Raw genomic sequence first — 57,671 nt, 5'->3', positions numbered from 1 at the left:
TTGGCTTTTATTGGCTTATACTTTGATAAAAGGGACAGTGATTGCTGGTGCCAATGCCAGTCGATGGATTCAGATTCCTTTTATTGGATTGTCGTTTCAAACATCAACATTAGCGGCAATCATGTTGTTCATTTTTGTTGCTCGTTATTTGTCTAAAACCAGAGAAACACCAATAACATTTAAGTCTTCTTTATGGGAGCTGTGGACTCCGGTTTTTATAACTTTAATGTTTATTCTGCCAGCCAATTTTTCTACCACGGCTTTGATTTTTTCAATGATACTTATGCTTGCTTTTGTTGGTAGATATCCTTTGAAGTACATCTTTTTTATCATAGGTTCTGGAGTTGTGATTTTGACTTTGTTTTTTTTAATGTCAAAAGCTTTTCCTGAATCTAAATTTTTTAGCAGAGTAGGAACATGGCAAAGTCGTATTGAGAATTTCACTACTGATAAAGCTGATGAAGATGATTATCAAATAGAAAAGGCTAAAATTGCTATTGCTTCAGGGCAAATATATGGTTTGGGACCTGGAAAAAGTGTTCAGAAGAATTTCTTGCCACAGTCTTCTTCCGATTTCATTTATGCTATTATTGTTGAAGAATATGGACTTGTAGGAGGTTTGGGAGTCTTAATTTTGTATCTACTTTTATTATTCCGATTTGTAGTCGCCTCCCATAAAGCAAACACGCTTTTTGGGAAATTGGTGGTGATAGGTTTAGGGTTTCCAATGATTTTTCAAGCGATGATTAACATGGCGGTTGCTGTAGAGTTATTGCCAGTTACCGGACAAACATTGCCTTTGATAAGTAGTGGTGGTAGTTCGATTTGGATGACTTGTTTTGGACTCGGAATTATTTTGAGCGTGACCAAAAAAGACGAAGAAATTGCACAAGAAAAATTAGAAAAAGAAAAAAGAGAAGAAATACTTCAAAAACTTATAGATAGAGAATTGGAAGCAGATCTTGAGGAAGCAGATTTTAAAAATGTAAATGACAATTTTGACGCAAGCAATTATTCGATTACGGATAATTCAAAGAATCCAATGGATGCAGTGTTAAAATAATTGGGTTTATTAGATTTTATAAATAATAAAGTTCGTTTCGATTTAGTACTAAAAGAAGCAACTTAGAAATTTTTTCAAAATGGCAAAACATAGATTTATCTTGAGTGGAGGAGGTACTGGAGGACACATTTATCCAGCGATTGCGATTGCAAACGAATTAGAGTCTCGTTTTCCCGATGCTGAAATTTTGTTCGTTGGTGCCAAAGACAAAATGGAAATGCAAAAAGTGCCTCAAGCAGGTTATAAAATAAAAGGTCTTTGGATTGCTGGTTTACAAAGAAAACTAACAATTCAAAATGCAATGTTCCTATTTAAATTATTGAATAGTTTATGGGAATCCAGAAAAATTATAAAAAAATTCCAACCGGATGTTGTTATTGGGACTGGAGGATTTGCGAGCGGACCATTGTTGAAAATGGCTAATAGTATGAATATTCCAACCGTAATCCAAGAACAAAACTCTTATCCGGGAATTACGAATAAACTTTTAAGTAAAAAAGCTAACAGCATTTGTGTTGCTTATGATCATTTGGAACGGTTTTTTCCAGAAGACAAAATAATTTTGACAGGAAATCCAGTTCGTCAAGATTTATTGGATATTCAAGACAAAAGAAAAGAAGCTATAGAATATTTTAATTTGGATTCAACCAAAAAAACGTTACTGGTTCTTGGTGGTAGTCTTGGAGCCAGAAGAATTAATCAATTGATCGAAAAAGAATTAGGTAATCTACTTTCTTTAAATGTTCAAGTGATATGGCAATGCGGGAAATTTTATTTGGAGGATTATAAAAAATTTAACAGACATAACGTCCAGGTAGTTGCTTTTATTGAAAGAATGGATTTGGTTTATGCTGCAGCTGATGTGGTTATTTCACGAGCTGGAGCTTCTTCTGTTTCAGAGTTGTGTATTGTTGGAAAACCTGTGATTTTTATACCGTCACCTAATGTTGCCGAGGATCACCAAACTAAAAATGCCGAAGCAATAGTGAAAAAGAAAGGAGCCATTTTGCTTAAAGAATCACAATTGGATGAAGATTTTAGCCTGGTATTCGAATCGTTGATAAAAGACCAAGGAAAGCAAGATCAATTAAGTGAAAATATTAAACTATTGGCAAAGCCAAAAGCAACAGAGCAAATAGTTGATGCAATTGTTAAGTTGATTAAAATTAGTTAATGAATCGATTAATATGTCGAATGTGTAATATGAAAGCGGATAATCCTGATAAATTAAAATAAAAATAAAATGAATTTAAGTCAAATTAAAAACGTCTATTTCATAGGAATCGGAGGCATCGGAATGAGTGCTTTGGCTCGTTATTTCAAAACTATTGGAAAACAAGTTTCTGGGTATGATAAGACACCTTCTATTCTTACCAGTGAATTGATTGAAAGTGGAATTGATATTCATTTTGAAGATAATATTAGTCTAATTCCAAGTGACTATTATGTAGAAAATACATTAGTAATAATTACTCCTGCAGTACCTGTTAAACATTCAGAGTGGAATTATTTCTTGGAAAGAGAGTATCAAGTAAAAAAGAGAGCTGAAGTTTTGGGGATTATTACTCAAGATACTTTTTGTTTTGCGGTGGCAGGAACTCATGGAAAAACAACAACTTCAAGTATTTTAGGGCATATTTTATATGAAAGCGGGGCTGATGTGACAGCTTTCATTGGAGGAATTGTTGAGAATTATGATTCTAATTTAATTGGTAACGGTAAAACAGTCACTGTTGTAGAAGCTGATGAATTTGATCGTTCCTTCTTGCATTTGCACCCAGATATTGCTTGCATTACTTCTATGGATGCCGATCATTTGGATATTTATGGAACGAGCGAGGCTATAGAAGCTTCATTTGTAGAATTTGCGAATAAAGTTGAAGATAAAAGCAAACTTTTTATAACCAATGAATTACCTCTTGAAGGGATGATTTGTGCGGTTAATGAAGAAGCAGTTTTTGAGGCCTTCAACGTAAGAATAGAAAACAGTAGTTATGTTTTTGATGTTAAAGCCCCAAACGAACTCATTAAAGATTTGCGTTTCGGATTGCCAGGCAAGCACAATTTAATGAATGCTTTAATGGCAATAGCGATGGCAATAACTTACGGCACCCCAACCGATGTTATTGCCAGAGCTTTGGTTTCCTTTAAAGGAATCAGAAGGCGTTTTTCGTATCAAATTAAAGAAGATAATTTAGTATATATTGATGATTATGCACATCATCCGACGGAAATAAATGCCGTTCATCAAGCCGTTCGAGAATTGTATCCGGGACAAAAAGTGTTAGCTGTTTTTCAGCCGCATTTATTTAGTCGAACAAGAGATTTCGTAGATAATTTCGCTAAAAGTTTATCGGCTTTTGATGAAGTCTTTTTGATGGAAATTTATCCAGCACGTGAATTGCCTATGGAAGGTGTTAATTCACAATGGCTAATGGATAAAATGACAAATGATCATAAAAAAATTGTTAGTAAAGAAGATTTGATTTCTTCCATTTTGGCTAATGATGCCAAGATTATTGTAACGATTGGCGCAGGTGATTTGGGAGAAATGGTTCCTTCAATTAAAAAAGCATTGTATGAAAGTCTTTAATTGGAATAATGTAAGGTTATTATTGATGTTTGTTTTGGTGATTTTTCTTTTTTCGTTTACATCCAAACGAAATTCTAAAAGGAAATTGACTAAATCAGAGGTGATTTTTGTAGGCGAAAACTCTCTTTATTTAAAAAACGAAACGGTTAATAAATTGTTGATAGAAAATAATTCGAATGCTAAAACCATAAGAAAAGATAGGCTAGATTTGAATAAATTGGAGCAAGTATTGAATGCTCAAGAAATGATCGAGAAGGCAGATGTGTATGTGAGTATCGATGGTGTTCTAAAAGCAGTTGTGAAACAAAAGACGCCTATAGCTAGAGTCTTTAATGATGAGGGTTCTTTCTATATTGACAGTGAAGGAGATACCATGCCTTTGTCGGCGAATTTTACAGCTCGAGTTCCACTTGTTTCTGGGGAGATAAACAAGAAAAACAACAAAGATTTATTTAAATTATTTAAGATAATTTATGATGATGCGTTTTTGAGAAAAAACATCATTGGGATACAAATTATGCCTAATGGTAGCTTATTAATGCTCAATAGAAATTATAATTATCAAATTGATTTTGGTAGTTTGATAAATGTAGAACGTAAATTCCAAAACTATAAAGCTTTTTTTCAAAAAGTAAGTTTGGATGGTTCTTTGGATAAATATAAAAAAATAGATCTCAGATTTACGGAACAAGTAGTTTGCACAAAATAATAGAAAATGGAAAAAGAGAACATTGCAGTAGGTCTAGATATTGGGACGACGAAAATTGTTGCCATGATAGGCAAAAAGAATGAATATGGTAAACTTGAAATTTTAGGTGTTGGAAAATCTAAAAGTTTAGGAGTTGCAAGAGGTGTTGTAAATAATATTACGCAAACTATTCAATCTATACAGCAAGCAATACTTGAGGCAGAAAATAATTCAGGTTATAAAATAAAAGATGTTGTAGTAGGTATTGCTGGTCAGCATATAAGAAGTATTCAGCATAGTGATTATATCAGCAGAAGTAATCCTGAAGAAGTTATAGGTGGAAATGATATTGATTTATTGATCAATCAGGTTCATAAATTGGCCATGTTGCCAGGAGAAGAGATAATTCATGTATTGCCACAAGAATTTAAAATTGATGGGCAATCGGATGTTAAAGAGCCAATTGGGATGTACGGAGGAAGACTGGAAAGTAGTTTTCATGTGGTAGTAGGACAGGCTTCTTCTATCAGAAACGTTGGTCGATGTATTCAAAGTTCAGGTATCGAATTGTCAGGTTTGACATTGGAGCCATTAGCTTCTTCTGATGCAGTCTTGAGTCAAGAAGAAAAAGAAGCCGGAGTTGCTCTTATCGATATTGGAGGAGGAACAACAGATTTGGCTATTTTCAAAGATGGAATTATTCGCCACACAGCAGTAATACCTTTTGGAGGTAATGTAATTACGGATGATATAAAAGAGGGTTGTTCGATTATAGAAAAACAAGCTGAATTATTGAAAGTGAAATTTGGTTCTGCTTGGCCAGGGGAAAATAGAGACAATGAGATTGTTTCTATTCCAGGATTAAGAGGAAGAGAGCCTAAAGAGATTTCGTTGAAAAACCTTTCGAAAATAATTAATGCAAGAGTTGTTGAAATCATTGAACAAGTTTTTACCGAGGTAAGAGCTTATGGACATGAAGATCCTCGTAAAAAATTGATTGCAGGAATCGTTCTTACAGGTGGTGGTGCACAATTGAAACATATAAAGCAATTGGTAGAATATATCACCGGAATGGATACTAGAATTGGTTATCCTAACGAACACCTAGCTGGAAATTCTGATGAAGAAATTTCAAGCCCCTTATATGCTACAGCAGTTGGATTGGTAATGAACAGCATTGAAAATAAAACACAAAGTGCGGTTAAAATGCAGGCAACAGTAACACCAGAAAAAGTAATTTATAGAGAGACTATTGTTGAAGAAAAAGTAGAAATTAAAGAAGAGGTTTATGTACAACCTGAAAGAGTACTTCAAGTAGCTCCTGTTAGGGAAGAATCTACTGAAAACAAAATAAGAAGATCGTTTTTTGATAAATATGTGGACAAGATTAAAGATTTTTTGGACAACGCAGAATAATAAATAAATAATAGAATAAATATCAAACCTCCTTTTTGCCCCAAGCCTAGAGTAGTTAAAGATAAAGTTAATAAAAATTAAAACCCCATATGATGCCAAGCAACACAGAATTTGGAAGTATTTCATTTGATTTACCAAAAAATCAATCAAATGTAATCAAAGTAATTGGAGTAGGTGGTGGCGGTAGTAACGCTATAAACCACATGTTTAAACAAGGGATTAAAGGCGTTGATTTTATCGTCTGTAATACCGATTCTCAAGCGCTTGAGAATAGTGGTGTGCCTAACAAAATTCAGTTAGGAGCACATTTAACCGAAGGTTTAGGAGCGGGTGCTAACCCAGATGTTGGACATCAATCAGCTATAGAAAGTATTGCTGATATTGAAAAAGTATTGGATGTAAATACTAAAATGGTATTTATCACTGCCGGAATGGGTGGTGGAACTGGAACAGGAGCTGCACCGGTTATAGCTCAATTGGCCAAAGAACGAGACATACTTACAGTAGGGATAGTAACTTTGCCATTCTTGTTTGAAGGTAAAGTGCGTCAAGAACAAGCTCTTATCGGTATCGAAAAATTGCGTAAACAAGTCGATTCATTAATCGTTATCAATAATAATAAATTAAGAGAAGTATATGGAAATTTAGGTTTCAAAGCTGGATTTTCAAAAGCGGATGAAGTTTTGGCGACTGCCTCTAGAGGAATTGCCGAAGTAATAACTCATCACTATACTCAAAATATAGATTTACGTGATGCAAAAACAGTATTGTATAATAGCGGAACTGCTATTATGGGATCTTCTGTTTCATCTGGTGAAAATAGAGCTAAGGAAGGGATTATTGCTGCTTTAGATTCGCCACTTTTAAATGATAATAAAATTACAGGAGCCAAAAACGTATTGTTGCTTATCGTTTCTGGAACCAATGAAATTACTATCGACGAAATTGCCGAAATCAATGAGCATATACAATATGAGGCAGGTTCAAATGCCAATATTATTATGGGGGTTGGTGAAGATGAAACTCTTGGTGATTCAATTGCGGTAACAATTATTGCTACAGGTTTTAATGTGGAACAACAAAACGAAATCGTAAATGTTGAGCCTAAAAAAATTATTCATACTCTAGAAGAAGAACAAAGAGGTGTTTTTGATCTAACAAAAAATACAGTTGCAAACTTTAATTTAAATACTGAAACACCAGTTTCAAATTCTAACGAAAGAATCGTTTTTGATTTAATCGAAGATGTGGTGACACCCGAGCCGGTAATTGAATCTCCGATAATTGCTTCTATCAATGAAGATGAGTTAATCGGGATGACTGAATTTATCAAAAATTTGGATGTAACATTCGAAATTGTTTCTCCACTGAAAGAGATTGATTTTGTAGTTGCCAATCCTGTTGTTGAGCAAGTTAGAGAAGTAAGGTCTGAGCCAATGCATTTTGAGGAAAAACAAGAGCAAACGGCTTTTTCTTTTGATATGCCATTAAGTAAACCAGAACCTGTTCAAGCTAAAGTTGAGTCAAATAATTTTTTATTTGAATTGACAAATGAGACAAGAGATATTAAAGTAATAGAACCTGTTCAGTTGGTTCCTGTAACCGAATTGTCGGATAACGGTATCATTAAATACTCGCTTGAAGAATATATGGAAACAGAGAATGACTTGATAGAAAGCAAGCCTGTAGCCAAAATAGAGGAAGTAATACCAGCTGAATTGAACATCACGATGAAGCAAGTGTCTGAGCCAGTTGCCGAAATTCCTGTCCTGGCGAACAATTCTCCAGTTGACATGACAATCGAAGAAACGCTTAGATTCCGAGCTGAAGAAAGAAGAAGAAAACTTAAAGATTTCAATTATAAGTTTCATGATAATGTATCAAGAGTGGATGAACTAGAAAGAGAGCCAGCTTATAAGAGATTTGGTATCGATCTTAGCAGTTCACAAACTAATAATTCTACTTCAAGAATATCAGTTGGAACTGATAGTAATAATGATTTGCAGTTGCGTTCCAACAACTCCTATTTACATGACAATGTAGATTAACTAACTCAAACCATTTTGAGATAGCCCGAAAATTTTATTCAATTTTCGGGTTATTTTTTTGAGTATAAAGCATAAAACAAGAAGTTGTTAATGCGAGTTAAATTTTCTAAATTTGTCGGGCCTTATCCAGCTGTACATTACAAGCTTTTTTATCGTAACTATTTTTTTCTAAGAACAAGAAAGAGCTTCTTTCAGTCGCTTTTCTGGTTCAAGAAAAAATATAGTTTCTCCCAAAAAGGCTTTCCATTTCCATCTGGGGCAGTCACGCAGATTCGTTTTCAAAAGAGACGGTTTTCATCAATAATATAAAATCTAAAATACAGAATATGAGTTTATCAATTCAAATCATGGACGAATTAAAAACCGCCATGAGAGCCAAAGATACAGTAGCGTTAGAAGCTTTAAGAGCTATAAAATCTGAACTTTTATTAGCACAAACGGCATCAGGTTCAAAAGAAGAAATTTCGGCTGATGATGAGATTAAATTGCTGCAAAGATTGGTTAAAACCCGCAAGGAAAGTGCTAGAATATTTACAGAGCAAAATCGTTTAGATTTGGCCGAACCAGAATTGGCACAAATCGCAGTAATCGAAAAATTCTTACCAGCTCAATTAAGCGAAGCTGAAGTGGAAGCTGTGATTGCAAAAATCATTGCCGAAACAGGAGCGTCTGGAATTGCTTCTATGGGTAAAGTAATGGGATTGGCATCTGCTCAATTAGGAGGTACTGCCGAGGGAAAAACCATTTCAACCATCGTAAAGAAATTATTGACTTAAATTAAATTAAATAGATTTCTGATTTTATAATCTAAAATCAGAAATCTACAATTTATACTGACCGCGTAGTTCAACTGGATAGAATATCAGATTTCGGCTCTGAGGGTTGGGGGTTCGAACCCCTCCGCGGTCACATAACAAAAGCAAAATCGTAAATGAATTTTATGATTTTGCTTTTTTTTATTTATATTTAAACCTAACCCAAGCTACCAAATCTATTTATGGATAACATTACACTAGTAGTTTTTACTTTTAGTCTTACTTTTTTTGTTGTAGTAGCTCTTCTTGTTGCTTTCTTTAGGCTTTTGGAATACTATTTTGGTTTGGTGTTTGGGAAACCTCTTTTTATTCATTTTTGTCCTTTTCCAAAGAAAATTAGCTCCAATGCACTCCATTTTTTAAACTCACAATTCCCTTTTTATGTTCGTTTATCGGATAAAAATAAAGTGTACTTTGAGCATAGGGTAGCTTCTTTTTTGGATAATTATGAATTTGTCAGTAGAGAGAATTTTGTAATTACCGAAGAGGTAAAAGTTCATATAGCTGCAACATTTGTTATGTTGTCTTTTGGCATGCGAGAATATCTTTGCGATGTTTTTGATACAATAATCATTTATCCGTCAATCTATTTTTCTAGGATAACCAAACAATATCATAAGGGAGAATTTAATCCCAACACAAGAACAGTTGTCTTCTCTTGGGAAGATTTTCAAAAGGGATTTGATATTTCTTCCGATAATTTAAATCTTGGAATCCATGAATTTGCTCATGTTTTACATCATCATGGATCGCAAAGTAATGATAGTGGTTCAGTAGTATTTTCTAGGATGTATGCTGTTATTAATGCAGAAGTGAATGAAACTGCCTTCAGGGAGCAATTAATGCAATCCAATTATTTCAGGGTTTATGCATTTACGAACCAATTTGAATTTCTTGCTGTGATCTTGGAGAATTATTTTGAAACGCCTTTGGAGTTCAAAATGCGTTTTCCAGATTTGTATGAGAAAGTAAGTTTGATGTTGAATCAAAAGCCTTAATTTGTTTTTTAGTTTTTAATAAAGTGTTTAGTCTTGAAAAAGTGACACTGGATTAATAATAAAAAAAGGAGAGACTTTGAGTTTTTTTGAAAATGATAAAACCCCCAAATCAAATTAATGAATTGGGGGTTTTGTATTTGTTATTGAACTTCAAATGTGTCTTTTAGAGAGACTGGAATACCTTGATCTGTGAATCCTTCTAGAGTGATCTCGAATGTTCCTGTTACATCAGAGGTGTAAAAGGATATAGGGTTTTCTGTGCTGGCTAAGGTAAGTTGGGGAAGCCATAATAATTGGTAGCGATAATCCGGAATTCTTTCGTTTTTAGACTTATCTGTATAATCTGGGGTGTAATACTCTTTTGTAATTGATGGTCTTAAAACTGATGCATCAAGAATATAGGAACCAGATTGCTTACTGATAAAATCCTGTGTTTTAGTGGTAAAACTGATGAGACCGTTGAAAGCTTTTGGACCAAGGTAATATAATCCAGGAATCACACTTATTTTGAATACGTTTTTCATGTTATATTCAAATAGCTCACTGGTGTCCTGTAAAAGTAATCCATCAATAAGTACTAATGCGGGTTCTGGAGATTGAGTATAAATGCTGGCATCTCTTAAATGTAAAGTGTATTTTTTATCTTTTTGTTCGTAATACATTTCTTTGACAATTTCGACAGCTGTTTCTTTTAGCGTTGGAAATCGTGAAAAGTCATCAAGAATATATTCTTTTGCAATTGGTTCATAAAAAGCGCTTATTGATTTTATCTTTAGAATACTATCTCTTTTATTGCTGTAATAAGCATTTTCAATTTGACTTGCAATGGATCTATTAAGTAAAGTTTCCGAGAGCGTAGGTGTTAAATTTATGTTGGGTTGAAAGCTAAGTTTTGAATAATCAATTGTCGAAGGATTTTCTAGTACAATTGTATAATTTGAACGTTTGTCATCGATAACCTGAATGTTTACCGCTGAGTTGTAATAGGGTTTATCGAGATTGAAGATAAAGTTTCCATTTTTATCTGTTTTTACTACTTTGAAAGCGAATGTTTTTCCAGGAATTGATAGTCCAATATTTATATTTTGAATATCATTTGTATTGCTTTTAGAAATAATTTTTCCAGTAATCATTTCACCTCTTAATTCAGGTAAAACAATTTTATTGGCTTTATTTATTGGTTCTATTTTTGGAATTATTTTTGAAAATTCTTCAGCAGTGGTTCGTTTCGTTGAAGGCAAATCTTCTAGTTTCCTAACAGAGAATGAATAATTTCCATTTTTGGCTACTTCATTTAAAGTTGCAACATTCACGTTTACTTCTTCTCTATTTGCGAATGCTTTTTTATTTAAATTGAGTTTTAAGTAATCATTAGTTTCAACTCTTTGAGTTTGTTGAATTGGCAAGATTGGAGTGTCTCCTATAGCTGTATTTGGTGCTGGGATATTTGTTGCAGTTTGATTTTCAGCTGTTTGAAATGGATTGATAATGACAACATCAATTTGGAAAAAAGGCGTAATTGTTTGGTTCAACATCCAGTTAGTGTAACCGATGAGTTTGTAATTACCCGTTTTTATAGTGGTAGGTACAAAATAATCGCCCTGACCTTTAGTGTCTTCAAGATAAATTTTGTTTTTGAAAACAGTTTTTTTGTCACTATCCACAAGTTCTACGTAAGCTATTTTACTAAGATTACTTGGTGTTTTGTTGGATAATTTCAGGCAATTGAGCTTGTAGTAAAGTGTTTCTCCTGTGACAAATGTTGTTGCATTTGTACTGAGAAATACAGTTTCATCGCTATTAAAATTTTGCTTCTCACTTTGTGAGCTGATTTGCTGGGCTGTAACTTTTTGAAAATTAGAGCATAATAGTGCAAATAATACGAGGTGTTTTAATCTTCCCAAAATAGTGGTTTTATGTTAGACGAAAAAGTAGTACAGTCACCGCAAGGCGCTGGATTGACAATATATGTGATTCCTGTATTTCTAATGTATGTAATTGTATTGTTAGAAAATCCGTACACTAAATTATCTCCATCGCATCCAATGCCAACAAAGCAAAAGTTAAGAGCCATTTGTTCGCATTCAGTATAATATGGAGGCAAAGGATCCAAAGGAAATAAATCTTTATAATTGAAATAGATTCTTTTTGAGGATACAGAAGCAACTTCGAAATAACCTATTATTTTATCGTTAGGATTAATTGTTGATTTTATATTACCATACAAAAAACCAGGTTGAAGAGGTGATAATAGTGAACCTGAATCAGATATTTTTTTTAAAGTTTTATAATAAGTGTAAGCTGCCAGATTTTCTACATATTGAGTTACTAAGATACTATATCGATGCGAGATAATGCTGTTTTGACTACTAATAAATCTTACAGGTATGTCAACTTGGTTTTTATTTTGTTCAGCCGTGCTGGTCAGTATAATGTCGGTACTGTTTTTTGTAGTATAGCATACCCGAGTATCTACAGAGTTTGGGATAAGTTCAATTGTTGGATTTGATGAAGGCGTAACTCCAGGTACTATTATTGCCTTCATTGAATTCCATCTTGGAGCAACGATTTTATAAGTTTCCTCATATTCATATCGGTAATATTTTGCATTATTTGTTGGGTCTTCACTATTAGCATGTATAGCCACCCCTCTAATCGAATCTTTGGTTTCTACTATAGCCTTTACATCCTTCATTGGATTGATTGGAGGCAAGTTTTCGGTAGATGATTCAAAAGAACGACCATCACTAGTAGTAATGTTCAATCGATATTCTCTTCCAGGAATAGCTTGAAATTCAGATGTAGAAATGTATTTTCCCGATTCTTCTTCGAAGTCGTATCTAATTCCAGTATTATCTGTGATATAGACATCTGCGCCAGATTCTACTTTGATTTCTATATCCTCCAGTTTAGATGTCTTACTGAGGGTTATTTCTTGCTTTTTGAGCTCATTCGTTATTGTTGCCTCTACGACCAATGCTTCTTCATAGGTATTTGTTTCTAGTATATATGGCTCTGTACAGCCATTTATAATAAAGCAGATTAGTAGTAAAAAGGTAATTTTATTTAAAAACATAGTTATTCTTTTATTGAAATATAATTGTTGAGTTTAAAACCTTTTTCTCGGTTTTTGACTGATAAAACGGAAATGATATTTTTTTAATCTATCCAAAATGGAGGTTTTACGCCAGATGCAAAAGTGGTACAGTCACCACAAGGTGCTTTATAAACAGTATATTGGTTATCTAGATTACGGTAATAAGTTAAGGTATTTGTAGTAAATCCATATATTAATTCATCTGCATTGCAATCAACTGGTCCGTCGCAAAATTTCATTTTCAATTCTTCGCATTCTGTGTAATATGGAGGTAGGGATTCGTTAGGGAATAAATCAATATAGTTGAAAAACATTCTTTTTGATGTTACAGAAGATACATCAAAAAAGCCAATTACTTTATTATCTGGATTAGTTGTAGATTGAATATTTCCATAAAAAAAACCTGGTTGTAATGGCGACAGTAAAGTTCCAGAATCGGATAGTTTTTTTAAAGTTTTATAATAGGTGTAAGCCGCTAAATTTTCAACATACTGATATACTAATATACTGTATCGATGTGATAGGATATAGTTTTGGTCACTAATGAAACGAACTATAAAATCAAGTCGATTCTCATTTAGTTCAGTAGTACTGGTTAATATAAAATCGGTGCTGTTTTTTGTTCCATAACAGACTCTAGTATCTACAGTGTTTCGAATAAGTTGAATTGCCGTGGGAGGGCCGGGTACTACTGTAGCCTTTTGGGTAGTCCAAAAGGGAGCAACTATTTTGTAGGTTTCTTCAAATTTATAGCGATAATATTTTGCATTTTCAGTAGGGTCATAATTATAGACATGTATTGCAACACCTCTTATGCTATCTTCTTTTGTTTCAACAAAAGCTTTTAGATCTTGTATGGGGTTAATTGGAGCTAGTTTTTCGATAGATGATTCAAATGAACGACCATCTTTAGTATTAATACTTAATTTATATTCTCTTTCTGGAATAGCCTGAAATTCAGTGGTAGATACATATTTCCCAGAATCTTCTTCAAAGTCATAATGATTTCCAGTATTATCTGTGATATAGATTTCAGCACCAGATTCTACTTTAATCTCTTTATCTTCTAGTTTAGCTGTTTTGGTAAGGATTATTTCTTGTTTTTTGAACTCATTTGTTATTGTTGCCTCTACAACTAATGCTTCTTCATAAGTATTGGTCTCTAGTATATATGGCTCGGTACAGCCATTTATAATAAAGCAGATTAGTAGCAGTAAGATTGTTTTATTTAATGGCATGATAATTATTTTATTCTTTTTTTGTAAAATATTCGACTTATCTAAAGTTCTTTTTTTGTTTTCGACTCATGAAATAAAAATAATATTTTTTTTAATCTATCCAAAATGGAGGTTTTATATTTGATGAAAAGGAGGTGCAATCTCCACAGGGAGAATTGACCCAAAAATAATATCCACTTTGATTGAAATATGTTATTTTGTTTAATTCGAGGTCATCAGTATAGGATGACGAATGCGTGCAAGGATCTGGCGTATAGGGCCAATCAGCATAACAAAATTCTTTGCAATCTGTGTAAAAGGGTGGTACAGGTTCATAGGGAAATAAATCTTGGTAATTGAAATAGATTCTCTCTATTGACACTGAAGCTACATCAAAATATCCTATTACCTTGCTGTTTGGATTGCTTACAGCATTTATATTGCCTAATAATATTCCAGGTTGATTAGGGGATAATAAAGTGCCTGAATCAGATAATTTTTTTAAAGTTTTATAATAATTATATGCAGCCAAACTTTCGACATACTGCCTTACTAAAATACTGTATCGGGTTGTAATGATATAATTTTGGTCGCTAATAAATCGAACTAGAAAATTAACACGATCTTCATTTTGTATATTGGTGTTTTCCAAAAGTATTTCTGTGCTTCTTTTGTTACCATAACAAATTTTAGTGTCGGTCGAATTTGGAATAAAAGAGAGTGATCCGTTATTGTTTAAAATTGCTTTAGTAGTTGTCCATTTTGGGGAAACAATTTTATAGGTCTCTTCATATTCGTATCTATAATATTTTGACTGATTATTTGGGTCAAAACTATTTACTCTAATGGCAACACCTCTTAAGCTATCTTTTGGCTCAACAGTTGCTGTCACGCTCTGCATTGGATTGAGGTTTGTTAGTTTTTCAATTGATGATTCAAAAGTTCTTCCGTCAAGGGTGTTTATGTTTAAACGGTATTCTCTTTCAGGAACGACTTGAAACTCAACAGTAGAAACATATTTCCCATCCTCTTCCTCAAAGGCATATTGATTTCCGGCATTGTCAGTAATAAAAACATTAGCACCCAATTCTACTTTTGTTTCTTTGTCTTCGAATCGTGACGTTTTTGTTAGTGTTATTTCTTGTTTTTTAAGCTCATTTGTTATTGTTGCCTCTACGACTAATGCTTCTTCATAGGTGTTGGTCTCTAGTATATATGGCTCGGTGCAGCCATTTATAATAAAGCAGGTTAGTAGTAGAAAGATTATTTTATTTAAAGACATAGTTGTTTTTTTATTCTTTTTTTAAAATATTCGATGGGCCTAAAGTCATTTTTTTTTTTTTGACCCATTAAATGAAAGCAATATATTTTTTAATCCATCCAAAATGGAGGTTTTATGTTTGACGCAAAAGTGGTACAATCTCCACAGGGTTTATTAACCCACCAATCCTTACCTTTGTCTAATATAACATAACTTATGACATCTCTTTCAAGGTCATATAAAACACCAGGGTTGGAATCATGAGTACATTGACACAAAGTTGGGCATGCATCTACGGCATAACAAAATTGCTTACAATCCACATAATAAGGTGGTGCTGGTTCGTTTGGGAATAAATCTTTATAATTAAAATAGATTCTTTCTGTTGACACTGAAGTCACATCAAAATAGCCTATTACCTTGTTGTTAGTGTTGTTTACAGCATTAATATTACCTAATAAAATGCCAGGCTGGATAGGGGATAATAAAGTGCCTGAATCTGCTATTTTTTTTAAAGTTTTGTAATAATTATATGCGGCTAAACTTTCGACATATTGCCTTACTAAGATACTATATCGGGTTGTAATGATATAATTTTGGTCACTAATAAATCGAACTATATAATTAACACGGTCTTCATTTAGGATATTGGTATTTTCCAAAAGTATTTCTGTGTTCTTTTTGCTGCTATAACATATTTTGATATCTGTTCGATTTGGGACGAAAGCAAGTGCCCCGTTATTATCCAGAATTGCTTTAGTATCCACCCATTTCGGAGAAACAATTTTATAAGTTTCTTCGTATTCGTATCTGTAATATTTGGACTGATTGTTTGGGTCAAAACTATTTACCCTAATGGCAACACCTCTTAAGCTATCCTTTGGTTCAACAGTAGCAGTCACGCTCTGCATTGGATTCATATTAGTAAGTTTTTCAATTGACGATTCAAAAGTTCTTCCATCAAGGGTGTTTATACTTAATCTATATTCTCTTTCAGGAACCGCTTGAAACTCCTCCGTAGAAACGTATTTTCCTTCTTCTTCCACAAAGTCATATTGTTTTCCGGTATCGTCTGTAATAAATACATTAGCACCAGATTCTGCTTTTGTTTCTTTGTCTTCGAATCGTGACGTTTTTGTTAATGTTATTACTTGCTTTTTGAGTTCATTCGTTATTGTAGCCTCTACAACTAATGCTTCATCATAGGTATTGGTCTTTAGTATATATGGTTCGGTACAGCCATTTATAATAAAGCAGATTATCAATACAAAGATTATTTTATTGAAAAGCATAGTTATTTTTTATTCTTTTTGAGAAGTAGTTGTTGAGTCTAAAGTTGTTTTTTTGTTGACTCATGAAATGAAAACAATATGTTTTTTAATCTATCCAAAATGGAGGTTTTATATTTGATGAAAATGTGGTGCAATCCGAACAGGGAGTATTTACCCAAAAATCACGTTCGCTTTCTAGAAAAAATCTTACTGCATCTGTTGCTAGATCTTCTCGAACACCTGGTTTTGTGTCATGAGTGCATGGACATTGACCAGCGTAAATTTCACAATCGGCATAGCAAAATTCGACACAATCTGTATAGTATGGTGGTGCAGGCTCGTTTGGGAATAAATCAATATAGTTAAAATAGATTCTCTCAGTTGAAACAGAAGCTACATCAAAATATCCTATTACCTTGCTATTCGGATTACTTACGGCTTTAATGTTACCTAACAAAATTCCAGGTTGGTTAGGGGATAAAAGACTTCCAGAATCTGATATTTTTTTTAAAGTTTTATAATAATTATAGGCTGCTAAACTCTCAACATATTGTTTTACTAAAATGCTATAACGGGTTGTAATGATATAATCTTGGTTACTAATAAATCGAACTAGAAAATTAACACGGTCTTCATTTAGGATATTGGTATTTTCCAAGAGTAGTTCTGTGCTTTTTTTGCTGCTATAACATATTTTAATATCTGTTCGATTTGGAATGAACGATATTGATCCATTATTGTTTAAAACTGCTTTAGTGTCTACCCATTTTGGGGCAACAATTTTATAGGTTTCTTCATATTCATATCTGTAATATTTTGACTGATTATTAGGGTCAAAACTGTTCACCCTAATGGCCACACCTCTTAAACTGTCTTTTGGTTCAACAGTAGCCGTCACACTCTGCATCGGATTAATGTTAGTTAGCTTTTCAATTGACGATTCAAAAGTTCTTCCATCAAGGGTGTTTATATTTAATCTATATTCTCTTTCAGGGATAGCTTGAAACTCAACCGTAGAAACATATTTTCCATCTTCTTCTTCAAAGGTATAATGATTTCCGGTATTGTCAGTAATAAATACATTGGCGCCCGATTCTACTTTTGTTTCTTTGTCTTCGAATCGTGACGTTTTTGTTAGTGTTATTTCTTGTTTTTTGAGCTCGTTTGTTATTGTTGCTTCTACAACTAATGCTTCTTCATAAGTATTGGTCTCTAATATATACGGTTCGGTACAGCCTTTTATAATAAAGCAGGTTAGTAGTAGAAAGAAAATATTATATGTTATTTTAAGCTTCATTGCTTTAATTAAAATTTAAAATTATAAGTAATACTTGGTACAGGTATTGAGAAGATTGAAGTTTTAAAAGCTTTAACTTGACCATTGCCATCAGTAACAAAATAAATGGAGTAAGGATTTGCCCTGCCCAAAACGTTATAGACAGAAATGTTCCAAAAGCTATGTGCTAATTTTTTTATTTTATGATTTCCTTCAATGTTTATGCCAATGTCAAGTCGGTAATAATCTGGAATACGAAATGCATTTCTATCACTATATAACGTATAATTTGCATTGTTGTATAAATATGTCCCAATAGGATAGGTAATTGGTCTCCCTGTTTGGTAAACAAAATTGGAAGAGAGACTGTATCTTTTGGTAAACTTGTAGTTTAAGATGGCGCTTACATCATGAGGTTTGTCATAATTTGCTGGAAAATAATTACCATTATTTACTTTTTCTTCACTAAACTGGCTGTCCAATTTTATAAAAGTTCTGGAGTAGGTGTATCCCAACCAACCGTTTAATCGACCAAACTGTTTTTTGATTAAAAACTCAATTCCATATGCTTTTCCTTCTCCTTGTAAAAGTTCGGTTTCAACATGTTCGTTTAATTGAAGTTGAGCGCCTACTTTATAATCTAGAATGTTTTTTGATCTTTTATAATAGGTTTCTAAACTAACTTCATATAAATTGTTGTCGAAATTTTTGAATATACCAATCGATGCCTGTTGTGCAGTTTGTGGTTTTATATTCAAATTTGAAAGCACCCATGTGTCAGTTGGAGACTGAGTAACATTACTGGAAAGCAAATGAATGTACTGACTTGTTTTGTCGTATCCAGCCTTAATTGACAAATCTTCGGTTAATAAATATCGAGCAGCTATACGTGGCTCAAAAGTGCCATAAGTAGTCACTACTTCATTGTTTTCAAAATGTTTAGTTTCTACAACAGTAGCATCATTAAGAGGTACATTAGGTTCATATATTCTTTGATCAGACTCTCCAAGTGAAGCATAAAGTGAATATCTAAGACCTAAGTCTAGAGATAGTTTGTCACTAATTTTAAAGTTGTCTGAAACATAAAATGCTGATTCCAATCCTTTTTCTTGCTGAATTTCTATAGGTTTTAATGTTGCGTCAGGATTTGTAGGGGTTAAAAAACCTGGGTAAACATTGTATAGCTTACTTGTTAAGCCATATTGAAATTTATGTTTGTCACTATATAGAAAATTAAACTTTAATAGAAGTTGTGTTTCATTGAGTTTGTATCCAGATACGAAAGCATTTTTTGCAGTCGTATCGAAGTCGATGTCGTATTTGTATTCAGTATTGGTTAAAATTACTGCTGCTTTGTTTTTTGAATTAAAAGAATGATCCCATTTGATAGAAGCAAGTCTGTTGCTATACGAATAAATGGAGTCAGAACTAAGACTGAATTTATCGTGGCTATAATAAAGAGTTGATTCCAGAGAGTTGTTTTTATTCAAAATATTATTGTATTTTAATATTCCATCATAAAAACTAGCTTGACTATTGGCCAAGTCGTCGTTTTTTAAAGATTTTAATACCCAATCTGAGTAGGTTGCGCGTCCTCCAAAAATGATACTGGATTTGTTTTTCTCTAATGGTACACTAACGCTTAAATTGGATGTTATTGGGCCAATCGCTCCTTCACCGCTGAAGTTTTCAGGATTTCCGTTTTTGGTAGTTATATCAAATACAGAGGATAGTCTTCCACCTAAATCAGCAGGAATGCTTCCTTTGTAGATGGTTGCTTTCTTTGCGGTATATGGATTAATAGAAGAGAAAAAACCTAAAAAGTGTTGAGGATTATAGAGCACGGCATTATCAAGAAGAAATAAATTCTGATCATCTTTTCCACCACGTACATTAAAACCAGCAGAGCCTTCACCAGTGGTTTTAACACCAGGCAATGTAGTTGCTACTTTTAGGATATCTCTTTCTCCAAGTATCAAAGGCATGTTTTTCATGGCTTCAATATCTATAGAAATTACACCCGAAACAACGGATTCGACAGCTTTTGATCCTTTACCTTTTATAAATACTTCATCTAACTGATTTGAATTTTCGGCTATATTGATGTTTAGTTCACCATTATTGTAAACCACCAAAGTCTTTACTGTTTTTTTGTGGCTTAGAGATCTTGTTTCTATAATATTTGTACCCGTTGGAAGTTTTATAGAATAATTCCCTTCGTTATCACTAATAGTACTTATGTTTTTATTTCTAACTTTAATAACAATATTAGATTCGGGTTTTCCAGTTGTAGTGTTAATTATTGTTCCGGTTATGGTACAAAACTTAGCATCTGTTGTTGTTGTTTCTTTTCCAATAAAAACAACTCCATTATTTTCCTTATTATGTGATTTGTTTATAGAATCATATTGTTGATAAAAAACTGGTTTGCCAGTTAAATCATTAGAGTCTTTATTGATATTTTCCGATTTAATTGCACCAAAATAATTGTTGGCCAATTTTTCATGGATAACGTTATTTTGAGTCAAAATAATCTTGTTTTTTGTGATATAAAAGTTCAAAGATGTATTGTTGAAAAGACCTTCTAAAACAGTTGTTATTGTAACGTTTTTGAAACTTCCAGAGATTAGAGTTTTTTCAGAATCAATCCATTCCTTTTCAAAATAAAAATGATAAGGAGTTGAAGCTTCTATAGTCTTTATAGCTTGTAATCTGTCGACATTTTTAAATTCAAAAGAATAAGTTTCTCCAGTTTTTTGTGCTAGTAACGAAAAATGAATTAAGGCTGTGAAAAGGACGAGTAATATTTTCCTCATTTTTATTATTTTGAGTTGTTTATTGAAGAATCATAAATAGAAATCATTAAACTATTTATAAATTGATTGTAGTCTGTTTTACTTAAACTTCTGTTTCTTTGATAAAAAGCATTGATATTTTTTTTACTTTCTGGAAATATTTTAACAATGCTTGTTTTGTTGTTTGTTTCATAAAACTTGCCTTTATATTCTATATAATATTGATAGTTGTCATTAAATGAATAATAAACACCTTCTTCATTGATTCCTTTAAGGATGTCTTTGTGATGCTTAATAAATAAATTGAAGTTCTTCCCAATTTTTATTATCTCATAAAAACCAGAAGTAAAATCGGGTAAAGTGGTTTGACTCTTTGTTATTTTGATGAAATTTTTTCCGTAAATAAAAAAGGAATCTGTTTTGTCTTGAATTAAATTAATCCCAATGTGTTCAGGCTGTTCAGGAGGATTTAAAATCAATTGGTCTTTAAAAATATCGTATTTCAATTTTACATTAAAATAAGGCTGACCATCATAAACCAGATTTCCTACGGTGTATTTGTTGTTTTTGAAGAACATATTGTTGTCTCCGATTGTTCTGTAAGGGTTTAAGGCGAGGGGGCCATTGTTTAACCCAAGATTTTCTTTACCAACAATGGAATCAAATTTAGTATGTAATAAAATTTCAGAATTGGTTTGGGATTGTGCTTTGAACGCAGTGGTAGTAATTATAGTCAATAATACTATAAGTTTAATTCTTGATTTTCTAAATTGCATTTTTTATAAGTGGTTTTTTATAGTTGGTTTTCAGCTAATAGATGATTTTAAACTAAATTTATAAAAAAATTATACATTTTTTTATAAAAGTAATATTTAATCTTACAAAAACAAGGTTAATTGTTATGTTTTTATTTTTTTAACTTATTCTCAAATAAAATCTAAAAGATTTTTATTTTTTCAAAAATATGCTTGAATAATATAAGATTATATTAAAATTTATTTTTTGTATGGGCCTAAGAGAATTTTTTTATGTTAGATAGAAGTGAAAAATGGTTTCTATATCTGAGGGTAGGATTGTTTCTTGTATTGTAAATATCGAAAAACCCCGTTTCATCACGATGAAACGGGGTTTTTTCTATAAAATAAACCTTTAGTAAACTAAGATTGGATTACTCTTTTTTCTCCTCACGTGGAGGTCTTTGCAAAAGTGCTTTTCTTGACACTTTTTCTTTTCTTGTTTTAGGATCAAGTCCTAAATATTTAACTTGGAATACGTCTCCCATATTTACCACATCAGTAACGTTTTCTGTACGTTCCCAAGCTAGCTCAGATACGTGAAGCAATACTTCATTTCCTGGAGCTGATGTATATTCTACAACTGCGCCAAAATCAAGCATTTTGATTACTTTAACTTCGTAAGCTTCTCCCATTTGTGGTTTGAAAGTAATAGATTGAATCTTAGCTAATACCGCTTCAATTCCTGCAGGATCTGTTCCAAGGATTTCGATAACACCTTCTTCGTTTACTTCGTTGATTACGATTGTAGTTCCTGTAGCTTTTTGTAATTCTTGAATTACTTTTCCACCAGGTCCGATTAATGCTCCAATAAAGTTTCCAGGAATAGTTCTGGTGATGATTTTAGGAGAGTGTGCTTTTACATCTGCATTTGGTTTTGCAAGAGTTTCAAGTAATTTTCCTAAAATATGTAAACGTCCGTCACGAGCTTGAGCTAAAGCCTGCTCCATGATCTCGTATTTCAAACCATCAATTTTGATGTCCATTTGACAAGCTGTAATACCTTCTGAAGTTCCAGTTACTTTGAAATCCATATCTCCTAAGTGATCTTCATCACCTAAGATATCAGATAAAACTGCAAAACGGTCACCATCAGTAATTAATCCCATTGCAATTCCAGAAACTGGACGAGTCATTTGAATACCAGCATCCATTAAAGCCAATGTTCCAGCACAAACGGTAGCCATAGAAGATGAACCATTAGATTCCAATACCTCAGAAACGATTCTTATAGTATATGGATTTTCAGCAGGAATCATATTTTTCAACGCTCTTTGTGCTAAGTTTCCGTGACCAACTTCTCTTCTTGAAGTTCCTCTTAACGGACGAGCTTCTCCTGTAGAAAATGGTGGAAAGTTATAGTGTAAATAGAATTTTTCTTCTCCTTGTTCAGATGGTGAATCAATTTGGTTAGCTTCTCTAGAAGTTCCTAAAGTTGCTGTTGCCAAAGCTTGAGTTTCTCCACGTGTAAACAATGCAGAACCGTGAACAGATGGTAAATAATCTACTTCACACCAGATTGGTCTGATTTCTGTAGTTTTTCTTCCGTCAAGACGAGTTCCTAAATCTAAAGTTACATTACGAACAGCTTCTTTATTGGTTTTGTAGAAGTATTTAGAAACTAAATCTCCATTTTCTGCCAATTCTTCTTCTGTAAACAATGCTTTTACTTCTTCTTTTACAGCATCAAATGCAGCAGAACGTTCGTGTTTAGCTGAACCTTTACTTGCAATAGCGTAAATTTTATCGTAAGCCGCTGCTTTTACTTTTGCGTAAATAACATCGTCATTTTTTTCAGTTTCATAAGTACGAACTTCTTTTTTTCCAAATGCTTGAGCCAATCTTTCTTGAGCTGCAATTTGTACTTTGATATGTTCGTGAGCAAATTTAATTGCTTCTAACATTTCAGCTTCTGAGATTTCTTTCATTTCTCCTTCTACCATTGCGATAGAATCTGTTGAAGCTCCAATCATCATGTCGATATCAGACAATTCTAATTGTGCGCGAGATGGATTGATGATAAATTTACCGTCAATTCTTCCTACTCTAGCTTCAGAAATTAAAGTTTCAAAAGGAATGTCAGATAAAGCTAAAGCTGCTGAAGCAGCTAATCCAGCTAATGCATCCGGCATAACTTCATCATCATGAGACATCAACTGAATCATAACTTGAACTTCTGCGTGATAATCACTTGGGAAAAGTGGACGTAAAACACGGTCAACTAATCTCATTGTTAACACTTCGCTATCACTTGGACGAGCTTCTCTTTTGAAGAAACCTCCTGGGAAGCGACCTGCGGCTGCAAATTTTTCACGATAATCTACCGTTAATGGTAAAAAATCAATACCTGGACTTGCTTTTCTTGATGATACAACTGTTCCTAAAATAACAGTTTTACCAATTCTTACTACTACAGATCCATCAGCTTGTTTAGCTAAACGTCCTGTCTCGATTGTGATGCTTCTGCCATCACCTAAATCGATGCTTTCTACAAATAATTGTGGAATCATAATTTTTTTCCTTATTGGTTATACAATGGGTTCTAGTTGTGTTGTTAGTTGTAGTTGTTGCGTAGTTAATGCCTAAAACCCAATGAAAAACCAAACTTTTTTTAATGTAAATACTAATTTAAAAAATTAATATTGAATGGAAGAATTTAAAATAAAACTTTTAAACTCTAAAATAAAAAAGAGGCACTTTCGCACCTCTTTTATATATTGATTATTTTCTAATACCCAATACTTTGATAATCTCACGATATCTGTTGATCTCTGTTTTCTTCAAATAGTCTAACAATGATCTTCTTTTACCTACTAATAGTACCAATGAACGCTCTGTGTTGAAATCGTGACGATTTTTTTTCAAATGCTCAGTAAGGTGGCTAATTCTGTAAGTGAATAACGCGATTTGACCTTCTGCAGATCCTGTGTTTTCTGCTTTTCCTCCGTGTTTAGCGAAGATTTCTTCTTTAATCTCTTTAGTTAAATACATTCGAATATTATTTAATGATTTTTATGTATGTCTTACAGCTATTATAAGACGGGTGCAAAGGTAGAAAATAATTATGAATTATAAATTATGAATTATAAATTATTTTGAAGTCTGGTAATAGACTCTTTTAAATTTTAATACAACTTTGCAATCTCCTCATTAACAAATTCCAAGAAGTGCTCGTCTTCTTCTGTAAAAGGATCTATTACATGACTGTCGATGTCTATTTGGCCAATATTTTCTCCATTAACAAAAAGTGGAACCACGATTTCAGATTTTACGGTAAAACTACAGGCTATATAGTTGTCTTGCGCGCTTACATCTGGAACAACAAAATTATTGTTGGAAACTGCGACTTGTCCACAAATTCCTTTTCCAAAAGGAATAACTGTATGGTCGGTTTCGGCACCTACGTATGGGCCCAGATGAAGTGTTTTGGCTTCGTGATTGGCAAAATAAAAGCCGACCCAATTATAGTAGGATATAGAATCGCTCAAAAGTTGGCAAACTGCTAAAAGTTTTTCGTCTCTTGAAAGAGTTGTATTTAATATGATTTCGGTTACTTTGGGCTTTAATTCTTGAAAAGTCATGTTCTATTATTTTTTACAAAAGTATTTAAAGCCAATTTTAAAAATTGTATAAATTTGTTAAAAATTTAATTTTGAAAAAATATTTCGTCCAGTACAAACCTTTTTTGCTTTTTCTCGCTAGTTTTTTTGGCACTTATATATTGCTTACTTTCTTGTATCAGTTCTTTTTGAATGGTTTTGAAAATGGAAAAGTAGATGCAATAACACGAATGGTGGCAATAAATACAGAAGAAGTTATTTCGTGGGTATATCAATCCAGTTATATTGTAGAAAGTGATAATGCTCCATTTTTCACTGTGTTTTTTCAAAATAAAAGTGTTGCCCAGATCGTTGAAGGTTGTAATGGAATCAGTGTAGTTATTTTATTTATTTCTTTTATTGTGGCTTTTTCAGGAAGCCTAAAAAGCACATTGCTTTTTATTTTTGGCGGAAGCCTGATAATTTATATTCTGAATGTTCTTCGTATTGTATTTTTGATAGTTTTGCTTTATTATTTTCCTAGTCAATCACATTTATTGCATGGCGTTCTTTTTCCATTGATAATTTATGGTTTGGTTTTTGTTTTATGGGTGATTTGGGTTAATAAATTCTCGAAATATGCTAAATAAATTGCTTCAAAATAAAACCACAATTTTTGCTGTAACTGTACTTGTGATGCTATTGGCTTTTATCAGGGGTTTTGAAAGACAATTGTTCTATGATCCTTTTCTGTTTTATTTTGAGGGAGATTATATGGAATTGCCTTTGCCAGAGTTTGATAATTTGAAGCTGTTTTTCGGATTGTCTTTGCGTTTTTTTTTGAATACAATACTTTCTTTGGGGATTCTTTATTTTCTTTTTAAGGATAAGGGAATGATTTTATTTGCATCTATTTTGTATTTTTTTTTGTTTGTGATTTTAATCGTCACTCTCTTTTGCATCCTTTATTTTTTTAAAAATCAAGAAAATTTACTACTGTTTTATGTACGTCGTTTTTTGATTCAGCCTTTGTTTTTAATCCTTTTTGTACCAGCGTTTTATTATCAAAATCTAAAGAATTGATTCTTCTTTTTTCTTATCTTTAATGTAGATTTGAAGTAAAAAATTGTCAAATTTAGTAAAGATGAAAATTGTAAAACATTCGAAAGCGATTGTTGATTTTAATCGCTCAAAATTGAAGCAGTCTCTGCTAAGGTCGGGGGCAACTCCCGATATAGTTGACGATGTTTTGCAAATTATTGAAAAAGAAATTTACGAAGGTATCTCTACTAAACATATTTATAAAATGGCTTTTGGACTTCTTAAAAAAGCCTCCAATTCGCACGCTGCCCGATATAATTTAAGGGAAGCAATTCGACTATTGGGGCCTGCCGGCTTTTTTTTCGAAAAATTCATTGCTAGACTTTTTGCATCCGAGCGTTGTGAAACTAAGGTTGGTTTAATTTTGCAAGGCAAATGTGTTTCGCATGAAGTTGACGTTCTAATCAAAAGTGGTAATGTAGTTTCAATGGTTGAATGTAAATTTCATGTAGGTCAAGATGTAGCAACTGATGTGAAAGTACCGATGTATATTTTGTCACGATTCAATGATTTAAAAGAAAAAGAACATGAAATATTTTCTAGAAGAGATACTATTTCTAATTGTTTTATTGTTACCAATAATCGTTTTACTACTGATGCAGTTGATTTTGCCAAATGTTCTGGTCTTAATTTGTTGAGTTGGGATTATCCCGAGACCAATAATTTAAAAACAAAAATAGACAGCCATCAGTTATACCCCATAACTTGCTTGACAACTTTAACTCTTTTGGAAAAAGAAAAATTATTGATTTTGGATGTTATTTTGGCTTTGGAGATTATCAATAATAGAGCTGTTTTGGAGGAAATAGGTTTAAGTCATAATAGAGTAAAGAATGTGATCAAAGAAGCATCAGAGTTGTGTGGTTTTTTTGAAAGAAGCTAAGCGACTAAGTTGCTAAGACGCTAAGATTTTATCAATGTTTTTTTAATCTCAGAATCTCAGCGACTTCTACTATTAATCTAAATTGAATTAAAATGAAAATCACATGCATTGGTGGAGTAGGAACGGTTACAGGATCCAAAACTTTGGTGGAAAGTAACGGTATTCGGATTTTGATAGACTGCGGGCAATTTCAAGGATTAAAGCCTTTACGGGAACTCAATTGGGAGCCTTTACCAATTTTGCCTTCGACTATAGATTTTGTATTGCTAACCCACGGTCATTTGGATCATTGCGGTTGGTTACCAAGGTTGGTCAATCAAGGTTTTGAGGGTAAAATATATTGTACTAGCCCAACAAAAGACGTTGCTAAACTAATACTTTTGGACAGCGCCAAAATTCAAGAAGAAGATGCAAAAATTGCCAATGAAGGAAAGTTCTCGAAACATGAAATTGCAGAACCGCTTTATACAGTAGCACAAGCAGAAAAGGTTTTTCCGCATTTTAGAGTCGTTAATCCCAATGAAATAATTGCTTTAGATGCCGAAATTGAAGCTATTTTTACTAATGCTGGTCATATTCTGGGAGCCTGTACGATAGAACTTCGTCTTGAATATAAAGTCGTTGTCTTTTCAGGAGATATTGGTCGCGATAATGATGTATTAATGTTTCCACCTACTAAGCCCAAAAAAGCAGATTATGTTTTTCTTGAAAGCACTTATGGTAATCGACTTCATCCTGAAAAGGATCCAAAAGAAGAACTTGAATTGTATATCAATAATACGGTTCAAAATGGTGGGACAGTTATAATTCCAAGTTTTGCCGTTGAGCGAGCACAAAGTGTTATGTACTTGCTTTGGCAATTGAAAGAAGAAAAAAGAATTCCAAATATCCCTTATATTATCGATACTCCAATGGGAATTAGCATGCTAGAGCTTTTTTCCAATAACAGAAAGTGGCATCGTTTGCATGAAGAAGAATTTACAGCTATGTGCAAAATGTTTACGATGATTTCAGATTACCAAGAAACTATTGAAGCTATTTATAATAAACAGTCAAAAGTAATTGTAGCAGCAAGCGGTATGGTAACTGGAGGTAGAGTTTTGAGCTATTTGGAGAGATATATTGGGTTGTCTGAAACGACAATAATTTTAATTGGTTACCAAGGAGAAGGCACAAGAGGAAGAAAATTGCTAGAAGGAGCAAAGGATATGAAAATACGAGGAAGATATTATGAAGTAAAAGCCAAAGTAGCAGAAATTGATACTTTGTCGGCACATGGAGATCAAAAGGATTTAATCAATTGGCTTTCAGATTTGGAAGAGGCTCCGAAAAAAGTATTTTTGGTACACGGTGAAAATGAACCAGCTGATGAACTGAGAGTTAAAATTCGAGAAAAACATGGTTTTGAGTGTGTTATCCCTTTGATGGGGCAGGAGTTTGAATTGTAGATTTGGTTTTGACCTGAGTTTGATTAATTTATTTGGCAGCAGAAATATTTGGCATTTTTGTCATCATCTAAAAAAGGAAAAACATAAATAATCGAACTCAGTTTTTTACTCAGAATCTTAGAAACTTAGCTTCTTTTTTAAAAATTAACAAGAATTTGATTTTTGGAACTGTTAATAACCTTATTTTTGTAAAATGAAATTCAAAAAACATATAAGTATTTTTTTAGCGGTTCTACTATTGGTTTCCAATGTAGGTTTGGCTTTTAATGTACATTATTGTGGAAGTAAAATCGCTTCTGTTTCTTTGAGTTTTCCTACGGTATCATCCTTGCAAAAAGCAGAGGATTGTTGCTTAAAAAAAGCTGTCAAAAAAGAAAGTTGCTGTAAAGACAAGAAAATTGTTTTTAAGGAAAAAGCAGATGATAAGATTGTGAAATCTTTTTCTTTTCAATTTGATTATGGTTTTATAGTTCCAGAATACCAGTCAAGTGTTTTTACAGCTGTTCCTAGCTTTAAGAATAATTTGTGTCTTACTTATTATTGTGATGCAAACGCACCACCACTTTTCAAACTGTACAGCCAATATCTCCTTTACGATAAGTTATAATGTTTATTTGGAGTTAAACCCTTTTTCGGGGATTGACATATTTAATCATTATAATTATAATCATGAAAACAAACACAATAATAGTCTTATTGCTCTTGTTTGCTGCTTTTAATTCTTACTCACAAGACACCTTGAAAGAGATAAAAGTGCAATCCAAACGCAAGAGTATACAAAAATCATATACCGTTACCGGCAATACAACATTAATAACCAAAAAAGAATTACTGAAGGCGGCTTGTTGTAATCTTGCCGAAAGTTTTGAAACCAATCCTTCAATAGATGTCAATTTTTCGGATGCATTGACGGGAACCAAACAAATCAAAATGTTGGGTTTGACAAGTCCTTACTTGATGATGACCCAGGAAAATGTTCCTTCAGTTCGTGGCGCTTCCCAGGTTTATGGACTTTCTTTTACGCCGGGTCCTTGGATAGAGAGTATTCAAATTACCAAAGGGGCAGGGAGTGTGGTGAACGGTTTCGAAAGCATATCCGGACAAATCAATACTGAATTGATAAAACCGATGGAGGGAGTTCCATTTTTGTTAAACCTTTATGGTTCTACCGATTCTCGTTTTGAGTTAAACGCCAATATTAATCAAAATCTATCCGATAAATGGGCTACGAGTTTATTGTTGCACGGCAATATGAGAAATTCCAAAATGGATAATAATGACGATGGATTTCTTGATAATCCTTTACAAAATCAATTCAATTTTCTCAATCGTTACCAATATTATAATGCAGAAACGGGTTGGGTTAGTTTCATTAATTTGCAGTACATGAATGATACTAAATTAATGGGGCAAACCAGTTTTGATCCAGATACGGATAGAGGAACAACCAATTCTTGGGGTTCCGAAATCGATACCAAAAAGATAGATATTTCTACAAAAGTAGGCTATGTTTTTAAGGACATGCCATTTCAAAGTTTAGGTTTTCAAAATGCATTTTCCAGCTATGACCAAGATTCTTATTTTGGATTGAATGGCTACAAAATGCAGCAAAACAGTTTTTATTCGAACTTAATTTTTAATTCAATTATCAATAATGAAAAAAATAAGTTTGCTACAGGTTTGAATTTTACCTATGACAGCTATAATGAGTTTTTTAATACTACAGATTATAGCAGAATTGACAATACAGTCGGAGCTTTCTTTGAATATACCTATGATAATCAAGATGATTTTAGTTTGATTCTTGGAGGAAGGGCAGATTATGGAAATCGATTGGGCGTTTTTGTTACTCCAAGAATACATATGAAATACAATCCTTGGGAGAAAGGAGTTTTGAGAGTTTCTGCAGGTAGAGGAAAACGTCCTGCCAATATTTTTGCCGAAAATCAAACCTTGTTTGCCAGTTCCAGAACTTTTGATATTGCAAATGACGGAGGTAAATTATATGGATTGGATCCGGAAATTGCCTGGAATTATGGTGTAAGTTTTATGCAGGGATTCAAGTTGTTTAATCGGAATGGGGATGTTACAGCCGATTTTTATAGAACAAATTTTCAGAATCAAGTAGTGGTGGATATAATGCAAAGTCCACAACAAGTGGTTTTTCATAATTTGGATGGTGTTTCTTTTGCTAATAGCTTTCAATTGGAGTTCAATTATGAATTGGCTAAGCATTTGGAATTGCGTTCAGCATACAAATACTATGACATTAAAACTGATTACTTGTCTGGGAAATACCAAAGGCCGTTGCAAGCAGCTCATCGTTTCTTTGGGAATTTAGGTTATGAAACCCATATTCAGGATAAAGGGCAACAATGGAAATTTGATTTCACGTACAACTGGATTGGGGAACAGCAATTGCCATATACTGCTTCCAATCCTGTAGAATTTCAGCTTCCAGAAAATTCGCCGGCCTATTCTTTGATGAATGCTCAAATTACAAGAACATTTTCATCTACTTTTGAAGTGTATGTAGGTGGGGAGAATATTGGGAATTACACTCAAAACCCAGCAATTGTTGATGCACAGAATCCTTTTGGTCCTTATTTTGATGCAACTATTTTATACGCACCAGTATTTGGACAGATGTATTACGCGGGCTTGAGGTTTAAAATAAAATAATGGTTATATCAAAAAAATAATTTTATCAAATTTTAATAAAAATGAAAACAAATATTCAAGAATTTAGAAAAAATAGCAATATGGTTAAGAATGTATTTTTAGTTTTGCTAATGACATTTTTTGCATTTTCGGCTCAAGGCCAAGAGAAGAAAAATAAAAACGCTAAATATACTACCGAAGTAAATGGTAACTGTGAACAATGTCAGAAACGAATTCAAAAAGCTGCCTATTCAGTGCCAGGTGTAAAATCTGCTTCATGGAGTATTGAAACACATCAATTGAGTTTAATTATTAATGAAGAAAAGTGTTCTTTTATGGATGTTAAGAAAGCTGTTGCAAAAGTAGGTCATGATACCGATTCAGTAAAATCAACCAAAGAAGATTATGACAACCTTCATCATTGTTGTCAGTATGAAAGGTTGTAATAAGAAATTATAGATTATTTTGAGGTGTAAATTTTTTATACTCGTTAATTTGTAACTTACAAAGATTGAAAAAAGCATCAAAATAGAAGTTGAATTTTGATGCTTTTTGTGCTTTTTGAATCGTTAATAAAACTTTAAAATGAAGTAATAAATTGTGGTTAACCTAAATTATCATTACTTTCACGCACTAAATAAAACACCTAAGAATTTATGAATAATTTTGATTGGACGCAATTAATAAATCCCGAATTTTATATAACTTTTACAATTGGTGGCTTTCAAGTTGGTTTGTTTATTGTTTTATTTATTGTTTTTGCAGAAACTGGTCTTTTTGCTGGTTTTTTTCTACCTGGCGACAGTTTACTTTTTCTTGCTGGAATTTACAATCGCGATTTAATTGAGAATGTTCTTTTTATTGAAAGTGATTTTTTAAATCTTCTTATACTTTCTTCGTTAGTGGCCCTTTCGGGTGTTTTAGGAAACATGGTGGGCTATTGGTTTGGAGCCAAAAGTGGGTATTATTTATACAACAGAGAAGATACGTTTTTGTTTAAGAAAAAATATTTACTTCAGTCCAAAGAGTTTTTCGAAAAGCATGGTGGGAAGGCGATTATTTATGCAAGATTCTTGCCAATCGTGAGAACTTTTGCTCCGATAGTGGCTGGAATAGGTTCTATGGACAAAAAGAAATTTATGTTTTATAATATATTGAGTTCTATTTTATGGTCTTTCATATTAATTTTTTCTGGACATTATTTATATGGAATGTTCTTGGGTTTTGGAATTGATTTAAAGCATTATATCGAACATATCATCATTATAATTATTCTAATATCAACAGTTCCTGTATTAATTAAATTGATAAAGAAAAAACCAGAAGAAAAAATATAATTGTATTAGAATCTTCAAATATAGAAAGTCCGAAGTTTATACTTCGGACTTTTTTTATGGTATTATCAAAAGCGATTAATGATGATATAAGTTTAAAACGAAGCTATAAAAAATCCGTCAAGAACGAGTTCAAGACGGATTTTATATTTGAATGGAATGCTGATTTTTACATCATTCCTGGCATACCTCCACCCATGTGGCCACCACCTGCATTTTCTTCTTTAATGTCAATTAATGCGCATTCTGTTGTCAAAATCATTCCCGCAACCGAAGCAGCATTTTCTAATGCGATACGAGTTACTTTTTTAGGGTCAATGATTCCAGCTTTTAGCATGTCAACGTACTCATCAGTTTTGGCATTGTATCCAAAATCTCCAGAACCTTCACTAACTTTAGCAACTACTACAGAACCTTCAAGACCTGCATTTTCTACGATAGTTCTCAAAGGAGCTTCTATAGCACGAGATATAATTTGGATACCTGTTTTCTCATCTGCGTTGTTTGAAACGATAGTACTTAAAGCGTTTTTAGCTCTTAATAAAGCTACACCACCTCCAGCAACAATTCCTTCTTCAACAGCCGCACGAGTAGCGTGAAGTGCATCGTCAACACGGTCTTTTTTCTCTTTCATTTCTACTTCAGAAGCAGCACCAACATAAAGTACAGCAACACCTCCAGCTAATTTAGCCAAACGCTCTTGCAATTTTTCTTTATCATAATCAGAAGTCGTAGTTTCCATTTGACCTTTGATTTGGTTTACACGATTTTTGATCATATCTGCATCTCCAGCACCACTTACAATTGTAGTGTTGTCTTTGTCGATAGTTACTCTTTTTGCAGAACCTAACATCTCTAAAGTAGTGTTTTCTAAAGTGTATCCTCTTTCTTCAGAGATTACAGTTCCACCAGTTAAGATAGCGATATCTTCTAGCATTGCTTTTCTTCTGTCTCCAAAACCAGGTGCTTTTACGGCAGCGATTTTCAAGGCACCACGCAATTTGTTTACCACCAAAGTTGATAAAGCTTCGCCATCAACATCTTCTGCGATAATCAATAATGGTTTTCCAGTTTGTGCAATTGGTTCTAAGATTGGTAATAATTCTTTTAAAGAAGAAACTTTTTTGTCATACAAAAGGATGTATGGACTTTCTAGTTCTGCTTCCATTTTTTCTGGATTGGTTACAAAGTATGGAGAAAGATATCCTCTGTCAAATTGCATTCCTTCAACAACATCTACATATGTATCTGTTCCTTTGGCTTCTTCTACAGTGATTACACCTTCTTTTCCAACTTTTGCGAAAGCATTGGCAATTAATTCTCCAATTACTTCGTCATTGTTAGCAGAAATAGAGGCGATTTGTTTGATTTTTTCAGAATCACTTCCTACTACTTTTGCCTGTTTAGCAAGGTCAGCAACGATTGCTTCAACAGCTTTGTCGATACCGCGTTTCAAATCCATTGGATTTGCTCCAGCTGCAACGTTTTTCAATCCTTCTTTTACGATAGCTTGTGCCAATACAGTAGCAGTTGTAGTTCCGTCTCCAGCTAAATCGTTGGTTTTTGAAGCTACTTCTTTTACCATTTGAGCACCCATATTTTCTAATGGATCTTTCAATTCAATTTCTTTAGCAACAGTAACACCATCTTTAGTTACATTTGGTCCACCAAAAGATTTCCCAATAATTACGTTACGTCCTTTTGGCCCAAGGGTTACTTTAACCGCATTTGCCAATGCATCAACTCCACGTTTTAATCCGTCACGTGCTTCAATATCAAATTTTATATCTTTTGCCATTTTATTTTATTTGTTGATTCGTTTATTTGATTTTAGATGATTGCTAAAATATCGTCCTCACGCATGATTAGATAATCTTTTCCTTCTAATTTTAATTCAGTTCCAGCATATTTTCCATAAAGAACTGTATCTCCTATTTTGACAGTCATAGTATGGTCTTTAGTTCCGTTTCCTACCGCAACTACAGTTCCTTTTTGTGGTTTTTCTTTTGCGGTATCTGGAATAAAAATCCCTGACGCCGTTTTCGTTTCAGCTGCAACTGGTTCGATTAGAACTCTATCTGAAAGTGGTTTAATGTTTAAAGTCATGATTTTTTTGTTTATGTTAATTTTTACTGTTATTGTATTTCAGAAATTATGCCACAGTATGTAAACTGACATTTTTTCTTATAAAAAATGCCAGCTTTGACAGGCTGGCATTTTTGTATATTTATGTAAATAGATTATTTTGCTGGAGTTGCAGGAGCATTTTCAACTGGAGCATTAGTTGTTGGTGCTGCAGTTTCAGTGTTGTCAATGATTTTTGAATCAGCATCACTCAAAGTTCCTGTAAAACTCAATCCTGAAAGTAAGATTAAAGCAATTAATATAGTTGCCAATGTCCAAGTACTTTTGTCTAAGAAATCAGTAGTTTTTTGTACACCACCTAACATTTGAGAACCACTTATTGTAGAAGAAAGACCACCACCTTTAGGGTTTTGAACCATTATTACTACGATCAATAGAAAACATACTATTGTAATTAAAACTAAAAAAATTGAAAACATACTATTTATTATTAATTGTTATTTTGTTGTACTATTTTAATATCCTTTATACGGTCTGCAAAGAAACTACTTTTTTCTGGATATTTCAAAATTAATATTTCATAAGCTTGTATCGCTTTTTGATATTTTTTTTGTTCCAAATAGACTTTAGCCAAGGTTTCTGTCATTAAATAAGAATTATCTTCTTTGTTGAGATCGAGATTTGGAGTGAATACAACTCCAGGTTTTATTGGCGGAATTTTTGGGCTGGTTTCGATGAACTTATCAATTAATTCTGCTTTTTTCTTTTTACTCTCGTCAATGATAGATTCAGGTTCTTTTGCCATACTATTATTTTCTTGTAGATTTTCTCTTATTATGGGTTGTATCCTAGAAATTTGAAGCCATTGATGGAATGAATGCGTCTCTGATTTTGAAAAATCTAGTGGTTTCCCAATTTCCAAATTTTTCTCAGCTTCAATTGTTTCTTCCCCGGTTTTTGTTGGCGTAGCTTCCTTAATGGAATCAAGAATCGATTGTTCTACATTTTTATCGATTTCTAATTTATCAATAAAAAGAGAGTTGTTTTGAGCAGTATTAGTATTAGCTTCTTTTATGGAGGTAAGGATTGAATGTTCCAAAGGAGTTGCTGCAATTGGTGCTATCTCTTCTTTTTCTATAATCTGACTGTCAATTACGGTTATATTAAGGAGTTCCTGTATTTTTCTCTCGTACGTCTTTTTTTGAATAGCTATAAATGATTCCGAAGTGATAAAATCAAATAGAACACTACGATCTGTAGTATGTGCCGCAGCTATTTTTAATGCAAAATTATACTTGTAGCTACTTTGATTGTAAAGTCCCTTCAAACGCAACGCTCGTGCACTTTGAAAAAATGGAAATTCATCCAAAACTTTTTCTAAAGCCACCGTTTGTATCTCGTTGATTTCTTCGGGTTGGTTTAATAAATAATTGTAGCTACTAACGTTCATTTTTTTTGGGTATTCTGTGTTTTTAGAATTTAGCTTCTTATGTTAAAATTTGATTTTATACTGTCAATTGTTTTCTACTAACTGAAAACTGCTGACTGATTACTCTTTTAAAACTACCATTTTGCAAGTGAATCATTAAAAATATCCTGTGTAATTCTTTCGAAAATTTCTTTGATAGCGGCATCTTTCGTTGCTCCTGTTAATTGTTGGGCAGCTGGATAATCGTAGTAAAATTCAAAAGATTTTTCGAAATCGTCTGCTTCTTTATTTTTATTGGTAAATCTAACCATTACCCTAATTTTTAAACGATTTTGTGAAGCTTGCTGATCGGCGGTTGCAGTCATTGGACTGATTCGGTAATCTGTAATTTCTCCTTCATACGTTAAATCCCCTCCATTTTTTACTAATTGTAAATTAGTTTGCCCCTGAATCAAATCTTGTAATGTAAGTGTAAAAGTTCGGTCAATTCCTGGTTCAATTAATTCAGAATTGTTTGGAAAGAAATTTACTTGATACGTTTTGGCATCAATTTTACCAGTTCCTGTAAAGTTATATACCGAACAACTGTTTAGAATGAATGAACTAATTAGTATTAAGAGATAATGTGTTTTTTTCATAATGTGCTTAGCAAATTCCAATTTTGGTTGAAATTTATAATTGTTTTCAAATATATGAATTTTCAAATTTGTTTTTTTTGATTTTCTATAAATCAAATTGTTTTATTTTTCTATATAAAGTACGTTCCGAAATACCTAATTCATCTGCTGCGGCTTTTCGTTTTCCTTTATTTTTTTCTAATGATTTTTTAATCATCTCGATTTCCTTTTGTTCGAGTCTCAAGATTTCTTCCTCTTCAATGGTTTCGGCCAAAAGATAATTATTGTTGTCTTGCTCTTCGTAATCTTCTTCTATATTATTCGAATTTGATAAAAACGAAGTTCTTGGTTCTTCTTCAAAATCAATTTCGCTGTCCTCTTCCTTGGAACCGTATATTTTTTTGATAAGTGATTTATTCGTTTCCTGAACATTGGAACTACCGTTTTGCATTAATTCCAATGTCAGTTTCTTTAAATCATGTAAGTCACTTTTCATATCAAAAAGCACTTTGTACAAAATTTCTCTTTCGGTATTAAAATCGCCGTCGTTTTTTTTGTCTTTTATCACCGATGGCAAATTACTGCCTTCATTTGGCAAATACGTTTGTAAAGTTGCAGCCGTAATATCTCTGTTGGTTTCCAGTACTGAAATCTGTTCAGCAACATTTCGTAATTGACGGATGTTACCACTCCAACGAAATTTTTGCAACAATAAAATAGCAGCATCATCTAGTTTCAGCGGAGGCATTTTGTATTTATTGGCAAAATCGGCAACAAATTTTCTAAACAATAAATGAATGTCTTCTTTTCTTTCTCGAAGTGGAGGCAAGTGAATGTCAACCGTACTTAAACGGTAATACAAATCTTCACGGAATTTTCCTTTTTCAATAGCTTTGAATAAATTGACATTGGTCGCAGCCACGATTCTGACATTCGTTTTTTGAACTTGAGAAGAACCTACTTTTATGAACTCCCCATTTTCCAAAACACGTAACAAACGCACTTGGGTTGTCAAAGGTAATTCGCCCACTTCATCAAGGAAAATAGTACCGCCATTAGCCACTTCAAAATAGCCTTCACGAGTACTGGTTGCACCTGTAAAAGCTCCTTTTTCATGACCAAAAAGTTCACTGTCAATAGTTCCTTCTGGAATTGCACCACAGTTTACTGCAATATATTTACCGTGTTTTCGGTGTGATAATGAATGTATAATCTTTGGGATATTCTCTTTTCCCACACCACTTTCTCCAGCCACCAAAACCGAAATGTCGGTAGGGGCAACCTGAATGGCTTTTTCTATGGCACGATTGAGCTTTGGATCATTTCCAATAATCTCAAAACGTTGTTTTATTGATTGTACTGTATCCATTTTCTTTTAGTTTTTTTAGTTTAAGGTTTCAAGTTGCCGAGCAAACTTTAAATCTAAACTTTCAAACTTTTAGATATCTATTGATATAAAAAAGTTCTACTATTATGGCTTTGTTAGTGTGTCTTTTTGAATAGCTGTTCCTTCAACTTTGTGTTTTGGAAAATAAGTTCTAATGACATAGAATGTTGTTCCAAAAGCAACTAAAAAAGCTATTATTGCGTAAACTATTTTTTGTTTCATTTTAATATTTTTACCGCTGATTACTTGGTTTATTCCCTATCGCACGGGTCGAGGTTTTAAAAAATAAAAATCTCAAATATTTATTTCTAATTCATATTACTCAATCCAACCGCTTCGCCTTTCAAAGTTCCAGAGGTGCAAGAATTAATTTTTACATTTACAAAATCTCCAATTTTATAATTCTCTTTTGGGAAAACCACAGTTATACTTTGTGAATTTCTTCCAGAAAACTCCTCAGTCGATTTTTTTGAAACTTTCTCTACCAATACTTCAACAGTTTTTCCAATAAACTCTTCGGAGCGAAACCAAGCGTGTTTTTGTTGTAAGTCAACAATCTCCTGTAATCTTCGTGCTTTGGTAGTTTCAGGTACATCATCCTCCATTTTTCTTCCAGCCAAAGTTCCTGGACGTTCAGAATAACTGTACATATAACCAAAATTATATTTCACATATTCCATCAAACTCAAAGTGTCTTGGTGGTCTTCCTCTGTTTCTGTTGGAAATCCCGAAATCATATCTTGTGAAATCGCTCCGTCTGGAATAATAGAACGAATTTTGTCAATCAAAGTCATGTATTCTTCTCTCGAGTGTAAACGATTCATTTCTTTCAAAATGCGATTACTACCCGATTGAACCGGCAAGTGAATGTGTTTGCAAATGTTTGGATATTTGGCAATAACGTGCAAAATACTTTCGTGCATATCTTGTGGATTCGAAGTCGAAAAGCGAATACGCATTTTCGGAAAACCAACTGCTACCATTTCTAGTAATTGGTCAAAATCAACCGCTGTCGCTTTTTGCATTTCGCTCGCATCGGCAAAATCCTTTTTCAAACCGCCACCATACCATAAATAACTATCTACGTTCTGACCCAAAAGAGTGATTTCCTTAAATCCTTTGCTCCACAAATCCTGAATTTCGTTCATGATACTTTGTGGTTCACGACTGCGCTCACGACCTCGGGTAAAAGGTACCACGCAAAATGTACACATGTTATCACAACCTCTTGTGATAGAGACCAATGCTGTAATTCCGTTGCTCATCAATCGAACAGGCGAAATATCACCATAGGTTTCTTCTTTGGACAAAATTACATTTATCGCATCGCGACCTTCTTCGACCTCACTCAATAAATTAGGTAAATCTTTATACGCATCAGGACCAACAACAAGGTCGACAATTTTTTCTTCTTCTAAAAATTGACTTTTTAAACGCTCTGCCATACAGCCCAAAACGCCTACTTTCATTTTCGGATTAATGCGTTTTACTGCATTGTATTTTTCCAAACGTTTGCGTATCGTTTGTTCTGCTTTGTCTCGAATTGAACAGGTATTTACTAAAACCAAATCGGCTTCTTCTAAAACTGAGGTTGTATTGTAACCACCATCAGACAATATGGATGCCACAATCTCGCTGTCCGAAAAATTCATCGCACAGCCGTAGCTTTCTATAAAGAGTTTCTTGGTATTCTCCGGTTTATGTTCTAGAACAAGGCTATTTCCTTGTTTGCTTTCTTCAATTATCTTTTCCATATGGCATTTTCAAAGCGCAAAGATAAGTCAAATACAGTGATTATGACAAGATGTCAGCCTAAGAATTAACAAAAAAATAAAGGATTTTAGAAAGCAGAAGGTAGTAGGCAGAATATAAGGAACAGAGTTTGGAAGGGCTGGGCTATTTCTCTTTTTCAGTCTTACTAATTTTGCGTCTTTGGTTAACAATATAAACTGTCCCAAAAAATATAACCGGAATTTTGAAAAATAAAAGGAAAAAAGCAATTTTTGGAACAAAGAAACTCAGAATGATACATACTAGGCCGTTTACCATGTCTAAATTGAACATGATTTGATGGCGTTTCCGTTCTTCATCCGGAAGTTTCTCAGAATCAATAAAATCCGACTGATCAGCTGAGCTCTTCCAAATTGAGTATTGAAAAAAAGATATTGCAAAAATGTTTAAGCTGTATAAAAAAATAGCTGCTGAATCTCCAAAATGGCTGCTTAATACGCTGGTGGAAAATGGTAGGATAATAATAAAAAATAGCCAGCAGATATTGTAACCCATACTGGATCCGTTCATCTTATGAATAAAGGTGTACATTTGGTGATGCCTGCGCCAAAAACTTGCAATGTTGATGAAAGAAAGAAAAAAAGCCAGGTAATTTTTCCAAGGCAACAGTAGATCTTGAATGGTTAGATGATGACTTTCAGGAAGCTCTAGTTTAAGGTTCAACGCTAACAAAGTAATTGCAATAGCTACGATTGCATCGCTGAAAAACAGCACGCGTTCAAAAGGGATTTCACTTTTCTTTAAATCGTCCATAAGTAAATAATTATCGTCAATTCGTTTTATTACTTCAAAATGAATTTGACTGTTTGGTTTGTGTGATTAATACAGTTCGCAAGATATTAATTAAAGTGTTTGAGGACAATGTTTAATGGGTATTTTGTTTTTTGTGTGTTGTGAATGAGGCTTTTAATTTTCAAACAATCATCAAACTTGTCCTTTCGAATGAAACTCGAGCAACAGCAAACAGGCGAAGCAAATCTCAGTAGGCTATTCTGCAAAGCAACACAATATTAAGTTGAGCGGCTTATGAGATTTCTCCTTAAGTTGAGGCTGTAAAAGTTATTTTATTCGGCAATAGATTTGAACGTCATCAATATTACTTTTTATAAAAAAGAATTAAATCTAGCAAAGACTAAGATTGTAGATTTGTGCTATTTGCTATGAGAGTAGGGGAAAGAGCATTAGTTTTCATAATTGTATTCTATGGAAATTGTTTTTTCGATGAATATTTTATATTTGTTATTGTAGGCTGTGAAAATCGCCACAACTCAAAATCTCAAAAAAATAAGAATAGATATTTTTAACCCAAATAGTGCTGAACTATGAAAATCAAAGAGAATTTATATAATCAAAGAATTATTTCTATTGATGCTTTTCGTGGAATTACCATTTTCATTATGATTTTTGTAAACGAGTTGGCGAGTGTTTCAAACGTACCACAGTGGATGAGACATATGCCGGCTGATGCTGATGCAATGACTTTTGTCGATTTGGTTTTTCCTGCCTTTCTATTTATTGTGGGAATGTCTATTCCGTTTGCTTTTAATGCCCGATTGATTAAAGGAGATAGCCCTAAAACTATCTGGACTCATACTTTAAAAAGAGCTTTGGCATTGATTATTATTGGTGTTTATATGGTCAATGCCGAATATGGTTACGATGAATCAAAAATGGTAATATCAGCTGCATTTTGGGGACTTTTAGCCTATTCGATGCCAATTCCGATTTGGAATAAATATCCAAAAGAATTCCCTAGACTTGCTAAAAATGTACTCCAATACGGAGGAATGCTGGTTTTGGTGCTATTGTATTTTTTATACGTGCAAGATACAGGAGCAATTGGAATTACGCCAAAATGGTGGGGAATTCTTGGACTTATTGGTTGGGCTTATTTTATTACAGTAGTTTATTATTGGTTGGTAAAAGGGAAGTTATCAGCTATGATTGGTTTTCTTTTTCTTTGTCTAATTGCAAATATTCTAAATCTAACAAACGGAAGCATAGTTCAAGAAGTAAGTTGGTTGAGTTTTATTGCGGGACATATGACACATGCTACGCTTGTTGTAGCTGGTGTAGTGATATCGTTACTGTTTTTTGAGGGAACTATTTCCGAAAAAATAAATTGGAAAGTAATCGGTTTTGGGTTGCTGTTTTTCTTGTTGGGCTATTTGCTGAGACCTTATTATGAGGTTTCGAAAATAAGAGGAACACCTTCTTGGGTATTGTATTCGGCAGGTATTTGTACTTTACTGTTTTATTTTTTCTATTGGTTGATGGAAATCAAAAAGCAAACAAAATGGAGTGGCTTTTTTATGCCCGCGGCCGCGAATCCGCTTCTTATTTACATTCTTCCTGGGGTTATATATTACTTCAATTTAGCATTTGGCATAAAAATTATCCCGGACTATTTTCGTGATGGTATTCCCGGAATAGTATGGTCTTTAGTGTTTTCGACAATTATGCTATTTGTGATGCGAATTTTTAATAAATACAAAATACAATTGCATTTGTAGATAACTAGGCGCTTTAGAAACTTAACTATAAAAGTTTTGTACTTCGAAGAATGTAGTTGGTTTTTGATGATTTTAATAGAAAAAGGCTTTTTTAGAATTATCGTTCCAACCTGCTTGATTTTCATACTCCACAAAATAAATCTTGACATCAGCTTGGTTGGCGTATTCGGCGAAGTATATTTTTTTGTCTGCTTGGTTGTCATATTCGGTAAAAAACCATAAACCATCATTCTTTCCAGCTTGATTATTGTATTTGACTTTGTATACTTTTAAATCTGCCTGATTCGGATAATCGACCACATAAACTTTTACATCAGCTTGATTTGCGTATTGAGTTGAAAATACTTTTTGGGCTTGAGTCGTCAAGTTAAATAATAGAAGAGCTATTACAGAAAAGGTATTTTTCATTTTTCACAAATTTAATGTTCATATTGTTGAGACTAATGTATTCCACTAATGTTATAAAACCCGAAATTCTTTCAACAAAAAACCATTCGCCACGCCTTTAAAATCTGTCAATTGATTTTGAATCCAGTTTTCATCATGACCTAATTCTTTTGCAAGTAAATGGGCAACTTTTTCTGCGCTGGCAATCGCGGCGCGTGCATCCAAAAAAAGTAGTCGGACACGTCTGGCCAAAACATCCTCAACTGTGACTGCCATCTCTTCTCGGATAGCCCAAACCACCTCGGCCAAAGTATAATTGTAATCTGGATGTAATTTTTCCTTTAGTTCAGGTTCGTTTTCCTGTAATTGCAAAATAAACTCACTGTCTGTTCCATAAATGAACAGATGATTTTCAAAATCTACAGCACTGTTTTTTTTGTTTCCATGAATAGCCAAATGTTCAGTCACACATTTATTTGGGTTTAGTTGGTGAACTGTAATAGCTTTGTTGACTATTTCTTCGGCAATTTTTCTGTAGGTTGTCCATTTTCCGCCAGTTATAGTGATTAATCCGGTTTCGGAAACAATTATTTTGTGGCTTCTGGAAAGTTCTTTGGTGGTCTGTCCTTTTTTTTCGGGAGCTGCCAAAGGTCTTAATCCCGCAAAAACGGATAGAACATCGGCTCGTGTCGGTTTTTTTGTTAAGTATCTTTCTGCTGTTTTCAATACAAACTCAATTTCTTCTTCGAGTGCAATTGGTTCAATATCTGATTTTTTGACCAAAGTGTCCGTAGTTCCCACAACAATTTTGTCGTGCCAAGGAACTGCAAAAAGCACTCTTCCGTCACTAGTTTTGGGAATCATTAATGCGTAATCACCAGGCAAAAAGGATTTGTCAAACACCAAATGAATTCCTTGACTGGGAACGATGTATTTTTTATAAACAGTGTCATTCATTTTCATGATGGCATTGGTGAATACCCCAGTTGCATTAATGACTGCCTTTCCTTTTATGGTATGTTTCTCTCCCGACTCTTGGTCTGCGGCTATGACACCCATAACTTGATTCTTGTCATCCTTTATTAATTCAATAACTTTAAAGTGATTGAGTACGCAAGCTCCTTTTTCGATGGCTGTTTGGGCAAGATTAATTGCTAAACGGGAATCGTCAAACTGTCCATCGTGGTAGAGGACACCGCTTTGTAGTCCCTTTGGTTCAATGGATGGTAATAACTCGATTGTCTTTTCTTTGGATAAATATTTGGAACTTCCAAGGCTTAGTTTACCGGATAACAGATCATAAATTTTTAGGCCAAAGGTGTAAAAATAACCTCTCCACCTATTGTAATTTGGGATAATGAAAGATTCATTTTTAACCAAATGACCTGCGTTCTTTTCCATTAATCCTCTTTCTTTTAGAGCTTCAATGACTAGAGAAAGATTGCCTTGTTCTAAATAGCGAACACCGCCATGAACCAATTTGGTACTTCGGCTTGAGGTTCCTTTTGCAAAATCCACCGCTTCGAGAAGTATCGTTTTAAAGCCTCTGCTTGCCGCGTCAACTGCAACGCCAAGTCCATTGGCACCACCACCAATAATGATGATATCCCAATCTTGGTTCTGTTTTAGTTTTTCTAACTGTTCAATTCTGTTCATTGAGCGGTTTTGTTGATTTGGCTAGTCTCTTTAGTAAAATTAGCCAAATAATTTGACAACCTGAGTTTGATTATTGAAATTTATCTTTTTGGGAATACTTACAAAAAAGCCAAGTCTCTCCCTTTAGCCCTGATGGAAGCGGCATTCTATCTCGTTTTTTACGAGATGGAATATAGTGGACAGCAGGTACCATGCTTACCGATAATGCCAAATCTTTCTGCTCCTAGTTAATAACAGGATTCTATTTTGACTACAGATTTTAATTTTCTTACCTTAATATATAGGTAGAAAAAAGATGCTTTTTGACTTTAGAATTATTAAAGATAGATTGAAGCGGTGTGTAAATTGAAGCGGATTGAGCTGTTGAAATGGGTTTTCTGCCGATTTTATTGGTTTTTAAAATCGATGAAAGGTTGATATTTAAAAAAAAAAATTACTTTTGCGATTCAAACAATAGCAATATGGCAAAGAATTTAGTGATAGTTGAGTCCCCTGCAAAGGCAAAAACAATCGAAAAATTTCTAGGAAGTGATTATCAGGTAGAATCAAGTTACGGGCATATTGCCGATTTGCCTTCTAAAGAAATAGGTGTTGATGTCGAAAACGGATTTACTCCAAAATATGAAGTTTCCGCGGATAAGAAAGCATTGGTTTCTAAATTAAAGACTTTAGCCAAAAATGCCGATATGGTTTGGTTAGCAAGTGATGAGGACCGCGAGGGAGAGGCTATTTCTTGGCACTTGGCGGAAGAATTAAAACTTAAAAAAGAGAAAACAAAACGTATTGTTTTTCATGAGATTACCAAATCAGCTATTCTTAAAGCTATTGAAAAACCGCGTGAAATCGATTATAATCTAGTAAACGCACAACAAGCTCGTAGAGTTTTGGATCGTTTGGTTGGATATGAATTGTCACCAGTTCTTTGGAGAAAAGTAAAAGGCGGTTTGTCTGCTGGACGTGTTCAGTCGGTTTCTGTTCGGTTGATTGTGGAGAGAGAACGCGAAATTCAAAACTTTACAGCTGTGGCAACTTATTCGGTTGTAGCAGAGTTTACAAATGAAGCAGGAAAGACTTTTAAGGCAAAGCTTCCAAAAAATTTCAATACAAAGAAAGAAGCCGAAGATTTTTTAAAACAAAATATCGGTTCTATATATAAGGTAGCGGATTTAGAAACTAAACCTACCAAAAAATCACCAACAGCTCCTTTTACAACTTCGACTTTGCAACAAGAAGCAGCAAGGAAATTGTATTTACCTGTTGGAATCACGATGCAATTGGCTCAACGACTGTATGAGGCCGGACTTATTACTTATATGAGAACGGACAGCGTGAACTTGTCCAAAGAGGCGATGGATGCGGCTCAGGCCGAGATTATCAAATCGTATGGAAAAGAGTTTTCAAATCCAAGAACTTTTGTCAATAAGAGTAAAGGTGCACAAGAGGCGCACGAAGCGATTCGTCCGACTGATATGTCACTTCATACGGTAAATATTGATAGAGATCAAGCTCGTTTATACGACTTGATTTGGAAAAGGACTTTGGCTTCTCAAATGAGTGATGCTAAGTTGGAGCGTACTAACGTGAAAATTGAAGCTAATAATCACGATGAAGTATTCACTGCTTCTGGTGAGGTTTTACTTTTTGAAGGATTTTTGAAAGTTTATCTTGAAGGACACGATGATGAAGAGGAAGAACAAGAAGGTTTGTTGCCTGCCTTGAAGGTGAATGAAAAATTACAAAACAATTATATTGCTGCAACCGAAAGATATTCTAGAGCCGCTGCAAGATATACAGAGGCTTCTTTGGTGAAGAAATTAGAAGAATTAGGTATTGGTCGTCCATCTACGTATGCACCAACTATTTCTACTATTATCAACAGAAATTATGTTGAGAAAGGAAACCTTGAAGGATTAGAACGAAATTATACGCAGTTGACTTTACAATCTGGTAAAGTAGGCGAAAAATCGCTTAAAGAAAATACTGGTTCAGATAAAGGCAAGTTGGTTCCTACAGATATTGGTACAATTGTTACTGATTTCTTGGTAAAGAACTTCGGTAATATTTTGGATTATAATTTTACTGCAAAAGTCGAACATGATTTTGATGAAATTGCTGAGGGAAATATTGAGTGGACTAAAATGATGCAGGAATTCTACGATAAATTTCACCCAACAGTAAAAGATGTTGAAGCGAATGCAGACAGAGAAAGCGGAGAACGAATTTTAGGAGTTGATCCTGAATCAGGTAAACCGGTTTCAGTTCGTTTGGGTAAGTTTGGTCCAATGGCTCAAATTGGTGATGCCGAAGATGAGGATAAAAAATTCGCGAGTCTTAGACACGAACAAAATATTGGTACTATTACTTTAGAGGAAGCTTTGAATTTATTTTTGCTTCCAAAAAACCTGGGTATATATAAAGGAGAAGAAGTAGAAGTGAGTAATGGTCGTTATGGTCCTTATGTACGTCACGGAAGTGTTTTTATTTCTTTGCCAAGAGGAGAAGATCCTTTGGATGTTTCCATGGTACGAGCTCAAGAGTTAATTGATGAAAAAGCGATCGCTGATGCACCAATTTCTGTTTACAAAGGTGAAGGTGTTCAGAAAGGAACTGGTCGTTTTGGTCCTTTTATTAAATGGAATGGGATCTTTATAAACGTTAGTAAGAAATATAATTTCGATAATTTATCTCAGTCGGATATTCAAGAATTGATTGAGGATAAATTGCAAAAAAATATTGATAAAGTTCTCCATAATTGGGAAGAAGAAGGTATCTTGGTTGAGAAGGCACGTTGGGGACGTTCGGTTATTACAAAAGGAAAAATAAAAATTGAATTAAGTAAAGATGTTGATGCAACAAAATTGACATTGGTTGAAGTTCAAGAAATGATTGCCAAGAAAACGCCAGCCAAAAAAGTTGCAGCTAAAAAAACTACTGCAGCAAAGAAACCCGCAGTAAAAAAAGTAGTGGCCAAAAAGAAATAGAGAATTAAATTCAAATAGTCCTCTTTTTTCCTTTCAAGGGAAATAGTAGAGGAGAGGTAAAAGATGTAAAAAAATGGAGTTTGATTTTTTAGAACCATTAAGTGAAGATTTTCTAAATTATGTCTTAGGTTTGTCTGTGCAACATTTGGGCAGCAAAATAGTTTTGCATACTAATGATGCAATGCCTGATTTGGATAAAATTGATATTGCAATAATTGGTGTTCTTGAAAATAGAGATGATAAGAATGGTAGTGCAAATGTTAATCTTGATGCGATTCGAAAAGAATTGTATGGGATGTTTCCAGGGAATTGGAAAGTGACTATTGCTGATTTAGGAGATATTCTTCCTGGAAATTCAAAAGAGGATACTTTTTTTGCATTAAAAAAAATAGCTTCAAGTCTTATAAAAAGAAAAATCGTACCTATAATAATTGGTGGGTCTCAGGATTTAACTTATGCATTGTATAGAGGATACGACGATTTGGAACAAATGGTGAATTTAGTTTCCATAGACAGCAGGTTTGATTTTGGGAAAGAAAATGAGGTTATTAGTTCTGATTCTTTTTTAACTAAAATAATTATCGACGAGCCTAATAACTTGTTTAATTTTTGTAATATTGGCTATCAAACTTACTATAACTCCCAGGAGGAAATAGATTTGATTGATAAGTTGTTCTTTGATGCTTATCGTTTGGGTGAAGTTTCGAATAATATTTCAATTTCGGAACCAGTTTTTAGGGATGCAGATGTTGTGAGTATCGATTTGAATTCTGTAAAATCATCAGATTCTGGGAATTTTACAGTTTTTAACCCAAACGGTTTTAATGGTAAGGAAATTTGCTCGTTATCCAGATATGCTGGGATAAGTGACAAAGTAAGTTCATTTGGGATCTTTAATCATAATAATTCGAAACAGGAAGCGGTAATTATAGCTCAGATAGTTTGGTATTTTATAGAAGGCTATCATTATAGGTCAAATGAGTATCCTTTTGGTAGTAGAGAAAATTATTTAAAATATATAGTTCCGCTTGAAGAAGAGGATTTGGTATTTTATAAAAGTGATAAAACAGATCGTTGGTGGATTGAGATACCATTTATTTCAAACACTAGCAATAAATTGAAAAAAAACACGTTATTACCGTGTTCGTATGAGGAGTATTTGGCAGCTTGCAATCAGGAAATGCCAGAGAGATGGTGGAAGGCGCAAAGAAAAAATGTGATGTAAGTTTTAATACTTAAATCATTTATTAAATATTTATTAAAATAGTTAATTTTATGTGAATATTTAAAATATTTACGATATACTTACAAATTTTTTAAAATCATGTTTTTTATCGCTCTTTTTTAGCACTTTGGCGACAATTTATTTTTTTTTTAAAATTTTTAACATACATTTGACCAAATATTTAGAGGCTATAAAGAATTGTTTTTTTGTGAAAAAATAAATAGGTTTGCAGTCCTAATTAATAATGAATAGATAACCCCAATTTTTATGAAGAATTTCATTGCATTTACGGCAATTTTAACAGTGTTGATTAGCTGTGGTAGATCAAGCGACAAAGGAGAGTTGGTTGGTGTAAAAGGAGCAAAGTGGCATCCAGAAAAACCTTATGGAATGACATTGGTTCCTGGTGGCTCATATATCATGGGTAAATCGGATGATGATGTTGCTAATGTTGCTGACGCACCAACAAAAACAGTTACTGTTAGGGCATTTTATATGGACGAAACAGAGATTACAAATAGCGAATACCGCCAATTTGTGGAATGGGTAAAAGATTCTACGATTCGTTTTCGTTTGGCTATTTTGGCTGAAGATAGTGGTCAAGGTGCAGCTAGCGATGGAAAAGGAAAGAATACTGGAAGTATAGCTGATTATTCTTTTAGTAATAATAATTCCGATCCAGAAAAAATGACTGCCTACGATAAATATATGTATGATAACTATTATAGTATCGGTACGGATAAAGATCCAAACGCTTATAAAAGACTGGATAGAAAGGCTAAATTAGTTAAAGATGTTAAGAAATATCCAGATGAATATTACACTGAAGTAATGGATTCGATGTATTTGCCTTTAGAAGCATCTTATAATGGATTGAGAACAATAGATGTGAATAAGCTTAAATTCCGTTACACTTGGATGGATATTCAAGCTGCAGCTAAAGCTAAAGTTGGAAAAAGACAAGACTTCATAAGAACTGAAGAGGTTAAGGTGTATCCTGATACTACAGTTTGGATTAAAGATTTTGCATATTCTTACAATGAACCTATGCATAATGATTATTTTTGGCACAAAGCTTATGGAGAGTATCCTGTAGTTGGTGTGACGTGGAGTCAAGCAAAAGCTTTCTGTGAATGGAGGACTTTGAATAAAAATAGTTATTTAAAATCTAAAAAGAATCATGTTGATAATGTGAATTCATTTAGATTGCCTACAGAAGCTGAGTGGGAGTATGCCGCTAGAGGTGGTCTTGAATCAGCTACTTTCCCTTGGGGAGGTCCTTATACAAAAAGCGATAGAGGATGTTTCTTAGCTAATTTCAAACCTAACAGAGGAGATTATGCTGCGGATCAAGCTTTGTATACTGTAGAAGCTAAATCTTATGAAACTAATGGCTATAATCTATATAATATGGCTGGTAATGTTTCAGAATGGACGGATTCTGCATATGATGCTAACTCTTATGATTTCGTTTCTACAATGAACCCAGCAGTTATTGATAATTCTAATAAACGTAAAGTTGTAAGAGGAGGATCTTGGAAAGATGTTGCTTATTTCCTTCAAGTAAGTACTCGTGCATTTGAATACTCTGATTCAGCTAGAAGTTATATTGGATTCAGAACTGTTCAAGATTACATGGGAACTCAAACAACCGGTAATAATAAAAGAAAATAACCCCAAATAAATCAAATAATAATAACCTAAAATTAACTTTAAATTTTTAAAAAGATGGCAATATTGAGCAAAAAAACAATGAATTTTACCTATGGTATGGGAGCGGCAGTAGTAATTATCGGAGCCCTATTTAAAATTCAACATTACCCTGGAGCTAGTGCATTATTAATAGTTGGTCTTTGTACAGAAGCTTTCATTTTTGCTCTATCGGCATTTGAACCAGTTGAACATGAATTAGATTGGTCATTGGTGTATCCTGAATTAGCAGGTGGTGAAAAATCTGCAAAAAAAGAAGTTGTATCTGATGATGCTGATGGAATGTTATCTGCTAAATTAGACGCATTGTTAAAAGAGGCTAAAATTGATGGTGAATTAATGAATAGTCTTGGAAATAGTATTAGAAATTTTGAAGATGCTTCAAGAAATATTTCTCCTACAGTTGATTCTATTTCTGCAACTAAAAAATACAGTGAAGAATTGTCTATGGCTGCTGCGCAAATGGAGTCATTGAATAGTTTGTATAAAGTGCAATTAGAAAGCGCTTCTAGAAACGCTGAGGCTAATAAAGAAATTGCTGAAAATGCTAGTAAATTAAAAGAGCAAATGCAATCAATGACTGCAAACATTGCATCTTTAAATAATGTATATGGCGGTATGCTTACTGCAATGAGTAATAAAGGATAATTAGTTTTTTAACTATATATTATAATATTAAATAATAAACTAATTAGAAAAAATGGCAGGAGGAAAATTAACCCCTAGACAGAAGATGATTAACCTGATGTACTTGGTTTTCATCGCAATGTTAGCATTAAATATGTCCAAAGAAGTATTATCTGCTTTTGGATTAATAAATGAAAGATTTGAAACGGCTAATAATTTAGCATTATCTTCAAATGAAGCTATTTTAGCTGATTTGGATCTTAAAGCTCAAGATAAACCTGAGCAATATAAAGTACCTAATGAAATTGGAAAGAAAGTTGATGCCGCAACTGCTACTTTTTATAAATATGTAGAATCTTTAAAATCTGATTTTACTAAAGATATTAAAAGAGAAGAGAACGGTAAATTGCCTTATGAGACAATGGATAATTCATCAAAATTAGATGAATCTTGGTTTAGTGGTGATGGTTTATCTGCAAAAGGTAAAGAAGTTGCAGCTGCTGTAGATGCTTATAAAGCGGCTATTAAATTAGCAATTGGAAACGATGCTAAATTTAAGGATATTGCAGCTGAATTTAATACAAAGTTCAATACTGGAGATGTAGTTGATAGAGAAGGCGTGAAAAAAAATAATTTAGATTATAATTTCAAACATTTTCCTCTTATTGCATCTGTAGCTAAATTAACTGCAATTCAAAATGATGTTAATACAATTGAGAATCAAATTTTGAGCAGATTAACTGGTTCAACTGCTGTAGCAGCTGCTTCCATGAAAAATTATACTGCAATTGTAATTCCTGAGAAATCTGCTTTCTTCTCTGGAGAACCTGTAAAAGGAAAAATCGTTTTAGGACGTTTTGATAAAGCTACAGTTCCTACTAAAGTTGTTGTGAACGGTAGTAATCTAAATCTTGGTACAGCATTACATGATGGTCAAGTTGATTTTAGTTTTGGTGCAGGTAATGTTGGTGAACACGACATTAATGGTAACTTTACTTTTATGGAAGATGGAAAACCAGTAGCTATTCCAATTATAGGAAATTATGTAGTGGTTCCAAAACCAAATTCAGCAACTATTTCTGCAGATAAAATGAATGTGGTTTATAGAGGTGTTGTAAACCCTATGACTATCTCTTTTGCAGGAGTTTCAGCTGATAAAGTGTCAGCATCAGCTCCAGGTTTAAGTTCAGCTGGTAAGCCAGGTTCTTATAATATGAATCCAGGACAAGGTTCTGAAGTTGTTATTAATGTAACAGGTACTTTGCCTGATGGTTCTAAAGTATCGGATAAAAAATCATATAGAATTAAAGGTATTCCACCTCCAGTAGGTGCAATCGGTGGAGAAATGGGAATTGTTAAAGGAGCTAAGTCTCGTTTAGAAGTTTCACAAATTTCTGCTAAACTTCCTGATTTTGATTTTAATGTTAATTTGAGTGTTGTTGGATTTACTTTAAAAGTTGCGGGTCAAGCTGCGGTTATTGTTTCTGGTGATAGAGTAAATGCACAATGTAAAACTGCTTTAGCAAGAGCTACAAGAGGTGATCAAGTTACGATTTCAGATATTAAAACTAAATTAGTTGGTTCTGATATTATGCTTTCAAGAACAGCTGTAGTAATTTACGAAATACAATAATATTTAAGTTACTATTCTACTTAAATAACTTAATAATTAATAAAGATGAAGACTAAAAATTTAGTTGCGGTTATGGCATTTGTTGCAGGAAGTTTTTCTTCATTTGCACAGTCTAATTTGCTGAATGCTAAGACGCCAGATCAAATTGGTATAAAAACTAAATCTCAAGTATCTCTTGACAATGATAAGCCTTTAGCTTATGGTTATGTGGATGACAGAGATATTTTGATGGGTAAAACTACATGGGAGATTGTTGATTTGAGCGAAAGATTTAATTTTCCTCTTTATTTCCCAATCGATTCCACTAATATTGGAAAAGATAGAAGATCATTATTTGATGTTTTGATTAAAGGTATTAAGACTAATAAAATAACTGAAGTGTATGCTGATGATTATTTTAATACCAAAAAAACTTTCAAAGATATGAGTAGTTCGTTTACTTATATAGATACTACTAATGCTGGTAGAGAAGAAGTAAATGCCAATAGAGATTTGTATTACCCAAAAGCAAAACCGTCGATTACTTATAAAACTGTAAAAGGTAAAAAAGTAAAAGTGGTTGGTCCTGCTACTGTTCCCGTTGCTAAAGCTTTAGATCCTCAATTTATTGATAAAAGAGAACTTACAGCACAAGATATCACAGGATACAAATTAAAAGGGTACTGGTATTTTGATAAACGTCAAAGTGAATTGAAATATCGTTTATTAGGTATTTGCCCAATTGCTCCAGAAGCTAGAGAAGTTGGAAGTGAAAATCCTGATTACATTGATTTATTCTGGATATTTTATCCTTCAATACGTGATTATTTACATCAGTATTTGGCTTTCAACGAGAAAAACTCGGCTATGCCAGTTTCGTTTGATAGAATTTTAGATTCACGTCAATTTAGTGGTGTTATTTACAAAGAAGAAAATGTTTACGGTGACCGTTTGATTACTGAATACGTAAACGAAAACGCTTTGAATCAATTATTGGAATCAGATAGAATTAAAGATAAAATTCGTGATTTCGAACATGATATGTGGAATTACTAATTCCCTAATATTTTACAATAAAAACTCTTACTTATTTTAAGTAAGAGTTTTTTGTTTTTTACATTTATTATATTATTTATGATTGATTATATTATTGTTGGGTCTGGTTTAGCTGGTATTTCTTTTGCGGAGACAGCCATGTTGAATAATAAAACGGTTATAGTTTTTAACGATGATTCTCAAAATTCCTCTAAAATAGCAGGAGGACTTTATAATCCGGTTATCTTAAAGCGCTTTAGTGAAGTTTGGCAAGCTCAAGAGCAATTGCAATTAATGGATTATTTTTACTCACATCTTAACGATAAAATTGAATCAAAGGTTGATTTCAAAATACCCATATTAAGAAAATTTTTTTCTATTGAAGAACAAAATAATTGGTTTGCTGCTTCAGATAAACCAGCTTTGGCTCCCTTTTTGTCTACTTCTTTAATATTTAAAACTTTTGATGGTATTGATTCTCCTTTTGGATATGGAGAAGTATTACAGACTGGGTATGTTGATACAGCTCTGTTGGTTTCTGAATATCATGATTATTTGTTATCACATCAACTTTTGAGAACAGAAACTTTTGATTATGATACTTTAATTGTTAAAGATGATGGAGTTTCTTATAAAGGAATAGATGCTAAGCACATTGTGTTTGCTGAAGGATTTGGTCTACACGCTAATTCTTTTTTTAATGATCTGCCTTTGGATGGTACAAAAGGAGAATTGTTCATTATTAAGGCACCGTTTTTAAAGTTGGATGTTATTGTAAATACTAGTGTTTTTATTTTACCATTAGGTGATGGCTTGTTTAAAGTTGGAGCTACTTATAATTGGAAAGACAAAACTAATTTGCCCACTGAAGAAGGAAGGGAAGAATTAATTGATAGAATTCGGGAGATTATTTCATGCGATTTTGAAATTATTGAGCATTATGCTGGTGTTCGACCAACTGTTAGAGACCGAAGACCATTAGTGGGAACGCATCCAGAATTTAAAAGAGTTCATATATTGAATGGATTGGGAACTCGCGGTGTAATGCTTGGTCCAGCAATGGCCAAAGCATTGTTTGAAAATATTGAAAATGACGCTTTGTTGGATAATGAAATCGATATCAAAAGATTTACCAATAAACGTAAAGGAAAAGCGTAATTATATTTTAGGGTCATAAGAAACAAACATATTGATGTAGATGTTTCTAGACCATCGTAATACTATTGGGAATAATATGATTAATGTGGCAATAATTGCAATAAAAGAAGTCTGAATGCTACTTTTAAAAATAAGATAGGAAACAATAAAAGTTGCAATGCCGACTCCAACATTCAAACCATAACTAACATACATAGCTCCATAAAAGAAGGAAGGTTCAATTTGATATTTTAGACCACAGTGGCTACAATGTTCATTCATTTTGAGTACTGAACCTAAATGTAAAGGATTTTTGTCCACATACATACTCTCATTCATGCATTTTGGACAAGTTCCTGTTAAAATGCTATATAGTTTGGATCCTTTTTTTAACATTTGCAAAAAAATTTAATTTTTCTATTTTTAGAAAGACCAAATTTACTAATTCATAAAGGAATAAAATAATAATACATGCTTAATATACACAATTTATCGGTTTCGTTTGGTGGTTCTTATTTGTTTGAGGAAGTGACTTTTCGATTGGGTGCGGGTGACCGAGTTGGTCTTGTTGGAAAGAACGGTGCAGGGAAATCGACAATGCTTAAAATACTAGCAAAAGATTTTGCTCCAGACTCGGGAGTAATTTCTCAAGAGAAGGAGATTCGAATGGGTTTCTTACGTCAGGATATTGATTTTGAAGTTGGAAGAACGGTTTTGGAAGAGGCTTATGAAGCTTTTACTGAGATTAAAATTGTTGAAAAAAAGTTAGCTGAAATTAATCACCTTTTGGTAACTCGTACCGATTATGAAAGTGAAGAATACAGTAAAATTATCGAAGACCTTTCTGATTATACACATCGCTTTGAATTATTGGGAGGGTATAATTATGTTGGAGATACCGAAAAGATTCTTTTGGGTCTAGGTTTCAAACGTGAAGTTTTTGACAATCAAACTGAAACTTTTTCTGGAGGTTGGAGAATGCGTATCGAGTTGGCTAAATTGTTATTGCAGTCAAATGATGTTTTGTTGCTGGATGAGCCTACGAATCACTTGGATATCGAAAGTATTATTTGGTTGGAAAGTTTTTTACGTAATTATCCTGGAGTTGTAGTTATCGTTTCGCACGATAAGATGTTTTTGGATAATGTAACTAATCGTACTATTGAAATATCTTTAGGGAAAGCATATGATTTCAATAAACCATATTCTCAATATTTAGAGCTGCGTCATGAAATTCGTGAAAAGCAATTGGCCACTCAGAAAAATCAAGCCAAGAAAATTGAAGAAACCGAAAAGCTGATTGAAAAATTTAGAGCCAAAGCTTCCAAAGCTTCTATGGCACAATCTTTAATTAAGAAGCTTGACAAAGTTGAACGAATTGAAGTTGATGAGGACGACAATTCGGTTATGAATATTTCTTTTCCTGTTTCGAAAGAGCCGGGTAGAGTTGTAATTGAAGCTGAAAATGTAACCAAAAGCTATGGTGATAAAACCATTTTGAAAGATATTAGTTTATTGGTGGAACGTGGAAGTAAAATTGCTTTTGTTGGTCAAAATGGTCAAGGAAAATCTACTTTTATTAAAGCAATAGTTGATGAATTTGAATACCAAGGTTCGATTAAATTAGGTCATAATGTGCAGTTGGGTTATTTTGCCCAAAACCAAGCTGAGTATCTTGATGGCGAGATTACCTTGTTGCAAACTATGGAAGACGCTGCGATGGATACGAACCGAATGAAAGTGCGCGATATGTTGGGTTCCTTCTTGTTTCGCGGAGATGATGTAGAGAAAAAGGTAAAAGTGCTTTCTGGAGGCGAAAGAAACCGTTTAGCGCTTTGTAAATTATTATTGCAACCTATTAATGTTTTGTTGATGGATGAGCCAACAAATCACTTGGATATAAAATCTAAGAACGTTTTGAAAGCTGCTTTGCAAAAATTTGGTGGAACTTTATTGTTAGTTTCTCACGATAGGGATTTCCTTCAAGGAATGTCTAATATTGTGTACGAATTCAAAGATCAAAGAATCAGGGAATATTTAGGGGATATTAATTATTTCTTAGAAGAACGCAATATGGAAAATATGCGTGAAGTCGAGAAAAAAGATGCTTTGAAAGCTACTGTAGCAAAAGAAAGTAACAAAGCTTCCTATGAAGATCAGAAAAAAGGCAAAGCTTTACAAAACAAGTTAAGTAAAGTAGAAAGTCAAATTAAACAATTGGAAAAAGACATTCAGCACGATGATAAATTGTTGGCTTCCAATTATGATAAACACATTGAAGATGCTTCCTTTTTTGTAGCTTATAACAAAAAGAAAGCAGAATTGGATAAGTTACTTTTGGACTGGGAAATTGTTCAGGAAGAAATAGATAATTTGTAATAAAAAAGCTCCATTTTTGGAGCTTTTTTTATAGGTAATTCTTAAATTACTTCTATCCTTTTTGAATGCTCAATGGCTTCTTGACTATTTTTAAAATAACAAATTTCTACGTTTAAGTCCTTTAGGTTGTTTAGTACACTAGTTACTTTCATTATCTTAGAATTCCCCGTTTGTCTTATATAAACAGCTTTTACATTTACAGGGAATATTTTGCAGATGTTTGCATATAAATAGGGGTCTTCCTGAGAATCATCACCCAATAAAACGTATTTCAAATTTGGATAAAATTCGAGAATATGTTTTATTTTTTCAAATTTATGGTTGTGACCTCCTCTTCCAGTGAAGACAAAATCTTTTAAACTTGTTTTGATGTCTTTTAGCAATAAAACAGCTCTGGGTAATTGATGGATTTCGGTAAAACGAATTATAAAAGTGTATAAATTCCACTCACTGCTAGATACATAAAAAAAAGCATTTTGTTCGTTTTTGTTGTTTCTGCCTGCAGAACTTAAGGCTTGATAATGGGAAACAACGTTCTGGTAAATCTTTCTTTTATTTACATTTCTAAACAATAAAACATATAATTTTTTTAATGGATTTGAGGTGTGCGAAACTATAAATGTGTCGTCAATGTCTGATATAATTCCCAGACTGCCTTCAATGGGACGAATATAGCTTCCTTTTTCGACAATGCTTTCATTATTGACATTGGCGGTTACTTCATAATTGATCCAGCCAAAACCAACAGTAGTGTCCACAGGAATACAAAATTTAAAATATCCATCATCCAATGTTTTTGTAT

General features: G+C 33.3%; 49 protein-coding genes and 1 tRNA gene (2 of these 50 cut by a window edge). 26 read left to right on the top strand and 24 right to left on the bottom strand.

Annotation, left to right across the window (positions count from 1 at the left end):
* The 9 genes from J2W95_RS03475 to J2W95_RS03435 form a co-directional block, all read left to right on the top strand.
* Nucleotides 1-1,063 carry the 3' portion of an FtsW/RodA/SpoVE family cell cycle protein gene (locus tag J2W95_RS03475; RefSeq protein ID WP_310003981.1) on the top strand. The gene continues 257 nt to the left of window position 1, outside the view, so 1,063 of the gene's 1,320 nt are visible here — the last part of the coding sequence; the start codon falls outside the window, past its left edge; it ends in the stop codon at nt 1,061-1,063.
* Between the two features lie 79 nt (nt 1,064-1,142).
* Nucleotides 1,143-2,237 carry an undecaprenyldiphospho-muramoylpentapeptide beta-N-acetylglucosaminyltransferase gene (murG, locus tag J2W95_RS03470; protein WP_310003979.1) on the top strand — a complete coding sequence of 365 codons (1,095 nt, stop codon included), beginning with the start codon at nt 1,143-1,145 and terminating at the stop codon, nt 2,235-2,237.
* Nucleotides 2,238-2,306: 69 nt separating this feature from the next.
* Nucleotides 2,307-3,656, top strand: coding sequence for a UDP-N-acetylmuramate--L-alanine ligase (murC, locus tag J2W95_RS03465; protein WP_310003977.1), 1,350 nt, complete (start codon nt 2,307-2,309; stop codon nt 3,654-3,656).
* Complete coding sequence (locus J2W95_RS03460; RefSeq protein WP_310003975.1) at nt 3,643-4,365, top strand: cell division protein FtsQ/DivIB; 723 nt, start codon at nt 3,643-3,645, stop codon at nt 4,363-4,365. The genes murC and J2W95_RS03460 overlap by 14 nt, the downstream gene beginning before the upstream one ends.
* Before the next feature lie 6 nt (nt 4,366-4,371).
* On the top strand, nt 4,372-5,760 hold the full coding sequence (gene ftsA / locus J2W95_RS03455; RefSeq protein WP_310003973.1) for a cell division protein FtsA: 1,389 nt from the start codon (nt 4,372-4,374) through the stop codon (nt 5,758-5,760).
* 92 nt (nt 5,761-5,852) lie between these two features.
* Nucleotides 5,853-7,808 carry a cell division protein FtsZ gene (gene ftsZ / locus J2W95_RS03450; protein WP_310004268.1) on the top strand — a complete coding sequence of 652 codons (1,956 nt, stop codon included), beginning with the start codon at nt 5,853-5,855 and terminating at the stop codon, nt 7,806-7,808.
* A 326-nt stretch (nt 7,809-8,134) separates the two neighbouring features.
* Entirely contained in the window at nt 8,135-8,584 is a 450-nt protein-coding gene (locus J2W95_RS03445; protein WP_310003971.1) for a GatB/YqeY domain-containing protein, read from the top strand.
* A 59-nt stretch (nt 8,585-8,643) separates the two neighbouring features.
* Nucleotides 8,644-8,717: transfer RNA gene (locus tag J2W95_RS03440), tRNA-Arg, on the top strand.
* An 88-nt stretch (nt 8,718-8,805) separates the two neighbouring features.
* Entirely contained in the window at nt 8,806-9,621 is an 816-nt protein-coding gene (locus tag J2W95_RS03435) for a zinc-dependent peptidase (protein ID WP_310003969.1), read from the top strand.
* 140 nt (nt 9,622-9,761) lie between these two features.
* On the opposite strand, the gene J2W95_RS03430 is transcribed toward J2W95_RS03435, so the two are convergent.
* From J2W95_RS03430 to J2W95_RS03380, 11 genes are all read right to left on the bottom strand, one after another.
* Nucleotides 9,762-11,525 (bottom strand): hypothetical protein, encoded by a 1,764-nt coding sequence (locus J2W95_RS03430; RefSeq protein ID WP_310003967.1) that lies wholly within the window; start codon nt 11,523-11,525, stop codon nt 9,762-9,764.
* On the bottom strand, nt 11,513-12,697 hold the full coding sequence (locus tag J2W95_RS03425; RefSeq protein ID WP_310003965.1) for a DUF4249 domain-containing protein: 1,185 nt from the start codon (nt 12,695-12,697) through the stop codon (nt 11,513-11,515). The genes J2W95_RS03430 and J2W95_RS03425 overlap by 13 nt, the downstream gene beginning before the upstream one ends.
* Nucleotides 12,698-12,780: 83 nt before the next feature.
* The gene (locus tag J2W95_RS03420; protein ID WP_310003963.1) at nt 12,781-13,956 is read right to left on the bottom strand and encodes a DUF4249 domain-containing protein; all 1,176 of its coding nucleotides are present in this window, start codon (nt 13,954-13,956) and stop codon (nt 12,781-12,783) included.
* A 91-nt stretch (nt 13,957-14,047) separates the two neighbouring features.
* Nucleotides 14,048-15,217, bottom strand: a complete 1,170-nt coding sequence (locus tag J2W95_RS03415; protein WP_310003961.1) for a DUF4249 domain-containing protein — start codon at nt 15,215-15,217, stop codon at nt 14,048-14,050.
* A gap of 89 nt (nt 15,218-15,306) precedes the next feature.
* Nucleotides 15,307-16,488: a DUF4249 domain-containing protein gene (locus J2W95_RS03410; protein WP_310003959.1), complete on the bottom strand. Its 1,182-nt coding sequence runs from the start codon at nt 16,486-16,488 to the stop codon at nt 15,307-15,309.
* An 85-nt stretch (nt 16,489-16,573) separates the two neighbouring features.
* Nucleotides 16,574-17,764 carry a DUF4249 domain-containing protein gene (locus tag J2W95_RS03405; protein ID WP_310003957.1) on the bottom strand — a complete coding sequence of 397 codons (1,191 nt, stop codon included), beginning with the start codon at nt 17,762-17,764 and terminating at the stop codon, nt 16,574-16,576.
* A gap of 8 nt (nt 17,765-17,772) precedes the next feature.
* Entirely contained in the window at nt 17,773-20,559 is a 2,787-nt protein-coding gene (locus tag J2W95_RS03400) for a TonB-dependent receptor (RefSeq protein ID WP_310003955.1), read from the bottom strand.
* Between the two features lie 5 nt (nt 20,560-20,564).
* Nucleotides 20,565-21,314, bottom strand: a complete 750-nt coding sequence (locus tag J2W95_RS03395; protein ID WP_310003953.1) for a hypothetical protein — start codon at nt 21,312-21,314, stop codon at nt 20,565-20,567.
* Nucleotides 21,315-21,706: 392 nt separating this feature from the next.
* Nucleotides 21,707-23,842, bottom strand: a complete 2,136-nt coding sequence (locus tag J2W95_RS03390) for a polyribonucleotide nucleotidyltransferase (RefSeq protein ID WP_310003951.1) — start codon at nt 23,840-23,842, stop codon at nt 21,707-21,709.
* 211 nt (nt 23,843-24,053) lie between these two features.
* On the bottom strand, nt 24,054-24,323 hold the full coding sequence (gene rpsO, locus J2W95_RS03385) for a 30S ribosomal protein S15 (protein WP_100842120.1): 270 nt from the start codon (nt 24,321-24,323) through the stop codon (nt 24,054-24,056).
* Between the two features lie 134 nt (nt 24,324-24,457).
* A complete protein-coding gene (locus J2W95_RS03380; RefSeq protein WP_310003948.1) occupies nt 24,458-24,913 on the bottom strand; it encodes a GAF domain-containing protein in 456 nt (151 codons plus the stop codon).
* A gap of 71 nt (nt 24,914-24,984) precedes the next feature.
* On the opposite strand from J2W95_RS03380, the gene xrtF reads away from it, so the two are divergent.
* From xrtF to J2W95_RS03340, 8 genes are all read left to right on the top strand, one after another.
* Nucleotides 24,985-25,521, top strand: a complete 537-nt coding sequence (gene xrtF / locus J2W95_RS03375) for an exosortase family protein XrtF (RefSeq protein WP_310003946.1) — start codon at nt 24,985-24,987, stop codon at nt 25,519-25,521.
* Nucleotides 25,511-25,954 (top strand): exosortase F system-associated membrane protein, encoded by a 444-nt coding sequence (locus tag J2W95_RS03370; protein WP_310003943.1) that lies wholly within the window; start codon nt 25,511-25,513, stop codon nt 25,952-25,954. Before xrtF ends, J2W95_RS03370 begins: the two co-directional genes overlap by 11 nt.
* 61 nt (nt 25,955-26,015) lie before the next feature.
* Nucleotides 26,016-26,855 carry an ATP cone domain-containing protein gene (locus J2W95_RS03365; protein ID WP_310003941.1) on the top strand — a complete coding sequence of 280 codons (840 nt, stop codon included), beginning with the start codon at nt 26,016-26,018 and terminating at the stop codon, nt 26,853-26,855.
* Nucleotides 26,856-26,947: 92 nt separating this feature from the next.
* Nucleotides 26,948-28,303 carry an MBL fold metallo-hydrolase RNA specificity domain-containing protein gene (locus J2W95_RS03360; protein WP_310003939.1) on the top strand — a complete coding sequence of 452 codons (1,356 nt, stop codon included), beginning with the start codon at nt 26,948-26,950 and terminating at the stop codon, nt 28,301-28,303.
* A gap of 193 nt (nt 28,304-28,496) precedes the next feature.
* The gene (locus J2W95_RS03355) at nt 28,497-28,910 is read left to right on the top strand and encodes an HYC_CC_PP family protein (RefSeq protein WP_310003937.1); all 414 of its coding nucleotides are present in this window, start codon (nt 28,497-28,499) and stop codon (nt 28,908-28,910) included.
* Between the two features lie 62 nt (nt 28,911-28,972).
* On the top strand, nt 28,973-30,985 hold the full coding sequence (locus J2W95_RS03350; RefSeq protein ID WP_310003935.1) for a TonB-dependent receptor plug domain-containing protein: 2,013 nt from the start codon (nt 28,973-28,975) through the stop codon (nt 30,983-30,985).
* A gap of 80 nt (nt 30,986-31,065) precedes the next feature.
* Nucleotides 31,066-31,410 carry a heavy-metal-associated domain-containing protein gene (locus J2W95_RS03345; RefSeq protein WP_409025114.1) on the top strand — a complete coding sequence of 115 codons (345 nt, stop codon included), beginning with the start codon at nt 31,066-31,068 and terminating at the stop codon, nt 31,408-31,410.
* 210 nt (nt 31,411-31,620) lie between these two features.
* Entirely contained in the window at nt 31,621-32,301 is a 681-nt protein-coding gene (locus tag J2W95_RS03340; protein WP_310003931.1) for a DedA family protein, read from the top strand.
* 166 nt (nt 32,302-32,467) lie between these two features.
* On the opposite strand, the gene groL is transcribed toward J2W95_RS03340, so the two are convergent.
* The 9 genes from groL to J2W95_RS03295 form a co-directional block, all read right to left on the bottom strand.
* Nucleotides 32,468-34,096: a chaperonin GroEL gene (gene groL, locus J2W95_RS03335; protein WP_310003929.1), complete on the bottom strand. Its 1,629-nt coding sequence runs from the start codon at nt 34,094-34,096 to the stop codon at nt 32,468-32,470.
* A gap of 32 nt (nt 34,097-34,128) precedes the next feature.
* Nucleotides 34,129-34,404 (bottom strand): co-chaperone GroES, encoded by a 276-nt coding sequence (locus tag J2W95_RS03330; protein WP_100431955.1) that lies wholly within the window; start codon nt 34,402-34,404, stop codon nt 34,129-34,131.
* A gap of 134 nt (nt 34,405-34,538) precedes the next feature.
* Nucleotides 34,539-34,862 carry a preprotein translocase subunit SecG gene (gene secG, locus J2W95_RS03325; protein ID WP_310003926.1) on the bottom strand — a complete coding sequence of 108 codons (324 nt, stop codon included), beginning with the start codon at nt 34,860-34,862 and terminating at the stop codon, nt 34,539-34,541.
* 11 nt (nt 34,863-34,873) lie between these two features.
* Complete coding sequence (locus J2W95_RS03320; RefSeq protein ID WP_310003924.1) at nt 34,874-35,833, bottom strand: tetratricopeptide repeat protein; 960 nt, start codon at nt 35,831-35,833, stop codon at nt 34,874-34,876.
* Between the two features lie 113 nt (nt 35,834-35,946).
* Entirely contained in the window at nt 35,947-36,450 is a 504-nt protein-coding gene (gene lptE / locus J2W95_RS03315; protein WP_310004266.1) for an LptE family protein, read from the bottom strand.
* 85 nt (nt 36,451-36,535) lie between these two features.
* Nucleotides 36,536-37,798, bottom strand: coding sequence for a sigma-54 interaction domain-containing protein (locus J2W95_RS03310; protein WP_310003922.1), 1,263 nt, complete (start codon nt 37,796-37,798; stop codon nt 36,536-36,538).
* Nucleotides 37,799-37,900: 102 nt separating this feature from the next.
* Entirely contained in the window at nt 37,901-38,038 is a 138-nt protein-coding gene (locus J2W95_RS03305) for a hypothetical protein (RefSeq protein WP_310003920.1), read from the bottom strand.
* A gap of 86 nt (nt 38,039-38,124) precedes the next feature.
* The gene (miaB, locus tag J2W95_RS03300) at nt 38,125-39,570 is read right to left on the bottom strand and encodes a tRNA (N6-isopentenyl adenosine(37)-C2)-methylthiotransferase MiaB (RefSeq protein ID WP_310003919.1); all 1,446 of its coding nucleotides are present in this window, start codon (nt 39,568-39,570) and stop codon (nt 38,125-38,127) included.
* A 142-nt stretch (nt 39,571-39,712) separates the two neighbouring features.
* Nucleotides 39,713-40,360, bottom strand: coding sequence for a TMEM175 family protein (locus J2W95_RS03295; RefSeq protein WP_310003917.1), 648 nt, complete (start codon nt 40,358-40,360; stop codon nt 39,713-39,715).
* A 569-nt stretch (nt 40,361-40,929) separates the two neighbouring features.
* Here J2W95_RS03295 and J2W95_RS03290 point away from each other — a divergent pair.
* Nucleotides 40,930-42,120, top strand: a complete 1,191-nt coding sequence (locus tag J2W95_RS03290) for a DUF5009 domain-containing protein (protein WP_310003915.1) — start codon at nt 40,930-40,932, stop codon at nt 42,118-42,120.
* Between the two features lie 72 nt (nt 42,121-42,192).
* Here the strand turns inward: J2W95_RS03290 and J2W95_RS03285 are convergent, their stop codons facing one another.
* Together J2W95_RS03285 and J2W95_RS03280 are read right to left on the bottom strand one after the other, a co-directional pair.
* Nucleotides 42,193-42,528, bottom strand: coding sequence for a 7(1) septoil knot domain-containing protein (locus J2W95_RS03285; protein ID WP_310003913.1), 336 nt, complete (start codon nt 42,526-42,528; stop codon nt 42,193-42,195).
* A gap of 51 nt (nt 42,529-42,579) precedes the next feature.
* A complete protein-coding gene (locus tag J2W95_RS03280) occupies nt 42,580-44,163 on the bottom strand; it encodes a glycerol-3-phosphate dehydrogenase/oxidase (RefSeq protein ID WP_310003911.1) in 1,584 nt (527 codons plus the stop codon).
* Nucleotides 44,164-44,624: 461 nt separating this feature from the next.
* Here J2W95_RS03280 and topA point away from each other — a divergent pair, with 461 nt between their 5' ends.
* The 7 genes from topA to J2W95_RS03245 all read left to right on the top strand — a co-directional run bounded on the left by topA (nt 44,625) and on the right by J2W95_RS03245 (nt 54,511).
* Nucleotides 44,625-47,144, top strand: coding sequence for a type I DNA topoisomerase (gene topA, locus J2W95_RS03275; protein WP_310003909.1), 2,520 nt, complete (start codon nt 44,625-44,627; stop codon nt 47,142-47,144).
* A 73-nt stretch (nt 47,145-47,217) separates the two neighbouring features.
* Complete coding sequence (locus J2W95_RS03270) at nt 47,218-48,369, top strand: formimidoylglutamase (RefSeq protein WP_310003907.1); 1,152 nt, start codon at nt 47,218-47,220, stop codon at nt 48,367-48,369.
* A gap of 267 nt (nt 48,370-48,636) precedes the next feature.
* A complete protein-coding gene (gene porK, locus J2W95_RS03265) occupies nt 48,637-50,043 on the top strand; it encodes a T9SS ring complex lipoprotein PorK/GldK (protein ID WP_310003905.1) in 1,407 nt (468 codons plus the stop codon).
* A gap of 54 nt (nt 50,044-50,097) precedes the next feature.
* Nucleotides 50,098-50,727, top strand: coding sequence for a type IX secretion system motor protein PorL/GldL (gene porL / locus J2W95_RS03260; RefSeq protein ID WP_310003902.1), 630 nt, complete (start codon nt 50,098-50,100; stop codon nt 50,725-50,727).
* Between the two features lie 52 nt (nt 50,728-50,779).
* Nucleotides 50,780-52,339, top strand: coding sequence for a type IX secretion system motor protein PorM/GldM (porM, locus tag J2W95_RS03255; RefSeq protein ID WP_310003900.1), 1,560 nt, complete (start codon nt 50,780-50,782; stop codon nt 52,337-52,339).
* A 45-nt stretch (nt 52,340-52,384) separates the two neighbouring features.
* Nucleotides 52,385-53,374 (top strand): type IX secretion system ring subunit PorN/GldN, encoded by a 990-nt coding sequence (gene porN, locus J2W95_RS03250; protein ID WP_310003898.1) that lies wholly within the window; start codon nt 52,385-52,387, stop codon nt 53,372-53,374.
* A gap of 78 nt (nt 53,375-53,452) precedes the next feature.
* The gene (locus J2W95_RS03245) at nt 53,453-54,511 is read left to right on the top strand and encodes an NAD(P)/FAD-dependent oxidoreductase (protein WP_310003896.1); all 1,059 of its coding nucleotides are present in this window, start codon (nt 53,453-53,455) and stop codon (nt 54,509-54,511) included.
* Here the strand turns inward: J2W95_RS03245 and J2W95_RS03240 are convergent, their stop codons facing one another.
* Complete coding sequence (locus tag J2W95_RS03240; protein WP_310003893.1) at nt 54,512-54,886, bottom strand: DUF983 domain-containing protein; 375 nt, start codon at nt 54,884-54,886, stop codon at nt 54,512-54,514. It lies immediately after the preceding gene.
* A gap of 75 nt (nt 54,887-54,961) precedes the next feature.
* Here J2W95_RS03240 and J2W95_RS03235 point away from each other — a divergent pair, with 75 nt between their 5' ends.
* Nucleotides 54,962-56,869: an ABC-F family ATP-binding cassette domain-containing protein gene (locus J2W95_RS03235; protein ID WP_310003891.1), complete on the top strand. Its 1,908-nt coding sequence runs from the start codon at nt 54,962-54,964 to the stop codon at nt 56,867-56,869.
* A gap of 41 nt (nt 56,870-56,910) precedes the next feature.
* On the opposite strand, the gene J2W95_RS03230 is transcribed toward J2W95_RS03235, so the two are convergent.
* Nucleotides 56,911-57,671, bottom strand: the 3' portion of a protein-coding gene (locus tag J2W95_RS03230; RefSeq protein ID WP_310003889.1) for an App1 family protein. 205 nt of this gene lie beyond the right edge of the window; only the last 761 of its 966 coding nucleotides appear in the window; its start codon lies beyond the right edge, outside the window; its stop codon occupies nt 56,911-56,913.

Origin of the sequence: Flavobacterium granuli, assembly GCF_031456055.1 — a bacterium.
Classification (GTDB): domain Bacteria; phylum Bacteroidota; class Bacteroidia; order Flavobacteriales; family Flavobacteriaceae; genus Flavobacterium; species Flavobacterium granuli_A.
This window is presented reverse-complemented; position numbering and strand designations above follow the sequence as displayed.

Bases quoted from the DNA above. Each gene is read 5' to 3' on its own strand.
- groL (WP_310003929.1), bottom strand. From the start codon at position 34,096: ATGGCAAAAGATATAAAATTTGATATTGAAGCACGTGACGGATTAAAA.
- porM (WP_310003900.1), top strand. From the start codon at position 50,780: ATGGCAGGAGGAAAATTAACCCCTAGACAGAAGATGATTAACCTGATG.
- J2W95_RS03330 (WP_100431955.1), bottom strand. From the start codon at position 34,404: ATGACTTTAAACATTAAACCACTTTCAGATAGAGTTCTAATCGAACCA.
- J2W95_RS03370 (WP_310003943.1), top strand. From the start codon at position 25,511: ATGCTAAATAAATTGCTTCAAAATAAAACCACAATTTTTGCTGTAACT.
- J2W95_RS03340 (WP_310003931.1), top strand. From the start codon at position 31,621: ATGAATAATTTTGATTGGACGCAATTAATAAATCCCGAATTTTATATA.
- J2W95_RS03310 (WP_310003922.1), bottom strand. From the start codon at position 37,798: ATGGATACAGTACAATCAATAAAACAACGTTTTGAGATTATTGGAAAT.
- porK (WP_310003905.1), top strand. From the start codon at position 48,637: ATGAAGAATTTCATTGCATTTACGGCAATTTTAACAGTGTTGATTAGC.
- J2W95_RS03420 (WP_310003963.1), bottom strand. From the start codon at position 13,956: ATGCCATTAAATAAAACAATCTTACTGCTACTAATCTGCTTTATTATA.
- J2W95_RS03240 (WP_310003893.1), bottom strand. From the start codon at position 54,886: ATGTTAAAAAAAGGATCCAAACTATATAGCATTTTAACAGGAACTTGT.
- miaB (WP_310003919.1), bottom strand. From the start codon at position 39,570: ATGGAAAAGATAATTGAAGAAAGCAAACAAGGAAATAGCCTTGTTCTA.
- J2W95_RS03380 (WP_310003948.1), bottom strand. From the start codon at position 24,913: ATGACTTTTCAAGAATTAAAGCCCAAAGTAACCGAAATCATATTAAAT.
- J2W95_RS03400 (WP_310003955.1), bottom strand. From the start codon at position 20,559: ATGAGGAAAATATTACTCGTCCTTTTCACAGCCTTAATTCATTTTTCG.
- J2W95_RS03415 (WP_310003961.1), bottom strand. From the start codon at position 15,217: ATGTCTTTAAATAAAATAATCTTTCTACTACTAACCTGCTTTATTATA.
- secG (WP_310003926.1), bottom strand. From the start codon at position 34,862: ATGTTTTCAATTTTTTTAGTTTTAATTACAATAGTATGTTTTCTATTG.
- J2W95_RS03350 (WP_310003935.1), top strand. From the start codon at position 28,973: ATGAAAACAAACACAATAATAGTCTTATTGCTCTTGTTTGCTGCTTTT.
- murC (WP_310003977.1), top strand. From the start codon at position 2,307: ATGAATTTAAGTCAAATTAAAAACGTCTATTTCATAGGAATCGGAGGC.
- ftsA (WP_310003973.1), top strand. From the start codon at position 4,372: ATGGAAAAAGAGAACATTGCAGTAGGTCTAGATATTGGGACGACGAAA.
- J2W95_RS03345 (WP_409025114.1), top strand. From the start codon at position 31,066: ATGGTTAAGAATGTATTTTTAGTTTTGCTAATGACATTTTTTGCATTT.
- J2W95_RS03320 (WP_310003924.1), bottom strand. From the start codon at position 35,833: ATGAACGTTAGTAGCTACAATTATTTATTAAACCAACCCGAAGAAATC.
- J2W95_RS03235 (WP_310003891.1), top strand. From the start codon at position 54,962: ATGCTTAATATACACAATTTATCGGTTTCGTTTGGTGGTTCTTATTTG.
- J2W95_RS03445 (WP_310003971.1), top strand. From the start codon at position 8,135: ATGAGTTTATCAATTCAAATCATGGACGAATTAAAAACCGCCATGAGA.
- porL (WP_310003902.1), top strand. From the start codon at position 50,098: ATGGCAATATTGAGCAAAAAAACAATGAATTTTACCTATGGTATGGGA.
- J2W95_RS03355 (WP_310003937.1), top strand. From the start codon at position 28,497: ATGAAATTCAAAAAACATATAAGTATTTTTTTAGCGGTTCTACTATTG.
- J2W95_RS03285 (WP_310003913.1), bottom strand. From the start codon at position 42,528: ATGAAAAATACCTTTTCTGTAATAGCTCTTCTATTATTTAACTTGACG.
- J2W95_RS03395 (WP_310003953.1), bottom strand. From the start codon at position 21,314: ATGCAATTTAGAAAATCAAGAATTAAACTTATAGTATTATTGACTATA.
- J2W95_RS03290 (WP_310003915.1), top strand. From the start codon at position 40,930: ATGAAAATCAAAGAGAATTTATATAATCAAAGAATTATTTCTATTGAT.
- J2W95_RS03360 (WP_310003939.1), top strand. From the start codon at position 26,948: ATGAAAATCACATGCATTGGTGGAGTAGGAACGGTTACAGGATCCAAA.
- porN (WP_310003898.1), top strand. From the start codon at position 52,385: ATGAAGACTAAAAATTTAGTTGCGGTTATGGCATTTGTTGCAGGAAGT.
- J2W95_RS03405 (WP_310003957.1), bottom strand. From the start codon at position 17,764: ATGAAGCTTAAAATAACATATAATATTTTCTTTCTACTACTAACCTGC.
- J2W95_RS03295 (WP_310003917.1), bottom strand. From the start codon at position 40,360: ATGGACGATTTAAAGAAAAGTGAAATCCCTTTTGAACGCGTGCTGTTT.
- J2W95_RS03460 (WP_310003975.1), top strand. From the start codon at position 3,643: ATGAAAGTCTTTAATTGGAATAATGTAAGGTTATTATTGATGTTTGTT.
- J2W95_RS03390 (WP_310003951.1), bottom strand. From the start codon at position 23,842: ATGATTCCACAATTATTTGTAGAAAGCATCGATTTAGGTGATGGCAGA.
- J2W95_RS03270 (WP_310003907.1), top strand. From the start codon at position 47,218: ATGGAGTTTGATTTTTTAGAACCATTAAGTGAAGATTTTCTAAATTAT.
- lptE (WP_310004266.1), bottom strand. From the start codon at position 36,450: ATGAAAAAAACACATTATCTCTTAATACTAATTAGTTCATTCATTCTA.
- murG (WP_310003979.1), top strand. From the start codon at position 1,143: ATGGCAAAACATAGATTTATCTTGAGTGGAGGAGGTACTGGAGGACAC.
- rpsO (WP_100842120.1), bottom strand. From the start codon at position 24,323: ATGTATTTAACTAAAGAGATTAAAGAAGAAATCTTCGCTAAACACGGA.
- J2W95_RS03280 (WP_310003911.1), bottom strand. From the start codon at position 44,163: ATGAACAGAATTGAACAGTTAGAAAAACTAAAACAGAACCAAGATTGG.
- J2W95_RS03305 (WP_310003920.1), bottom strand. From the start codon at position 38,038: ATGAAACAAAAAATAGTTTACGCAATAATAGCTTTTTTAGTTGCTTTT.
- J2W95_RS03365 (WP_310003941.1), top strand. From the start codon at position 26,016: ATGAAAATTGTAAAACATTCGAAAGCGATTGTTGATTTTAATCGCTCA.
- J2W95_RS03410 (WP_310003959.1), bottom strand. From the start codon at position 16,488: ATGCTTTTCAATAAAATAATCTTTGTATTGATAATCTGCTTTATTATA.
- topA (WP_310003909.1), top strand. From the start codon at position 44,625: ATGGCAAAGAATTTAGTGATAGTTGAGTCCCCTGCAAAGGCAAAAACA.
- J2W95_RS03435 (WP_310003969.1), top strand. From the start codon at position 8,806: ATGGATAACATTACACTAGTAGTTTTTACTTTTAGTCTTACTTTTTTT.
- J2W95_RS03425 (WP_310003965.1), bottom strand. From the start codon at position 12,697: ATGTTTTTAAATAAAATTACCTTTTTACTACTAATCTGCTTTATTATA.
- ftsZ (WP_310004268.1), top strand. From the start codon at position 5,853: ATGCCAAGCAACACAGAATTTGGAAGTATTTCATTTGATTTACCAAAA.
- J2W95_RS03245 (WP_310003896.1), top strand. From the start codon at position 53,453: ATGATTGATTATATTATTGTTGGGTCTGGTTTAGCTGGTATTTCTTTT.